The organism is bacterium, assembly GCA_030685015.1.
GTDB lineage: Bacteria > CAIWAD01 > CAIWAD01 > CAIWAD01 > CAIWAD01 > CAIWAD01.
This window is the reverse complement of sequence record JAUXWS010000059.1, coordinates 115344-173014: the sequence shown is the minus strand read 5'-3', so window position 1 is coordinate 173014 and position 57671 is coordinate 115344. Positions and strand designations below refer to the sequence as shown.

The window sequence follows — 57671 nt, the reverse complement described above, 5'->3', positions numbered from 1 at the left end:
CGCCAGTACGAGCAGCATGGGCAAAAGCCGGCAGCCCGGACGGACCCGCGGTCGACTACAAGTCATGACAGGCATAACAGATCCGTTCCTTGGCTGCCCGCAGCAGCTTCGAGGCCGGCGGTGCGCCCCGCGAGCAGGCGGGATTGGGGCTGTGGCAGGTGGCGCAGGCCACCCGGCCCTCGGGATCCAGGGGCAGCACGACGCCACTCCCGGCCTGGAAGCTCGCCAGCGCGGCGGCCGTGTCCATCTTCAGCCGGTTGTGCAGCACCGAGCGGCCCATGTGCTCCCGCTCGTGCTTGACGTCCTTGTGGCACTTCAGGCACAGCTCGCCCTGCAGCAACTGCAGGTCGGTGCCCGGGACGGGGCCCGTCCCTCCGCTGCCAACATGGCAGTACCAGCAGACCCGGCCCTCCGCTCCGGCAAGATGGGGATTGACCGGTTGGTAGAGGCCGCGGTCGTGGCACTGGTAGCAGAAATCCGTCTCCCGGGGCCAGGGGCCGCCGCGCAGCATGCTGCGGTTCTCCCGCGAGACGCGGTGCCTGGTCTCCGGGGCGCAGTGGACGGCATGGCAGGTCAGGCAGGTGGAGCGGCCATCCTGCAGGGGCGCCCCGGCGAAGGCAGGCGCTTTCGGGCTGTCCCCCGCGAAGTCCGTGGGATGGATCGCCCGCAGGTGGGCCTGGGCGTCATGGCATTCCAGGCAGGCGCCGGGACGCCAGCTCTCGGCCGCCGGTTCGCGGCCGGGCAGGTGGCAGGAGGCGCAGCGGCCGCTCCGCCCGTGCGGGTTGACCTTGCCGGGGATGCTCACATGATGGTGGACCGGCGGCGGCGGCGCCTCGGCGCGAGCGGTCGAAAGGGGCAGGCACAGCCCGCAGGAGGACTTGCCGGGATCGGCGGCGGGAGCGATCCCTGTCGTCGCATACATGAGGCCGACAAGCAGCGCTGCCACCAGCGCCGCCCGCTTCGTCCAAGAAAGATCGGAGAAGGTCAAGGTCTCCCCGCGTCATCTATTGGCGACGTCACGCCACGGCCCCGGCCTGGTCAGTTGGTGACCGTCGGGAAGTTGTGCCCTTGATGCACCCACCGCTCCCGGGGCAGGTCGTCATGCATGAGGGCGTTGGCCCCGAACCGCATGCTCAGAAGGTCGTACCCCAAGACATTGAGGTAGAAGCCGACGAATGCGCTGGTATGGCCTGTCCAGCAGTACAAGACGTTGATTTGAGTGGGGTGCAGGGCGGACAGGGCGGTGGCCGTGGTGACGGCGCCCGGTGTCAACTGGTAGCTGCCGGCGATGTGTCCGACATCCTCGTAGTCCTGGGTCACCCAGTAGTTGTGGATGTGATAGGTGCCAGGGCTGTCCATCACTTCATAGGCGTTGATCACGTTGTTCCCGAACCCCTCGGCGAAGATGGCCGCCACGCGCGCCTGCAGGATGGCTTGTCCGCTGGACAACCCGGTGGCCAGGGTCGGCCAGTTGTTGACGGGCAGGTTCGGGCTGGCGCTGTTGGACATGATGTTCGCGTATTGATTGCTGATGCCGGAATCCCACGGCCCTGCCAGCAGATCGTTCCACCCGGCCATGCCCCATTTCATGCAGAAGGCGTCGTGCCCCAGCATGCGCAAGCCCATGGCGGCGAAGGCGGCGATCTGGCCTGTGTCGCAGACCAGGGCGATCTCATCTCCCCCCGAGTTGTTGGCGGCGACATAGGCGGCCAGGTTGGCCACGCTGGTGTTGCGGGCGCCCGTGATGTGGCCGTTGGCGTAGGCGAGCGAGCTGCGCAGATCAACGATGAAGAGCTGCGCCTGATGGTTGTAGACGTAGGTCGGCTCCTTGAGCCAATCGACGTTCCAGGCCGGAAAGGAGGGATCGGTCACGCCCGTGAGCAGGGCGAACTCGTTCTGCCCGACCTGGATCGGAAGTGAGCGACTGGCCGTGTCGATGCCGTCCGACACCGTGACCGACACTGTGACCAGGCCGCTGGACGCCGGCGCTTGCCACTGGACCTGGGCGGCATCGGCCCCGAAAGGGAGTCCGTTGGCCCGCCAGGCGTAGGACAACTCGTCGCCGTCGGCATCCGTCGCCTCACAGGTCAAGGTGATCGTCTCCGCCGGGGCCGGATTCAAGTTGCTGGCCGTCAGGGATTGGATTTGAGGCCTGGCGTTGGCGTCTTCGTCATCTGAGCAGCCAAGGCCTAGCAGCAGCCCGCTGGCGAAAACCATCGCACACAGGTGAATGTGTCGTCCCACATGCGCTCCTTCAATCAATTTCACTCAACCAGCGGCATGCCCAAGCCCGGCAGACCCTTAGTGGCGGTTCCAATAACGGCTGATGCTGTCATCCACCGCCACCCGCCGGTTGGCCCGCACGTATTCGTCCGCGTCCTCCAGGCCGGTCACGTGGTGCTTCAGGCTGTCCAAATGGCTCAACCACAGGAAGCGACCGGCGTTCACCGTCTCGTGCGGACCCTGCACATGGCAGTTCATCCAGCAGTCGGCCATGGAATAGGCGGGATTGACCAGCGCGATCTCCGTCTGCGGCGTGTAGCGCTGGATGTTGTGCGGGCTGGCGTACTCCCAGGTCTCGAAGGCGACCCAGTTGTCCAGGACGGGCCAGCCCCACTCCCGGAATCCGTCCTTGATGACCGGGATGTGACGCACCGTCACCCACTCCTCCTTGGAGACGGGATGGTTGGGCCACTGCCCCGTGTTGCGCCCGATGCGGAAGTCGCCGTACTCGGCGTAGCCCTCGGGATTGCCGCTGCTCCACACCCCGCCCGCATGGCAGTTGAGACAATTGGTGTAGGGCTGGCTGTGGCAGACGTGGCAGGAAAGGCCCTCTTCGATGGAATTGCCGCTGGGCCAATGGTATTCGTGGAAGAGGTTGTCGTCGGACGCCAGCTGGTGGCAATTGACACACTGCGGCAGGCCTGCCACTTCATAGCGGGTGGTGTAGTCCATCCGCCCATCCCCATGCAGGTTCTCCCGGTGACAGAAGAAGCAGTCATAGCCCAGGTCGTAATGGACGTCGGGCTGGTTGCCCTCCAGGTGGCCGGTGAAGTCGTTGCCCACGCGGCTGCCGTGGCAGGCCGTGCAGTTGTTCTCGATCTCCGGCGTGCGCTTGAAACGGTGACTCTCCAGGAGGCCGCCGTGCACGGAGTTGGGCCGCGAGACATGGCACTGGCCGCACGTGGTGTGGCAGCTGGTGCACTCGCCGTTGTAGCCGTCCTTGAGCAGCTGCGGGCAGTCCTCGAAGCGCTCGTAGCCGGCGCGCAGGGCCACCTTGTGTTTCTCTCCCCAGAGCTGCGTGTGCATGGAGGTGGCGTTCAGCTCCACGATGGTGGAGTGGCATCCCGCTCCATTGCAGTTCAGCTCGGCCTGGGCGGAGGGATCGCGCACCACGCCCTTGACCGCCGGCTTGCGCCGGATGACGGTGCCGTTGCCCGTGTATTCCACCGTGAACTCGTGGGCGGACGCCATGGCCACCCAAAGGTCGTCCCGCGCCTCGCTGGCGGCCACCACCGGCTCCGTGCCGCCGTGGCAGGTGACGCAGCCGATGGCCGCGTGGCGGGGATCCACCTCGGCGTAGCTGGCGGCGTTGATGAACACCTTCTCGAATGGCTCCAACGGAGCCACCGAGCCGCCTCAGCCACCGCCCCCACCGCCGCCGCTCTCCTCTTCCAGGGCCAGCCGGCGCAGGTAGGAGCGGGTGGTATGACAGCTCTCGCAGGTGAGGACAACGGCATCAGCGCCCAGGGCGGGATCCCGCCCCACTGGACTGATGCGCTCGCAGCCTTGCAGCATCACCATGGCCAGCACGGCAACAAGGATGCGCCAAGAACCGCCTGCTGTGGAGTGCATTGCCATGACACCTTCCTGGTGTTACTTGGCTAACAGAATGTAGCGAGACAAGGTGGTTCCTGTTGGCGCGTGAGGCGTCCAGCGCCCCTGCGATCCTGTCACGCCGACCCTTCCATCGACAGATTGGGCTATAGTATTGAACTGTTCTGCCACAATCTCGGGGCGGTTCAGATTCAAAACTGTTAGCACTTTGACAATATAACTCGAATCCGCAGAGAGTCAAGTGACAATCGCCGATCAGTTGCGCCTTGCCAGGATCAGGGCTTGGCGATCCGGATGGTGGACGACAGGATGGTCTCGTTGCCGGAGCGATCCCGCACGCGCAGCTCCACTTCATGCTCGCCCGGATCCCAGGGCCGATCCGGCCTGAACTCCACCCGCCGCGTATCCGGTTCATAATGCGGATAGTGGCGCCGTCCGCCCTCGCGCAGCTCCACGTTGGCAATGCCGGACGGGTCGTCCCCGATGGTCCAGACGAGGGTGGGCCGGGTCGGATGGCGGCCGGACTTCGTACCCGGCTTGTGCAGCGTGACGGCAGGGCCGCTCCGGTCCGCGTGGAGGACATAGTCGCCCGTGCGCCCCACCGTCGTCCTGAACAGGTTGCGTTCGCGCCCGCCCCCTCCCGCGACGAGGGAGGCCGGCTGTCCCTTCGCTCCCGCCTGGAAAAGAGCCAGCTCCGCCCAGTCGTCAGCCGGCCAGGCTTCCAACTCCAGCTCCAGCGTCAGGGGCCGCTCCAGTTGCAGGTGGGGGGGATCCAGGGTGAAGGGTCGCCGGGCGTCACGCCAACCGTTGACGAGGAGCAGGGTGGATTGCTCCACTGTTGCGCTGTCGGCCACGATGCCCAGGCCGCCATCCGGGTGTCGCCAGCGGACCGCCCGATCAGGTTCCAGGCGCAATCCCCGCAGCGCCAGCGTCGGCAGATCCCGCCGGTCCCCCACTTCCAATTGGCCGTGGGCCAGGGCGCGGGCTTCCTCCCCTTTGTCCAGCGCCCATTCCCAGCCGCGAGCGCGCCACTGGCCCCATGCGCGCAGCGTGTCCGCTCCGGCCACCAGCACGGGGCATCGCGCGGCGGCCGAGGCCGGCAGCGGCGCCAGGCGCAGATGCAGGCCATCCGGCAAGGGGAACAGGGACCAGGCCGCCTTCTCCTTCTCTCCAGCCTGGCCGCCGGCCCGTCCGGCCGAGAAGACGGGATCCAGCGGGCGGCCGGGTCGCTGCCGGAGCAGCAGGTTGAGCCGGGCCGGGTTCTCCGCGGCGTCCCAGACCAGGATCTCCAGGTGACGCAGGGGGCGGGTCGGATCGGGGCGCAGGACGCCGTCGCCCGCCGCCTGGTCCCACAAGCCCAGTCCACCGCCATCTCCCCAGAGCCGCATGTGGTGCTGCCCGCTCTCCCACTTCAACCATCGGTGGAAGAGGCGTCCGCTCTGCGGGTTGTGGTCCAGGGGAAAGGAATCCAGGCGGATGTTGAAGAGGGTGTCGCCCTCCTCCACCAGCGCCACCCTCCAGACGGGCAGGCGGCCTCCCGTGCCGGGCAGGCGGTCGATGACCTGGAGGGCAAGCCCCACCGCTCCCTGGCAGTCCAACGTGTCGGGCGCCTGGTAGCGCCCGGAGCCTGACTGGAGCGGCGCCAGGCGGTGCGGGAAGAGTCCTCCCTCCACGCGGGAGCCGACCATCAGCGGGACCAGGGCCAGCCCCTCGATGGCGGGGGGCAGGTTGTCGGGCAGAGCCATCCCGTGGCGGAGGGGATTCCAGCAGCGGTCCTCGTCGGTGGAGCGCAGCTCATAATGCAGATGGGCGGAGCCGATGCCCGTGTCGCCGCTCCAGGCGATCACCTCGCCGCCACGTACCGGGAAGGCGCCGGGGTGGGGATGCAGGAGCTGCGGGTAGAGGCCGCTTTCCTGGCGCAGGCGCTCCAGCTCCGCCTCCACGTCCGCGCGAAAGGCCTTCAAATGGGCGAAGAGGTGGCGGCGGCCCAGGGAGTCGGTCAGCATGAGCTGCAGGCCATAACCCGTGTAGTCGGCGGCGATGCGCGAGAGCCAGCCCCCGGCCGGCGCCAGCACGGGCATGCCCGTGCGCTGGTTGGTGGAGAAGTCCACGCCGGCATGCAGGCGCAGGCTGCGCGGCTCGCCGAATCCGGCGGTGAAGCGGGTGCGCTCCGCCAGCAAAGGCCCGATGGGCGCGATGACGATGGCAGGACGGGGTGGTTCCGGCGAACCCGCCGCCTCGCCGCTGTCGCCCTGGTGCAGCAAAGGGCCGGCCAGCAGCAGCAGGCCCAGGAGAGCGGCCGACAACACGAGCAGGGGGCGGGCGGGATTGCCGCCGAGGGCAGGGCGGCATCCAGGGACGCGCGGGGGCGGAGCCTGCTCAATCACTGCGCGGGCAACGCTCCAGCAGGCGACGGGCGCGGGGCGCCGCCTCGCAATCCGGGAAGCGCTCCACCAGGGCGCGGGCCTCCCGGCAGGCGCGACCCGTGTCTCCCAGGTTGAGCCAGCAGAGGGCGATCTTCAGGCGGGCATCCTCCTCCTTGTTGGATTGGACGTGCTCCAACACCTTCTGGAAGCAGGCGAGGGCGTCCAGCCACTGTCGACGCGCGTAGTGGGACTCCCCCAGCCAGTACATGCAGTTGTCGCGCAGGTCGTCGGGCAGGGCCGGGTCGCGCAGCAGGGCCTCGAAATCCCGCCCCGCGGCCTGGTGGCGTCCCGCGTTGAAGGAGGCCACCGCCGCATCATAGCGGAAGGTTGGCGAAGCGCCCTCCGGCGAGGGCGTGCTTTGACCCTCGTCCCCGGACACGAGGGGGGCAAGCAACAGGACGAAGAGGAGGATGAACCGATGGATCAGCATGGGATCAACCAAAGGAAGAGCGGCCTCATCCGCAAGCTGTGGCCCGCCATCTGGCTGCTGACGCTTCTGTTGGGAGGGTGCATCTACTCCATCCAGCCCTGGTATGAGGCGGGCGCCGGCGGGGCCGACCCCGCCCTGCTGGGTGTCTGGCAGGATGCGGAGGATGAGGAGAGCTGGGTTTTCATGGCCACGGGCGACACCCTGCGCCTGCTCTACCGGGAGAAGGGCCGCACCAGCGAGTTCGCCGCCGCCAGCTTCCACGTGGGCGGCCAGGGATTCCTGGACCTGTCGCCCGCGCCCGGCGCCTGGGACGAGGGTCCGGCCGGCTGGTACCTGCTGCCCATGCATGGCCTGCATCTTTGGAGTGTGGACGGGGACACCCTGCGCCTTAGTTCGCTGCGGCCCGAGTCCCTGGAAAACGTGCTGGCCCTGGGTGGACATCCGCCGCTGGACCGGCGGGAGGACCGCTGGATTTTCACGGGCAGCCGCGCCGAAATGGCGGCCTTCCTCGCCGGGCGCCTGCTGGATCCGGGGCTGTTCGGCGATCCGACGGTGATGGTGCGCAAGTAGACGCCCCGCGTGTCGGCAGGCGTCTCACCAGAGGATCGAGCGCGGTCCTTGCGCCGGATCAAGCTGCTGCACACGGTGGTGTGGGCTTTCTTCGCCACCTGCGTTGCGGCCATTCCACTGGCCGCGGCCACCGGGCGGCTGGGCTTGGCCCTGCTCTGCATCGGATGCGTGCTGGGTGAGACCCTGGTGCTGCTGCTCAACCGCTGGCGTTGTCCGCTCACCGACGTGGCGGCCCGACACACACAGGACCGCCGGGACAACTTCGACATCCATCTGCCCGAGTGGCTGGCCCGCCACAACAAGCTCATCTTCGGCAGCCTTTTCGTGGCCGGCTCGGTCTACACCGTCCTGCGCTGGCTGGCCCTTTCGTCCCGGCCGGCCGGCTGACCCGCCGGAGCGGAGAGTCCGGCTCCTGGCCCCTCCAGCTCCAGCAGGCGCTGCTTGCGCCAGAGGCCACCACCGTAGCCGGTGAGGCGGCCGTCGGCACCGATGACGCGGTGGCAGGGAACAAGGATGGCCACCCGGTTGTCGCCGTTGGCCCGGGCCACCGCCCGCGAGGCGGAGGGCCGGCCGATTCGTGCCGCCAGTTCGCCGTAACTGATGGTCGTGCCGGGCTCGATGCGGCGCAGCTTGTCCCACACCAGGCGCTGGAAAGCGGTTCCCGGCAGGAGCAGGGGCGTGGCGAAGCCCGCGCCGCCACCGGCGAAGTAGGCCGCCAGCTCCCCCTCGACCTGGTCGAGCAGGGGGTGGGGTCCAGGCAGGAAGATGGCCTGCAAGTGCCGGGCGAGGGTGGCCAGCTGACCTTCCAGCATGCGGCGCCCGGCGAACTCCAGCAAGCAGAGTCCCTCATCCACGGCGCCGGCCAGGAGCGGCCCCAGCGGACTGTCCAAGCGTCGCAGGTGGATGATCCGCCTCCCTGCCGCCGCCGTCGGACCCGTCCCGGCCACTTTGCGCAGGGCTTCGCTGAAGCCGCTGAGCGATTCGTAGCCGGCGTCGAATGCGCTGCGTGTCACGGTCCCCCCCTCCCGGATGGCCGCCAGCGCGCCGCCGAGCCGGCGGGCACGGGCGTAGGCGTGGAAACTCATGCCGTGATGCTGCTGGAACCAGCGCCGCACACGGTCGGGATGCAGGCCCAGGTCGCGCAGATCCGACGCCCGCCAGCGTCGACCGGGGTCCGCCTCCACATGCTGGAGAAGGGCGCCAATGTCCGCCGGCGGCGCGCCCGCGGCCTCCAGCGGTCGGCAGCGCAGGCAGGGCCGGTAACCGGAGAAGAGCGCGTCCCGGGCATGGGCGAAGAACTCCACGTGCTCGCGCCGGGGTGTCCGGGCTGGGCAACCCGGCCGGCAGAAGATCCCGGTGGTGCGCACGGCGGCCAGGAAGATGCCGTCGTAGCTGCTGTCGCGGCCAGCGAAGGCCCGCCACATCTCATCAAGGGGAGGAAGGGTGACTGCTTGCATGGCGCCAAGGTGGCGAGGAAGGAGTGACGGCGCCACCGGAAAAACGGCGCCAATGTCGGAAGGGGGACGCTACATGTTGCGCCGGTACTGGCCCCCCACCTCGAAGAGGGCGCGCGTGATCTGCCCCAGGCTGGCCACGCGGACCGTCTCCATCAGCTCGTCGAAGATGTTGCCGCCCGCCGCCGCCACCGCCTTGAGCCGCGCCAGGGCCGGGCCGGCTTCCGCGGCGTGGGCGGCCTGGAAGTCCCGCAGGCGTGTCACCTGGCCCGCCTTCTCCTCGTCGCTGGCCCGGGCCAGCTCCATGTGCGCCGGCACCTCGTCGCCGCCGGGCCGCAGGAAGGTGTTCACGCCCATGATGGGCAGCTCGCCGGACTGCTTCTTCAACTCATAGAGCATGGACTCTTCCTGGATGCGGCTCCGCTGGTACTGGGTCTCCATCGCGCCCAGCACGCCACCGCGCTCGCTCAGCCGGACGAACTCGGCAAGAACGGCTTCCTCCACCAGCTCCGTCAGATCCTCCATGAGGAAGGAGCCCTGGAGCGGATTCTCGTTCTTCGTCACACCGAACTCGTGGTTGACAATGAGCTGGATGGCCAGGGCGCGACGCACGCTCTCCTCGGTGGGGGTGGTCACCGCCTCGTCGTAGGCGTTGGTGTGCAGGCTGTTGCAGTTGTCGTAAACGGCCAGCAGCGCCTGCAGCGTGGTGCGGATGTCGTTGAAATCCATCTCCTGGGCGTGCAGGCTGCGGCCGCTGGTCTGGATGTGGTACTTGAGCTTCTGGCTGCGCTCATTGCCGCGGTAGACCTCGCGCATGGCCACGGCCCAGATGCGGCGCGCCACGCGGCCGATCACGCTGTACTCCGGGTCCAGTCCATTGCTGAAGAAAAAGGAGAGGTTGGGCGCGAAATCGTCCACCGCCATCCCGCGGCTCAGGTAGTACTCCACGTAGGTGAAGCCGTTGGCCAGGGTGAAGGCCAGCTGGGAGATGGGGTTGGCCCCCGCCTCGGCGATGTGGTAGCCGCTGATGGACACGCTGTAGTAGTTGCGCACCTGCTGGGCGATGAACCACTCCTGGATGTCGCCCATCAGTTTGAGGGCGAACTCGGTGGAGAAGATGCAGGTGTTCTGGGCCTGGTCCTCCTTGAGGATGTCCGCCTGCACCGTGCCGCGCACGCTGGAGAGCGTGAGGCGGCGCAGCTCGGCGCGCTCCACGGCGTTGGGGGCGCGACCCTGTTCCGCCTGGAACCTGTCCACGGCGAAGTCGATGGCCGTGTTGAGATACATGGCCAGGATCATGGGGGCCGGCCCGTTGATCGTCATGGAGACGCTGGTGTTGGGCGCGGAGAGGTCGAAGCCGGCGTAGAGGCGCTTCATGTCATCCAGCGTGCAGATGGAGACGCCGCTCTCGCCCACCTTGCCGAAGATGTCGGGACGTTCGTCGGGGTCCTCGCCATAGAGCGTGACGCTGTCGAAGGCGGTGGACAGACGCTTGGCCCCGCTGTCCCTGGACAAGTAATGGAAGCGGCGGTTGGTGCGCTCGGGCGGACCCTCGCCGGCGAACTGGCGGGTGGGATCCTCGCCCTGGCGCTTGAAGGGGAAGACGCCCGCCGTGTAGGGGAAGAAGCCGGGCAGGTTCTCCAGGGCCACGAAGCGGTAAAGATCGCCCTCGTCGCTGAGGCGGGGCAGGGCCACGCGCGGGACGCGGGTGCCGGACAGGCTCCCGCGGGTCAGGTCCTGCCGGTGGACCTGGCCACGCACGGTGTACTCGTAGACATCGCCCGTGTAGCAGGCGGCGGTGGCGCGGTACTCCTCCAGGGCGGGCAGGGTGGCGGGGTGGAGTTGGCGCTCGAGGTCGGCCCGACGGGCCGAAAGCTCCAGGGCGGCGTGTCCGCCGTCCAGCTCCTCGATGGCGGAGGCCAGGTGGGCGCGACGGCGCAGCAGCTCGGCGTCCCGCGCCACGCGGGACTTGTAGTCACGGACGCTGCGGGCGATCTCGGCCAGGTAGGTGGTGCGCTCCTCGGGGATGAGCTGGCGACGCAGCACATGGGCGTCCCGCGCCAAGGGCGCATGGGCAAAGCCGCCGCCGAAGCGCGATTCCAGGGCCTCCATCAAGCGGTCGAAGAACCAGTTGGTGCCGTTGCAGTCAAAGCGGCTGGCCACCGTGCCGAACACCGGCAGATCCTCGTCCGGCACCTCCCAGGAAATGGAGTGGGCGCGGCGGTACTGGCGGCGCACGTCGCGCAGGGCGTCCTCGCTGCCCCGCTTCTCGTACTTGTTGAGCACGACCATGTCGGCAAAGTCGATCATGTCGATCTTCTCGAGTTGGCTGGCCGCGCCATACTCGGCGGTCATGGCGTAGATCGAGAAGTCGGCCAGGTCCACCACCGCGGAGCTGCCCTGGCCGATGCCGCTGGTCTCGAGCAGCACCAGATCGTAGCCGGCCGCCTTGAGCAGGGCGACGGCGTCGCCGGTGGCGGCCGACAACTCGCTGCCGCTGCCGCGCGTGGCCAGGCTCCGCAGGAGAACCCTCTCCCCTGTCAGGCTGTTGACGCGGATGCGGTCCCCCAGCAGGGCCCCGCCGCTCTTGCGCTTGGTGGGGTCCACGCTCACCACGGCCGCGCTCTTGTCCGGGAAAGCGGCCTGAAAGTGCCGGAGGATCTCATCGGTGAGGCTGCTCTTGCCGGAGCCGCCCGTTCCCGTGATGCCGACAACCGGTGTGCACGAGGCTCGGCCCGCCGCGAGAAGCTGGACAAGTTCAGGTCGGGGCGTGGCCCCGGCCGCGCCTCTTTCGCAGAGGGTGAGGGCCCGGCCCAGGGCCGCCTCGTCGCGGGCCAGGACGCGGGCCTCCAGGTCCGCCATCGGCAAGGAGGCGGGATCGTAATCGCTCAGGGCGAGGGCGAGGTCGATCATGCCCTCCAGACCCAGTTCGGTGCCATCCTGGGGGCTGAAGATGCGATCAATGCCGGCGGCGTGCAGCTCTTCGATCTCCGCCCGGACGATGACACCGCCGCCCCCGCCGAAGATCTTCACATGGCCGGCGCCCCGCTGCGCCAGCAACTCCTTCATGTATTTGAAGAAGAGGACGTGGCCGCCCTGGTAGCTGGAGACGGCCACGGCCTGGGCATCCTCCTGCACGGCGGCCCGCACAATCTCCAGCACGCTGCGATTGTGTCCCAGGTGGATGACCTCGGCGCCGGCGGCCTGGAACACCCGCCGCATGATGTTGATGGCGGCGTCATGGCCGTCGTAGAGGCTGGCGGCGGTGACCACACGGACGGGATGCTGAAGCGTGTGTCGCTTGGACATGGTGTGAACTCGCGGATTGGACCCTTTGGCCAGAATCTACCACAGCGCGGCTTTCACCCTCCGGAGGCCAGGTTCGCACCAGCGGGAAGGGAGCATGCTGCCCGGCCTCAGGTGTCGCAGGGCCGCTCCGCGTCGGCGGAGTCAGGCAGGAGGTCGAGGAGATCTGCAAGGATCTCCAGGACGCGCCACGCTCCGTGGAAGGCGCAGCCGCGTGCGAGTTCCGTGGGCACCACCACGCAGCGCAGGCCGGCGGCCGTGGCAGCGGCGAGGCCGCGCTCCGTGTCCTCGATGACCAGGCACTCGTCCTGGCGGAAGCCGCTGCGTTCCAGCGCCCGCAGGTACGGCTCGGGGTGGGGCTTGCTATGGGTGAAGTCGCCATGGGCCAGGACGAACTGGAAGAAGGGTAGCAGCCCCGCCCGGCGGTGGATGATCTCAAAGGGCTCCCTCTCGGAGCTGGTGACGATCCCCATGGTGAACCTGCCGAACAACGTTTCCAGCACCTCCCGCACGCCGGGGATGACCAGGTCCTCCCGGCGCAGCAGCTCGTGGTAGCGCTCGTTGCGCTCCCGGCGCAAGGCCTCGACGGCCTCGGGCGCGAGACCCCGTTCCTCCGCAAGGTGCCAGGCGCCGCAGCCCTGGACCATGAACCACTCCAGGTACTGCGCCGGGCTGAGGTCGATGCCCACCGAACCCAGCGACTCCCGGGTGGCCTGGAAGTAGAGGCGCTCCGTGTCCACCAGGATGCCGTCGTTGTCCCAGAACAGTGCCTTGATCATCCTCACTCTCCCTGGATCGTTTCGGCAGTCTGACGGGCGTTTTCCCGACGCGTCCAGGCACCGGCCCGGCTTCCGCCTGGAAGATCAAGAATTTATCCTTGCAAATCATGCATCGTGATGTCAGATTTGCACACATGAAGATACGAACGCTGCTAGCCATCCTGCGTGAACGCCTGAACGAGGCGCCGGCCGTGGCCTTGCTGGGCCCCCGCCAAGTGGGCAAGACCACCCTGGCCCTGGAACTGGCCCGGGAACGTGACGCCCTGTACCTGGATCTGGAATCGGAGGCCGACCGCGGCCGGCTGGCCCAGCCTGAACTGTATTTGGCCGGCCACCTTTCCCGTCTGGTGATCCTGGACGAGGTGCATCGGACGCCCGACCTTTTTCCCGTGCTGCGCGGGCTCATCGACCGGGCGCGGCGGGAAGGCCACGGCGCGGGCCGTTACCTGCTGTTGGGGTCGGCCTCCCTGGACCTGCTCAGCCGCGCCGGGGAGTCCCTGGCCGGCCGGATTTCCTACATGGAGCTGGGTCCCTTCACCGCCCTGGAGACCCAGGCGGATCCGGACGAGCCGCTGTGGATCCGCGGCGGTTACCCGTCAAGCTTCCTGGCCGCCAGTGACGCCGCCAGCCTGCGTTGGCGGCAGAGTTTCCTGCGCAGCTACCTGGAACACGAGATCCCGCGCTTCGGCAGCCGCCTGCCCGCCGAGACGCTGCGTCGCCTTTGGACCATGCTCGCCCACCAGCAAGGCGGGCTGCACAACGCGGCCACCCTGGCCCGCAGTCTGGGCATGGATGTGCGGACGATCAACTCGTGCCTGGACCTGATGGTGGACCTGCTCCTGCTGCGCCGTCTGCCGGCCTGGCATGCCAACACCGGCAAGCGGCTGGTCAAATCGCCCAGGCTCTACTGGCGGGACAGCGGCTGGGTCCACGCCCTGCTGGGGCTGGGGGATCGCGACGCCGTGCTGGGACACCCCGTGGCCGGGGCGTCCTGGGAAGGCCACGTGGTGGAAAATCTGCTGTCGGCGGTTCCGGAGGGCGTGCAGGCCTACCACTTCAGGACCGGCGGTGGCGCGGAGCTGGACCTCCTGCTGGTTTGGCCCAGCGGCCGCAAGTGGGCGGTGGAGATCAAACGCAGCTTGGCGCCTCGGCCCACCCGGGGTTTCCATTCCAGTTGTGCGGACCTTCAGCCGGAGGGCCGCTTCATCGTTTACCCGGGCAGCGAGGCCTATCCGCTGGGCGAAGGTGTGGAGGTCGTCTCATTGGTGGACCTCATGCGACGACTGACCCGTGGTGGATGTGGAACAGAACCAGGGGCTGAAATCCAAACATGACGTGTCGAGTTTTCAACCTCAACTGTGCGATTGCCAGCTCGACTTGTTGCCGCACGGGTGGCGAGCAGCGGCTGCCGATGACAAGGCTGAATCCGCTACAAGCGTTGCAGTTCCATCTCCAAGCGGTGAAAGGCCAGGGCCTGCAAACCTTCCGCCAGGGGGAAGCTGTGCTCGCCGACGTGGACCAGGAAGGCCCGGTCCAGGTGCAGCGTCTCCCGTGCCGAAGCCAGGGAGCGCGTCAGGCGGGGGGAACTGGTGCGCTTGATTTCGAAACCCCACCGGGCTTGGCCGCGCACCACCAGCAGGTCCAGTTTGGCGCCGGAGTGGGTGGCCCAGAACCGGCACTCATCCCGCCGCGACAATGTCCGCCACCTGTGGACCTGGCGCTTTCGCCCTGTTGGGGCGAAAGCCCCCCTAAGGCAGCGTCCGGCAGACCCGGAAGCCCAGCCCGTGGTAATAGTTCAGCGGTTCGTTGTGGTAACGCTGGGAGAGCCGCAGCTGGTTGGACAAGCTGGTCCACCCGCCGCCGCGCACGATGCGCTGGACCCCCGAGAGCGCGCCCACCGGATTGGTCACAGTCTCCTCCGCGTAGTCGCCGGACCAATCGTTGCACCACTCGTAGACGTTGCCCGCCATGTCGAGCAGGCCCAGGGCGCTGACACCCGTGGGCTTGCTGCCCACCGGCATCGTCCAGGTCAGGCAGCTTGAGTAGATGGTCCGCGTGCAATTGGGGTTCTGGTTGCCCCAGGGGTAGATGCGGTCGTTGTCGTGCTGCCCCGCGTATTCCCACTCCGCCTCGGTGGGCAGCCGATAACCTGTCGCGGCGTAAGGATCGCGCCCGTCCGGCAGGGTGTCGAAGTCGTCCTGGTAATAGGGATCGAGGCCGCTCATGAGGGAGAGCCAGTCACAATAGGAGGCGGTGCCGCGCCAGGTGACCATCTTGACCGGGTGATGGGTCGGGTCGTAGCCATTGGGATAGGCCTGGGTGGCGAGGGTGCTGGAGCGGAAGGCCAGGCCATCCTCCCCGTGCGTGATCTCGCAGGCCGGGTCCGACGTCATGAGCAGGGCCTTGCCGTTGGACATCAGGTCGCCGTCCACGAGCGTGGCCCGGCCCTGGTCAAGGGCCCACTGCGCGGCCAGCAGGTACTCCCCGTTCGTCACCTCGCGCCGTCCGAGGGCGAAGGCGTTCGTCAGAAGCGTGACATGGACCGGCATGGCCATCTGGTCCTCGCCCTGGAGGTAGCTGCCGGCCGGCACCGTCACCAGGTCGGGCTGGGGAATGGGATAACCTCGCACCACCACGCGGTAGAAGGCCTCGCTGGCCGCCTCCACGTCCTGGAAGAAGGTGTTCGGCGTGTTGCCCAGGTGCGTGTTCGCATTGGGCAGGAAATAGGGACCGCTGTGGCGATGAACATCATAGGACACGCCGATGATGGGCTGACCCTGGACATCCAGGTTGACAGGCGACCAGACCAGGATGGTCCCCGCCCAGCTGGGCGTGATGGTGAGATCCTGGACCTGTTGGGGAGAAGCAAAGGCAAGGGCACAGACGACGAAGAGGCCTACGGCCTGAAACGAGTTGCGCATGGATCCTCCGGGGGGGTTGGTGTGAATCGACATAAACGTGACGAATGGCTCCCGGAAGTCAAGCACATGCAGGTAAGTATTTGCATTCCAACAAGTTGGGCGTTCAGCAGGCTGGGCTGGGCGGGTAAAATCTTGCTGACTGGAAAGAATGGACCAATTTCGTCTCGAATACCTCACTCGAAGCGAAGGGCCTGGATGGGGTCAAGACCGGCCGCCTTGCGGGCCGGATAAAAGCCGAAAAAGATGCCCACCGCCGCCGAGAAGCCCAGCGAGAGGGTCACCAGCTGGGGCGTGATCACCGTCTCCCAGCCCGACAGCCTCTCGAGCAGGGCCGCCCCGCCGAAGCCGGCGGCCACTCCCAGCAGACCACCGATCAGGCTCATGACCACACTCTCGATGAGGAACTGGGTCATCACGTCGCTGCCCCGGGCCCCGATCGCCATGCGGATGCCGATCTCCCGCGTCCGCTCCGTCACGCTGACCAGCATGATGTTCATGATGCCGATGCCGCCCACCACCAGCGAGATGCTGGCGATGGCGGCCAGCAGCAGGGTCATCACGTCGGTGGCGCCTTGCGCGGCCTCCGCCAGTTCGCCCTGGTTCTTGATGGTGAAATCATCCTCGTCGTAGGAGGCCAGGCCATGGGACTCGCGCAGGATGGCGCGGGCCTCCACCTGGGCCGCCGGTACATCCGACTTGTTGTCCGTGGAGCCAAGGATCTGGGGGATGAACATGCGCCCGGAGAGCCGCGTGCGCACCGTGGTGTAGGGCGCCAGGATGACGTCGTCCATGTCGCGCCCCTCGGCGGTCTGGCCCTTCCGCTCCAGCACGCCGATGACTTCGAAGGGGACGTCCCGCAGCCGGACCAGTTGGCCCACCGGATCCGCGTCGGGGAAGATGGCGTCGGCCACGGTGCGCCCCAGCACCGCCACCTTGCGCATGGCGCGCAGCTCCGCCTCCTCGAAGACCCGGCCGCCGGCCACACTCCAATTGCGGATCTGCATGTAATCGGTGGAGACGCCCATCACGGCCGTGCGCCAGTTTCCGCTGCCGCCCACCACATGGGCCGGCGCCACGATCATGGGCGAGACGGCCGTCAGCCAGATGCTCTCGCGCTTGAGGGCCTCGTAATCGTCCAGGGTCAGCCGGTTGGAGCTGCCCGCCCCCATGCTCACCCCGCTGGCGCGGGCCGCCCCCGGCGTGATCACCACCAGGTTGGAGCCCAGGTTGTCGATGCGCTGCTGGATCTGCTGCCGCGCCCCCTGCCCCACCGCCACCATGACGATCACCGCCGCCACGCCGATGATGATGCCCAGCATGGTGAGCAGGGTGCGCATCTTGTTCTTGAGAATGGAGCGCACGGCGATGCGGATGAGAATCAAGGTCTTCATGCCACGATTTCTCCCACCGCGCGCAACTCCGCCTCGGCGTCGCGCCGATCCGTCACCGGCAGGTCGCGCAGGATGAGGCCATCACGCAGTTCGACCAGGCGGGTGGCGCATTGGGCGATGTCATGCTCATGGGTGACGAGCAGGATGGTCACGCCCTCCCGGTTGAGCTGCTGGAAGAGGGCCATCACCTCCAGCGAGGTGCGGCTGTCCAGGTTGCCCGTGGGCTCGTCGGCAAGCAGGATGGCGGGTTTCATGACGAGGGCGCGCGCGATGGCCACGCGCTGCTGCTGACCGCCCGACAACTCGCTCGGCTCGTGGTGGATGCGGTCGGCCAGGCCCACGCTCGCCAGCGCCTCCATGGCCACGCGTTTGCGGTTCATGCGCCGCCCGTGATGGTTGTAAAGAAGGGGAAGCTCCACGTTGTCCAGGGCGCTGGTGCGGGCCAGCAGGTTGAAGCCCTGGAAAACGAAGCCGATGCGCGTGTTGCGGATGTCGGCCAGCTCGTTGCGCCCCAGCACGTCCACCCGCACGCCGTCCAGCCAATAACGGCCGGCGCTGGGCGAGTCAAGACATCCCAGCAGGTTCATCAGGGTGGACTTGCCGCTGCCCGAGGCGCCCATGATCGCCAGCATCTCGCCTGGCCGCACCTCCAGATCCACGCCGCGCAAGGCCTGCACGGCCGTGCTGCCCGTGGTATAGGTGCGGGCCAGGGCCTCCACCTGGATCACCGGCCGGGGGGCGCCGTCCATCTTCAGAAGCCTCCCCGCGGCGGTCCCGGCTGGGCGGCCTGCTGCGTCTGGAAGGGACTGGCCGTTCCCGTCGCGGCGCCGCTGCTCAACTGGCCGGCGATCACCTGAAGGCCCACCGCCAGGCCTTCGCCGCTCACCTCCGTCCGGCTGCCGTCGGTCAGGCCCGTCTTGATGCGGAGCGGCCGGGGACGTCCCTCGACAAGCACCCACAACACACTGCCATCGGTCACGCCGCCGCGGGCCATGCCCGGCTGACGCTGTCCGCCACCCGCGCTGTCCCGCCGCGCATCTCCCGGGACCGCGCTGCTGTCCCGGCGGGCCTGGCGCTCCTGCCGCAGCTGGGCCAGCAGCTCCTCGGAGGGGCGGAAGCGCAGGGCGGCGTTGGGCACGAGCAAGACCTCCGCGGCCCGGTCCACGATGAAATCAAGGGTGGCGGTCATGCCCGGCATGAGCACGCCGCCGGGGTTGTCCACCTCCACCACCGCCGTGTAATTGACCACGTTCTCGCTCGTGGCGGGCTGCATGCGGATCTGGCGCACCTTCCCGCCGAAGCGGCGCTCCGGCCAGGCCTGGACGGTGAACTCCACCAGCTGACCTTCCCGCACCCGCCCGATGTCGCTCTCGTCCACCGAGGCCAGGATCTGCATGCGCTCCAGGCTTTCCGCGATGAGAAAAAGCTGCGGCGCCTGCAAACTGGCCGCCACAGTCTGTCCCAGTTCCACGTTGCGGTTGATGACGATGCCGCTGATGGGCGCCACGATCTCGGCATAGGACAGGTTGCGGCGGGCGCGGTCCAGTCCGGCATCGGCCGAAATGCGCGTGGCCTCGGCCTGGGCGACGGCCAGGGCGGCCGCCCGCAAATCGCTCTCGGCCAGGCTGGCGGCGGCGCGCAGGGTCTCCGCCTGCTCCAGCAGATAGCGCTTGTAGACCAAGTCCGCCTCGGCCCGCACCAGGTCCGCCTCGGCCTGGCGCACGGCCTGCTCGAGCAGGGTGTCGTCCAGGCGGGCGATGAGCTGGCCCTGGCGCACGCGGTCGTTGAAGTCGGCCTTCAGCTCGACGATCTGGCCCGAGACCTGGGTGCCCACCTCCACCGTGCGGATGGCGCCCAGGGTGCCGGTGGCCCCCACCGTGGCCGTGACGTCCCCGCGGCTCACCTCCACCAGGCGCCACTGGGGGGCCTCGCCCGCCGTCCACCCCTGCCAGTACCACCACCCCGCCGCCAGCGCCAGGACCGGCAGCATCCACCAGAGGACTCGTTTGACCATGCGCACCACGGAAAACTCCTTGCTCCTGACCGCGAAAGTAGGACACGCGTCTGACGCGGCGGGAGCGGCCCTCATTCCCCCCGCCCCGGCCCTCCCCCTGGCCCAGGCCATGGAGTGTACCATCCACCCGCGACGGACCCTGGACGCGGCGACCCTGCGGCAGGCGGGTGTCCAGGCGCCTCGACCCCGGCCGAGGAGTGACGGCGGTTGCGGGCTGTGAGAGGGATGATCTGTGCGCCCGGATGGGCAGGGGACAGTCTGCGGACAGTCCACAGACTGTCCCGGGAGGAGACTGTCCCGGGAGGAAACTGTCCCGGGAGGACTGTCCGCCCCGCCTTACCGCAGCAGCGTCACCGTCCTCGTCTGCGCCCGCCCCGCCGCTTCCAGCGTGACCAGGTAGACCCCGCTGGCCAGGTGGCCGGCGTGGAAGGGCAGGTGGTGCGTGCCCGCCGGCAGGATGCCATCCACCAGCACGGCCACCTGCTGCCCCAGCAGGTTGTGCACAACGAGGCGGACGGGCATGGGACGCAGAAGCGTGACGGGGATGCGTGTCACCGGGTTGAATGGGTTGGGCCAGGGCGCGCCCAGGGTGAAGGCCTGGGGCTCGGTGCGCGGCTCCCAGCGGGGCAGGGCCACCCAGGCCGTGTCAAGAACCGCTGCGCCGGGACCGCCCGTGAAGCCCATGTCATTGCGCCGGGTGCCCTGGCTGGGCCACAAGGCGAAACCGGGGTTGTCCGGGTCCTGACGGTCTCGGAGGGCCGAGGCGGGATGGCCGGCGTCGATGCAGGGCGAGTCGGCGGCCAGCCAGGGCGCACCCAGCAGATTGTCGAAGTGCGGATCGCTGCCCGTCAGATTGCCGGTGCCGGGCAAGGTCTGGTCCGCGAACGAGTAGGCAAAGCTCGGGTTGCCGTAGATGGCGCCGGAGGGATTGTTGAAGTAGGTGTAGGTGTTGTTCGCCGTCAGGATGCCCGTCGAAGGGCCATATGTGCATAGGAGGTTCGTCAGGTTGCTGTTCACCACGGTGATGTTTGATGTGACAAAGGCGTCCGTGATCAACAGAGCCGATTGCATACTCCAGGCATAGGGATAGGACAGATACATGTCCTGCTCCACCACCCCGTCAACAAAGATGTTGCGAATCTGATGATCTTGGGCCTGTGTCTGGCCGGCGAAGATGCCCATGCGCTTCACATCGCGCAAAGTCACACGCTCCACCACGTTCGTCGTGGCGCCAAGACCCAGATACATGCCACCGTCGTCGATGCCGTCCATCACGATGTCGTGGATGTGGATCATCTCCACCAAGCTGCTCGGCGCGTCGACCTCAAAGGCCGAGCCCACACTCATGGTCATGATTGCGCTCACCTCCGGCACATGATTAGGCTGGCGCTCATTGCGGAAGAGCAGGTGGTCGATCTCCAGGCGTCGCACATGCATCTGGGCGTTGCCACTGACGGTGACTCCCAGCGAGCGGCCGTCGTTGTTGGGTTGTGAATCAGTCGGGTTCAGACTATAGACATCGTGGTCCAGCACCAGGTTGTTCTCGAAGACGCAGCGTGTCACCCGCGCCGAATCAAGGTCACTTGTGTACTGCAGCCACATAAGTGGATAGTTTGCAGCTGCCATGCTTGTTGGGGTTGCGGCCCACAGGTGCATCACATTGCCGGCGACGAGACCATCTTCTACCCGTGCATTGATAATCGTGAACAAGCCAGTGATCATGTTGTGCCCGGGAATGGCCAGGGTGTCGCCCCCCAGGTTGTCGACGAACTGGAAGTGGGAGAGCCGCGAATGATGGGTGCTGGTGGCATTGATGCAGCCCAATACCAGCAAGTTGAACACACTGAGACTTGTTGAGTGCGGCACATGAGTCCAGCAGCCCCGCACGGCCAGGGAGTCGACCGTGATGGAGCTGTCGCCCCACAATCTGATGCCTGTTTGACCCCACATCTCCAGCCCCAGGAAGTGCAAGCGCTTGGCCTGCACCTGCGCGGCGCGCAGATAGGTGGTTCCAACCCGCATGTCGCGCATGATCAGGGAGTCGATGAGCAGCACGTTGCCATTGCTCACCCCAATGCGAAAGCCATGAGCGCCTGAAACGCGCACCCGCTTCAGGGTCAAGGTATCGGCCCTGTTGACAAGTATCCCAGCATTGAAGCCGCTGTCGATGGCCAAGACGCTCAGGTCCGAGATCCACACCGGTTCAACCGTCTTGATGTATATGCCGAAATTTATGGGGTCCAGCTGCTCTGAGCGGGCATTGTCGTGCAAGGTCACGTGGTCCAGGCGGACCCGCGTGTTTGGCAGCACGCCTTCTGTCCATAGGACGGCGCCATGGTGATCGCCCTGGTTGTCCTCAAAGTGGCAGTGGGACACATGGAGGGCGACATCCGGTTCCAGCTGCAGGGCCCCGCCCGTGTAGCCCACGCCGAAGCCATGGGCCAGCGTGAATCCGCACAGCACGAGGGAATCCGGCAGGATGCCGCGCACGCGCAGGATGGTTCCGCTCCCCTGGCCATCCAGCACCGTCTCTTGCACATCCAGCGTATCTCCCGTGAAGGGGTAGTGGGAAAGCAAGCTGACACTGTGGGTGGGTCCCACGAGATGCTCGGCCCAGATGCCCCGCGCCACGCGCACTGTGTCGCCGCCCGCCGAGGAATCCAGGGCCGCCTGAATGGTGGCATGCCCGGCAGGAACCTCCAGGATGGCGGCAGCGGCAGGGCCTGTGAAGCACAGGATGAACAGCAGCACGGGCAGGATGAAGGTTCGTGGTGTCATACGGACGACAAGAAGGGAAAGGCGGCGGGGCGGAGCAAGGGAAATGATGGGGTGGCGGCTGGACAACGGTGGACAGGTCGGGAGGAGGACCGCTCCTGTGTAATGATGGCGGAACAGGTGTCCGACCATGGGTCGGACACCCTGGCAGTTGTTGCCGCCCGCATGTACGGCCCTTCGCTGAGACAGCTGTCGGCGGGTGCGTCTCGCCAGGGCCGGAGAACTTGCCGGCGGGCGGGTGTCGCGCCGGGCGGGCGAGCTGTTGCCCCATTTTGGTGAGGCGGCCGGATGGTGTCTGAGCCTACGAACAGGTGTCCGACCCATGGTCGGACACCTCGGCAAGGCTTGCCGCCCCCTGTGGACAAGCCCTGCGCCCATGTCCAGCCAGGCGCCCGGTCCGGCTTTGTGCTCCGCGCCCCAGGCCCTACCTTCTTGCCCGACAATGAGGATGGCGGGACGCGGGAAGGCCGATCAGGAGACATGATGACGCGCACGGAGCTGTCGCGGACCTGGGAACCCCAGGAGCTGGAACCCCTTCTGTACCGCATGTGGGAGGAGCACGGCTGCTTCCACACGGATCCCGCCGGCGGCCGGCCCGCCTTCGTCATCAACATGCCGCCCCCCAACGTGACCGGGCAGCTCCACATGGGCCACGGCCTGCAGGACGCCGTGCAGGACGCCTTCATCCGCTACAAGCGCATGAAGGGCTTCGACGCCCTGTGGCAGCCGGGCAAGGACCACGCCGGCATCGCCACCCAGAACGTGGTGGAGAAGCTGCTGGCCCAGGAAGGCAGCAGCCGCCACGCCCTGGGCCGCGAGGCCTTCCTGGAGCGCGCCTGGGCATGGCGCCGCACCTACGGCGACATCATCATGGAGCAGAAGCGCAAGCTGGGGGACAGCGCGGACTGGCGCCACGAGGTCTTCACGATGGACCCCGGGCCCTCCCGCGCCGTGCGCGAGGTCTTCGTCCGCCTCCATGAGAAGGACCTCATCTACCAGGGCGACTACATCGTCAACTGGTGCCCGCGCTGCCACACGGCCATCTCCGACGAGGAGGTGGACCACGAGGAGAAAGCCAGCCACTTGTGGCACATGGCTTATCCCGTGCTGGACGACCAGGGCCGGCCCACGGGCGAGGAGCTGGTGGTGGCCACCACGCGCCCGGAGACCATGCTGGGCGACGTGGCCGTGGCCGTCCACCCGGAGGACGCCCGCTACCGGCATCTGCCGGGACGCCGGCTGCGCCTGCCGCTGCTGGGCCGCGAGCTGGTGGTGATCGCCGACGACTTTGTGGATCCGGCCTTCGGCACCGGCTGCGTCAAGGTGACGCCCGCCCACGACCCCAACGATTTCGAGATGGGACGCCGCCACGGTCTGACACCGGTCAAAGTGCTGGACGTGGACGGCCGCATCAACGACCAGGGTGGCCCCTACGCCGGGCTGGACCGCTACGAGGCCCGCCAGAAGGTGCTGGAGGATCTGGAGGCCCAGGGCCTGCTGCGCAAGACTGAGGACCACAGCAACGCGGTGGGCCAGTGCCAGCGCTGCCACACGGTGGTGGAGCCCTACCTCTCGCGGCAGTGGTTCGTGCGGATGAAACCCCTGGCCGAGGCCGCCATGGACTCGGTGCGGCGGGGCGAGGTGCAGTTCCACCCGAAGCGCTGGGAGAACGTCTTCTTCCACTGGCTGGAAGGCATCCGTGACTGGTGCATCAGCCGCCAGCTGTGGTGGGGGCACCGCATCCCCGTTTTCACCTGCGGCGAGTGCGGCCACGTGATGGTGACACGGGAGGATCCGACGGCCTGTGCGGCCTGCGGCTCGGCGCACCTGGCCCAGGACGAGGACGTGCTGGACACCTGGTTCTCCAGCTGGCTGTGGCCCTTCACCACGCTGGGCTGGCCCGACACGGACGACCCGCGCTTCCGCAAGTACTACCCCACGGACCTGATGGTGACGGGCTACGACATCATTTTTTTCTGGGTAAGCCGCATGATCATGGCCGGCGTGGAGTTCACCGGCCGCCCGCCTTTCCGCGACGTCTACTTCACCGGCATCGTCAAGGACGCCCAGGGCCGCAAGATGTCCAAGAGCCTGGGCAACGGGATCGATCCGCTGGCGATGGTGGAGCGCTACGGGGCGGACGCCGTGCGCTACTGCATGATCGCGCTCAACACGGAAGGCCAGGACATCAAGCTCTCCGAGCAGAAGTTCGAGATGGGGCGCAACTTCGCCAACAAGATCTGGCAGGCTTTCCGCTTCCTGCACATGCAGGACTGGGATCTGCTCGACGCGGCGACCGACCTGGCCGCCCCCTGCCCGCGGGAGCTGGCCGACGAGTGGATCCTCAGCCGCCTGCACAGCACCATTGCCAAGGTGGATGAGGGCTTCGCCCGCTTCCGGCCCAACGAGGCACAGGCGGCGCTCTACGATTTCATCTGGGGCGAGTTCTGCGACTGGTACGTGGAGCTGGTGAAGCCGCGCCTTTACAAGGAAGGCGAACCCGCGGCGCGCAAGGCCGCCCTCGAGCACGCCCTCCACGTCTTCCTGCGGGCCATGCAACTGCTCTCGCCCTTCATGCCCTTCATCGCCGAGGAGGTCTGGCGTGTCACGCGGGAGGAGTTGGCCGGGCGCGGCCTGCCCCTGCCCTGGGGCGCGCATCTCATGTGTCACGACTTCCCCATCGTCGACCCGGGCCTGGTCCTGCCCGCCGTCGAGGAGGAGTTCGCCCTGGTCCAGGGCGTCACCACGGCGCTGCGCAACATCCGTGCCGAGCAGAACCTCAAGCCGCGGCAGCCCATCTCGGTCGTGCTGCACGGCGACCGGGAACGCCTGGCCCTGCTCGAGCCGGCCCTGCCCTACATCCGCGACCTGGCCCAGGCCGCGGAGATCCGCCTCAACGCGGAGCGGCCCACGCCCGTTGCCGCCAACGTGGTGGAGGGGATCGACGTGTGGGTGCCGCTCGCCGGTCTCATCGATCTCGACGTGGAGCGTTTCCGCCTGAAAAAGGAAATCCTGCGTGTGGCAGGTCTATTGAAAGGTCAGGACGCCAAGCTGGGAAATCAGGACTTCCTGGCCCGGGCGCCTGCCGAGGTGGTCGAAAAGGAGCAGGCCAAGCGGGAGGCCGTGCGGCTGGATCTGGAGAAGCTCCAGCACAATCTGGCGGAGCTGGGCTAAGCCCTTGACCGCTTGGCGTGTCCCGTTCCTCCAAGTGCCCGATCCAAGACAAGCCAGTCACAGCCTTGTCCGCTCCGTCAGCTTAAGCTATTGACAGACATTGACTTAGAGCGTTCTTTGATCGTGCAGTCCCAGTTACCCGGACACCTGCAGAGCCGTGTTGACCAGGAACTGGTCCCCGGCGCCTCGACAGTAGCCGGTTCGACAACTGGCAGTGTGTGATGCAAAGCGCGACTGTCGTGAACGGGCCCTGGAGCGAATCTCCCATTCCGGTTCTTTAAGGATCCAGCACGGCTGTCTACATGGAGCCGCTGACACTGGGGATGGATCAGCGCATGTTTCGGGCCATCTCGCGTAAGCCTTGGGTCACGGGTCAGAACTCCGTTCTGGGAGCGCTGATCCGGCCCGTCTCCACGTCCGTGGCGAACTTGATCAGCAGGGTCATGACCAGCAAGCCCACCGCCCAGACTCCCAGGCAGATCAACGTCTCCGTCGCGGATGGCATGTACTCGAAGATCTCCCCAAGGGGAGTCGGGATGAAACCGGGGATGATCAAGCCCATGCCCTTCTCAATCCAGATGGCCACAATCAGCAGTACCAAGGGCAGGGCTTTCAGTGCCGTGGTGCTGAACTCGAAGCGTCGCGACAGCAGCATCAGGATGGCCAGCACGTTCATGCCGACGGAAGCCCAGATCCAGGGAACAAGGGCCGTGTGTCCATGCAGGCCAAAGTAGAGGTAGCGGGCGCTTGCCACATGTGTGGAGTCTGTGTAGAACTCGGTGAACACCTCGCTGCCCAGGAGGAACAGGTTGATCAGGCCGCAGATCAACACCACCATGCGCAGGAAGCGGAAGAGCCGGCCATCCACATGAAAGTCCGTGTACCGCCTTACCAGATAAAGCACGAGGATGATGAAGGCCGGGCCAGCCGTGAAGGCACTGGCGATGAAGCGAGGGGCAAGGATGGCCGTGTTCCAGAAAGGTCGCCCACCCAATCCATTGTACAGGAACGCCGTGACGGTGTGGATGCTGACTGCCCAGACCACGCTCATGTAAACGAAGGGCATGTAGTATCCCCTTCTCGGCTCCTTTCCCAACCACCTTTGATAGAGGATGTATCCAGGGATGTGCAGATTCAACAACAGGTAACCGTTCAGGACTACCACATCCCAGCTTAGCAGTGACATGGGGAAATTGAAGCGGCCGATTCCGGGAATCATGTGCCAGATCCGGTCCGGGCGGCCGAGGTCAACCACCACGAAGAGCAGGCACATGATGATGGCGCCAATGGCAACCATTTCACCGATCAGGACGCCGTCCTTGACTTCCTTGATGTGATACAGGTAGCCCGGGATCACCATCATGACGGCCGCCGCGGCGACGCCCACGAGAAAGGTGAAATTGGCGATGTAGACGCCCCAGGAAACTTGATCGCTCATCCCCGTCACGGCCAGACCGGATTCGAGCTGCTGGGCGTAGGCCCATCCTCCTGCTCCAATCAGGCACGACAAGGAAACCAACCAAAGTCGGTAAAGCCCCGAATCCCCCATCATCGAACGCATGGCATCAATGACGAAGCGAGGGTAAAGACTGATATGGACCACCACGCCCTCTTCAATCGAAGTAATAGTAGAAGCTGGACATCGTGCCCAGTTCTTCCTTGAGGATGAACACCCGCTTGTTATTGATGATGTAGCGGATTTCGCTATCTGGGTCGAGCAGGTTGCCGAACTTCCGGCTGCCTGTGGGGCAGACGTCCAGGCAGGCGGGATTCAATCCCCTGCGTGTGCGCTGGATGCAAAAGGTGCATTTTTCCATGACCCCCTTGCTCCGCGGGCGATTGCCCAGGTAATGGGTCACGGGATTGACTTCCGCCTCCGGAAGCCTGGGCTCGCTGAAGTTGAAGCGCCGGGCGAAGTAGGGGCAGGCCGCCTGGCAGTAACGGCATCCGATGCACCATTCGTAGTCGACGACAACGATGCCGTCCACTTCCTGCCAAGTGGCTTCCACGGGACAGACTTTCGTGCAGGGCGCGTTGTTGCAGTGATGGCACTGCACGGGCATGTAGTACTTGCCTTCCGCGGGAACCGGGTGGCTGTAGTCGTGGACGGCTTTCTCCAGGTCCAGCGAACCTTTCTCCATTTCCAGAACGCGGATGTACTCCACCACGTCCCGGCGCGATTCGCTACCCCGGTGCTGATTGTTCTCCGCCACGCAGGCGTGTACGCACTTCCTGCAACCGATGCACTTGGACAGGCTTAGCGCGTAGGCAAAGCGCACATCCTTGAGCGGGCCATCGGTGCTCACGCTGAAGTCCGTCCTGTGGAACTTCTCGTTGTATTCCTTTTCGAGGCGCTTGATCCGCTTTTCCAGTTCTTCCCGACTTAGCTCATAGAAATGCTTCTGGAAAAACTCATCCCAGGAGAAGGCCCCGGCGTCCTTGCTCAACACGGGCAGGCTCAGGGCGGCGACCGTGGATGCCATGGCCTTGAGGAATCCGCGCCGGTCCACGGAGTCCGCGCGGCCCCGCATCATGTTCTTTTTGCTGGGCTTCACGGGTTGCCCTCCCTGGAGCGATCGCTCGTCCCGTTTCGCGGCGAAGTCTGCCATGGCTGCGGCCCCATATCATCCCGCGTCCCTTTGATGGTTTCTTTTCTGTGCGTGCCAGGGGCGGGTTGAGAAATGTTGTCAAGTCGGTTGACGGGTCCGGCAAGAGGCATCATGCCGCGGAAGGCTGGCGCGTGAGGGTTGTGGCACTCCACGCACAACAAGCGCCTGCTGATGCCCGTGGAGTCCAACTCCAGATTCCAGTAGCCATTGGTGCGGCCGTGGGCTCCCGCATCCCAGTCAATCAGTGTGGGCCCGTGACATTGCCCGCACAGCCTCTGGCTTTCATTGAAACTCAACAGGCTGCCATCATGCAGCACCAGCATGTCCCGTTCGCTGGCTGAGTGGCAATCCAGGCACCACACATTGCCACCACCATGCGTCAGCACCCAGATCGAGTCCGTTACGCCAAGGCCTTGGGCGGACATGTGGTCGCGCAGATTCATGCGCCGTCCGATGCGCTCCAGTGTCTCCCGGCGCAGGCCACGAGCCTGCCCCTTCCCAAGAAGTTCCGCCAAAGGCAGGCGCTCGCCGAATTCCACGCGGTGAATCACGCCGTCGTCGTCCATCCAATCCAGAGGCTTCTCGTGCTCCATTTCAAGCACCCGGGGCCTCCGGTTGGTCTCCTGGTTGAAATGGCAGTCCATGCAGGGATAGTAGCCATGGAACTCCCAGAGCAACTTGACCCTGTCATTGTGGGCGGGAGTCTCGACACCATGTCCGACCCTGCCATGCAGACAGGCCGCCAACATGACCAGCAATGAAATCCGGATCATATCCGCGCCCGATTCAGGCCATGATTGCAGCGCGAACGGAAGGCCGGCCACCGCCCTTGTGGCGCACCCTTGGAGGATGTTTCAACCATGGGCACTTCCCCTATTCGTTGGCCCTGGCACGACCGGCGGCAAGGCTTTCAAGCAGCTCCCCCATCTGCGCGGGAAACAAAATGACCGTGTTGGACTGGCTGGCACCCAGGCCGTCGATCATCTGCAGGGTCCGAAGTTGCAGGGTGATGGGGCTGGCCGACATGATCCTGGCTGCCTCCGCCAGATTCGTCGCCGCCAGCATGTCGCCCTCGGCCTTGGTGATGGTGGCGCGCTTCTCCCTTTCAGCGGACGCCTGCCTGGACATCATTCGCTTCAGATCCTCCGGCAGCTCGATGTCCTGGAGCTGGATGGAATCCACGCTCAGTCCCCAATCCTTGACCCGCTGCTCCACATGCTCCTTGATGTGGGCCTGGATTTGCTCCCGTTCCGAGAGCAGTTCGTCCAAGGTCAATCCGCCGACGATGTCCCTAAGTGCAGCCTGGGCATACTGCGCTACGGCAAAACGGAAGTCCTGGATTGTGATCACCGCCTTCTGGCTGTCCGAAACCATGAAGAAGAGCGCGCCATCGATCTCCGCCGGCACATTGTCCTTGGTGATGACCTTCTGCCGAGGAATGTTCAAGACCAGCAGGCGGGTATCGATGAAGCGGACACTCTCGAAGATTGGAACAATGTAGAGTGGTCCGGGGCCCTTGACCGAGCGGAAATTGCCTAGGCGCAGGACGACTCCGCGCTCCCATTGGGCTGCAACGCGGATGCCCGATACAACGATGCCAAGGATTATCATCAGGATTGCCAACACCATGATCGCCGAGGTCAGCGTCATGGCCCCGCGGGATGACATGGACAACAGGATCAGGGCAAGCACCGCCACGGGCAGGATGAAGACAACGGCGCGCAGGGTTCCGCCCAACGACACATGTTCCCCCTGGGTCCTGCTGCCATGTCGAGGGTCATGCCTGTCATGAACACGTTCTTCCTTCTCCACGGTTGTCTCCTTTCTTCATCGGATTGCTTAGAAATTGCATAAGGACTCGTAGGCTACCTTCAGCCAACACATGTTTGAGTACCGGTTTATATCTATGATCTCGATCTGATGCTGTTATCTGTAGTAGCCTTAAGGCGACAATTAACTTCGTTTATCAACTTCTCTCCACATCGCAAACGCCGTCTACTGCTTAACCGCTTCCCGTTCTATTCCTTCTGCCCCAGTTTTCGCTTTTCACGTCGAAGCTGGCCTTCCTTGACCCGAACATCATTCACTCGGGCTTTCAATTCCTCCAGTTGTTTTGCGCTTTGCATTTCAAGGGCGGCCAGTTCGAATCTATGCCAATGAGCGATCTGCTTGCTTCGCTCGTTCACCTCCAGTTCGGGGTCCTGGGTATGAAGTCCCAGCCATGCGCTGAACTGCCGCACGCCCAATAGAACCTCAAGAACGGATCGCGCTCGTGCGGGAATTCCATCGTCGGACGCACGAACACCGTCATGACAGGTGGCGCACAAAGCCTCCACTTGGGCGGTTTCCACTCGAGATGCTCCCATGGAGCCGTGACAGGTCACGCAATTGGGCCCTTCCTTCCCCGCTTCAGCCTCCTGAAGCTGGGTGAAGTGCACGCTCTCGCGAAAGGTCATCAGAAGAACCTGATGGCACTGGCCGCAGGTCTCGGGTATCCGGCGGAAGTCGTTGACATTCCGTTCCGACGTGGAAGGGCACTGGTCCCGGGTGGCCGCATCGCCGCCGCCGTGGCAGTCCGCGCACCCTACGCCGGCCTTGGCATGAGGAGAATTGCGCCAGGCTTGGTAGCAGGCTTGCAGACCGGGGGCGCGCACCTTCAAATCTGGAGACGCGTGGCAATCCAGGCAGGTGTCGGTTGCGGATATGGCGGGCATGGCCACCACAAACACAAGCAGCGCCAATGGGGCAGCAAGGACGCAACGTCTGGTGCAGGACTTCATGCGCGGGCTCCTGGGGCTTCGGGCGCAAGCAGCCATGGCCGGCCGCCCTGGAAGTTCGATCGATCAGGAATGCGCAACGTTCGGCTGGAACACGGAACGGAGCGTGGAATGACCCGCATCGCCAGCCCGTCAAGAACCTAACATTTGGTTTGAAAAAATGACCGGTTTTGTTTTACGCCTAATGTATATCTGAGGCGCTACCTGTGCCGCCCAACTGGACTGTGAATGCGCCCGATTCGATCGACCCGGCCCGCGGCGATGCATCGGGGTTCCAAGGTGACCTTCACCGACGCTCAATCCCCGGATTCGCGGCCCGCCGCCTTGTTGAACCAGTCCGGTGGTGACTGATTCGGGCGGGCGCCCTTTTCCACTGCATCCCGTGTGTATTCCCAGAATTCCGTCCGCAGGAATCGCTGCATCTCCTGTGTTTCCCGCGGCGCGTACTCGTCCGGCCGGAACAGATAGAGATAAGGCTCCGGCTCGTCGTTGGAGAGGATCGAATGACAGAGCACGCAGTCGTCCGGGATGCCGGCTCCCGAATCATCCACCATGTCTTGATTGTGACACCGAAAACAGCCCCCTGAGGTGCTGCCGTGACCCAGGTGGTTGGGGTAGCTCCCCCAGACCACCTTCATGTCCGGATGAATGTTGCGCCGGTGGATGGCCTGCACCGTCGTGACCGCGGAGTCCAGGGCGGTGGCGCGGGCCATGGCAAGTTCGGGGTATTCCTGATGATAGAATCCGCGAATGCTTGCGTCAATCCCCGTCATCGCGGCGTCGCGATCAGGGTACGCCTGCACAAGAGCGGCCAGCGCCTGACGCTTGATGTAGGGCAGATCCCGGCTGATGAGTCCCAGGCGAATCCGCTGATCCACGGCAACCGCAGGCAGCTCGAAGACATGCGTGGCCCGGTTGTGGCAATCCACGCAGTCCATCGTGTGTGTTAGTCCAGCACGCTCGGCGTCCGCCTTCGACAAGGACTTGTTGTGGTAGCGACGCACCCCTCCGTCGGGCAACCGCATGTCAACCCAGACCATGGTTTCGCCCTTGTCATCCAGGGACGCGTAATGCACTTGATTGCTGGGGGACACGTGCCAATGACTGCCGTGCTCATGCCCCGGCTCGCCCGACCCGGTCTTCATCATCAGGGTCGTGTGGCGCGGCGTGGAGCTTTCGTCCTCTTCGTAGTGAACGATGTTCTTGAATTGGTTGCCGTGGAAAAGCGCGGGCCAATGACACTTCTCGCAGGTGAAGCGGGCCGGGCGCAAGTTGTGGACCGGAGTGGGAATCGGCCGTTCATAGATGCCCAGGGACAGGGCGATCATCTGCCACGCGCCGTTGAGCTTGGCGTCCACCAGGGCACCCACGCCTTCGCCGATGTGACAATGCACGCATTGCACACGGGCGTGCGGAGACCCCTGATACACGGCCCATTCCGGACCCATCACCGTGTGGCACGTGGTGCCGCAGAATTCAGATTCGTCCATGTGCTTGGCCGCCTGGAATCCCACCACGCTGATGAAGCCCACATTGACGAAGCTCATGATGACCAGCACACGCAAGGCCAATGCGCCGCGCGCACGACGCTCCAGCATGCGTCGATCGAACCTCTCCCACAACAGGGCCTTGATGCTGCATTTCCGGCGTCGTGCCTCCCACACCCAGCTGATCGGGATCAACATCAGGCCCAGGATGAACAGCATGGGAATGCCCAGGTAGGTGATCATGCCCACGTAGGGGTTGTGAAGGACCCCGGTCAGCATGCTGATCTCAAAGAAGAAGAAGGAGACGAATGCCGAGGTCGTGATGGCCACGCCGGCGCGACTGATGTTGTTGATGGCCAGACTGCGCAACACCGCCAGCCAGATGTTTCTGAAGTACGCCAGGTTCATGTCGGCTCCGAGACTACTGGAATGGGCTGAGGCACTCTAACTGGACGTGCGGAAGCACAGCGGTCACTGTCCCTTGCGCTGGATGAGATGCGACACTGGCCGCCCCCGCCCCACGGACATGTGGCAACTGGCGCACGCCACTTGACTGTCCAGGGGGGGCACGCCCGCGCGCCGTCCGCCGGCGGCAAGAATGGCGCCTTCATGCCGGGGACGGTGTTCCTCCCCGTGGCAGGCCGTGCAAGTTGAGTCTTTGCGCGCCACGTCCCTGGCAAAGCGGTGTTCGGCATGACAAGGCGTGCAGGCCCCCAGCGATCCGTCCTGGTTCAGGCGACCCACGCCGTGTTCCGGACGGGGCACCACGGGCTGGCCGATGGGCCGGTCGGGATCGCGACGGGCGTGACCACCATGGCACTTGCTGCAGGACCCGGGCTCGCCGTAATTGGCGCGCAGCCCGGGGTCGATGCTCTCCAGATCCACAGCGGCGCCGGCGTGTCCGGAGCGCGCGTACTGGCTTGTCTCCACCTCATGGCATCCGGCGCAATCCTTCGGGGTCACGAAAAGTGAAATGGTGGCTCCACCATGGGCATAGGAATCCGGTTCGCTGGCCCGCGCCTCATGGCAGTCCAGGCAGGTCACTCCGTTCTTGGCATGGGCGGAGGAGTGCCAGTCCGCGTACAAATTTGGCGTCTTCAACTTGTGACAGACCAGGCATGCGCCCTTGGGAGAGGGCCGCCCGGCACCGGCGGCGCCCGCGGCAACCGCCGCCGTCAACAAAAACAGGAACAGGATCCGGATCTTCATACACATCCCAAGGCCAGCATGAACTCAACTTGCCAACGGCTTTCGTCGATTCAAGGTCTGTGACGAAAGCTGCCATGTCAAGTTGGAAACCCGCTGGCTTGCACTTGAATTGCCCACGACGGGGATTAACTTGGCAACAGTTTCACAATTGAGGCTATCGCCCCCTGCGGCCGTTGGCCACCGACTCCTGTTCTGACGGAAGCACATTCTCTTCATCCCCGCGGAGGCCTCCATGGCCAAGATCCGGCCCCTTGTGATCCCAAGCCAGAACCTGACCTTTCGCGTCCTCCTGCTGGCATTGCTGTGTGCTTCATCCAACAGCCTTGCCGTGGTATCGCGCGCCGAGCACCTCCGTCAGTGCATCATCTGCCATATCAACTGGGGCGACGATTTTGACCGCCTGGAGCCCTTCCTGCCTCCCCTGAAGAACCCGGTGATCCTGGACGGCGAGCCGGCGCGCAACAGCTCGGAAGAAATGTGCTGGTCCTGCCACGATGGCTACGTGAAGGACAGCCGCACTGCGTTTCGCCCCGGCGACATCCATTTGCGGAAACTCCCCAAGGGTTTTTCCACGGGCAGTCTTCCGCTCGACCTGAATGGCGACGTCTATTGCGGCACCTGCCACACGCCGCACACGCACAAAATGGGGCGCAAGTACGAGCTGTCGCCCTTCATCCGAGACGGCATTCTCGCCTCGGAGCTTTGCCTCAACTGTCATGCGGACCACGCGGGCAATGCCGGGAATCACCCGATCCACGCACAGCTCAAGGATGGTCGAGGCGCTTCGCTGACCAATTCCTTCACCCCGCGGGACCGGGTGGAATGCCTCAGTTGCCACAAGATGCACAGCGCGCATCCCACGCGGAACACGGAGGGCAAGGATCGTGGCAGGCTGTGTGCCGCATGCCATGAGCCGCAACAGGAGGTCCTGTCCACCCGTCACAGCCTGTCCAGTGGGAAGCCCGGGGAGCACGACGCCTGCTCGACCTGTCATGCGCCCCACGCCAACGCCTCGCCCGACTCTCGCGGCAACGCCCTTTGCCAACGCTGTCACGCGGCGCCGCAATCCCACAGCGAGGACGCCGCGCATGCCTGGGGCCATCCCTTGGGCGCGGTGCCGGAGGGAAGTGGCGACTTGCCCCTGCGACAAGGCCACGTGGCTTGCATCACCTGCCACGATCCGCATCGGTGGTCCGTCGGAGGCGAGACCGACGCAGGCCAGCCCGGCACGCCGGGAACCAGTTTCCTGCGGCGCATGGACCAGGCTGAAGATGGCCTTTGCCTGAGTTGCCACCCAGGCCAAGCTTCCATTCTGGCCTCCGACCATGGCGCCGACGAACCGCTTTTCATCTCCCTCTCGGGTCAGTCGGTGTGGCGCTGCAGCAGTTGTCACGATGCCCACGGCCGCGACGTGCTGGCCACCAGTCCCGATGGTCCCGCCGAGGCCGGCCTGCTAAGCCCGGCCACGCGCCTGTGCCTTCGCTGTCACGAGGATGCCGCAGCCAACACTCCGGGGCTCAGCTCCGTGGGTGAATTCAGCCATCCGGTGGGAAGGGGAATCGGAGCCCTCCGGCCTTCCTGGCTGCCACGCCTTGCGGATGAGCGCATCGGCTGCGAAACCTGCCACGACCCACACCAGTGGAGTCCCGTCGGGGCTGCATGGGCACGGGGCATGAACGGCGACGATGCCTCCAGTTTCCTTCGCGCGGGCAATCATGACGGCGCCTTGTGCATGGACTGCCATACCAACCAGGGCTCCATCCTGGGCAGCATGCACGACCGGCGCGGAATGCCCGGCGAATCGCCCAATCCCTGCGCAGCCTGCCACAGTCCGCACCAGGCGGCCACGCCGGCCCTGCTCAGCTCCGCCGTGGCCGGATCGAACCTGGGTCATCTCATGCCCGAATCGGACTGGGCCGAAGGAAGCCGGGAACGGCAGCCCGACAATTGGACAACCGGCGCCATCGGCTGCTTGGCCTGCCACCACGACTCCGGAGTCGGACAGCGCGTGCCCAAGGCCTGGTTCCACCCCGCCTGGGAAAAGGGGCCGCTGCCCTCCATCGTTCCGGAAGAGCGACGCTACCTGCATGTGGATTGCCGCACCTGTCACAATCCACATCAGCCCTGGCGCGAAGGTCGTGAGCATGGACGAGTGCAATTCCTCACGGCCGAGAGCAGCGAGACCCTGTGCGCCACTTGCCATGGCGACGAGGCGCTCTGGCGCTTCAACTACTTCCACAACCCGGACCGTCGGCGCCCATGACCAGTCAGCAGGATGCCGTGGCGGGCATCTTCCTGAATCGGTTTTCCCCTTGACATCGCCTCTTCCCCGCATGGCGGTGATATGCTGGCCACCACACGGCACATCCAATACACATCTGAAACGGGGAAACCCCATGCGGCGGCTGGTTATCTGCTGCGACGGCACCTGGAGCACACCCGACCAGGACGAGAGCGGCACTCCTGTCCCCGCCAACGTGGTGCGTCTCCACAACGCGCTGGCCGAGACAGACGCCCAGGGCAGGCACCAGTTGGCCTAACACCATCCCGGCGCGGGCACCGAAGACAGATGGTGGGAGAAGGCCAAGGGCGGCAGCGTGGGCGAAGGGCTGAGCAAGAACATCCTCAGCGCCTGGCACTGGCTCTGCCGCAACGTGCAGGACGGCGGCCGCCTCTTCCTTATCGGCTTCAGCCGCGGCGCCTGCACGGTGCGCAGTCTGGCCGGACTGATGTCGGCCTGCGGCCTGCCCGATCTGACCGGCTTGTCCGACGTCGACCGCTGGAAGCGCGGCGTGCACTGCGACGTGGGGGGCGGCTACGCCGAGACCGGCCTCTCCAACGGCGCTCTGCAGTGGATGATCGAGGAGGCCCAGGCCCAGGGTTAGGCCTTCAAGCCGGGCATGCTGCGCCAGGTCCGCCCCAACCACCAGGACGTCCTGCACGACTCTTGCTCCGGCGTCTTCAAGCTGCTGCGCACCCAGCCCCGCCACACGCCAAAACTGACGAGCGGCGACGATCACATCCATTCCACCGCCCTCAAGCGCCTGGAGGATCCGCCCATCCTCCAAGCGCCCTGCCGGCGGACGCAACAGCTCGCCGTGGGTGAATCCTGCCAGCTGGCCATTTACGCCCGCCGACCGTTGGAACATCACTGGCCTCTGGCTGTAGGCGGGCGCCACTTGCGAGTCCAGTGCCGAGGGCCAGTGGATGGACCGCGACCTGGTCTGCGGCCCCAGGGGGCACCAAGGATGGCCGCTTCGACAAGGGTGAATTGATTCACGTCGCCGCGGGGGTCTGGGGTCGCTTCGAACAACTGGTGAAGAAGGTGACCGGCAACGAGGAGGCGGATTTCTGGGGCACGCGGCGGGCCGAGCAGGAGCCCTGGATGGCCCTCATGGGCGCCATCGCCAACGGCGGCGATCCGGGGCCGGACGGCACGCCTGCTCCCCTGGAGACCTTCCGCATCGGCACGGCCCACAGCCGCACGCCGTCCCGCGCCGGCTACCTTTGCTGCCACGCCAACGAGGCCTGGAACTTCTACAAGAACAACCACGGCCAGGTGCGGCTGACCGTGACGCGCACGGCCTGACCTTCGACAAGAGCTCCGCCGGGCGGATGATTTCCTACCTTGCGCCGCGCCCTGCAGAGGCCGGGAGTCCGGCCGTCCGGCAGCCGCGCGGAGGTCCCATGCGACATCCATTGATCTGTTCCGTCCTGGCCTTGCTGCTGTTGGCGGCCTGCCACCACGAGTCGGGACGAAGCCCCAGCGCGGAGGGACATGCGATGAGCGAGGCAAGTCGACCCGATTCCGCCGACCTCAAGGCCCGCCTCAGCCCCGAGCAGTTCCGCGTGACCCAGGAGCGCGGCACCGAGGCGCCCTACACCGGCCAGTACTGGAACCACCACGAGGACGGCCGCTACAGCTGCGTGGTCTGCGGCGTCACCCTCTTCCAGTCGGAGACCAAGTACGACAGCGGCTGCGGCTGGCCCAGTTTCTTCACCGCCGAGAACGACCGCGTCGCCACCCGGCCGGACAGCAGCCACGGCATGCAGCGCACGGAGATCGTCTGCGCCAATTGCGGCGCCCACCTGGGCCACGTTTTCGAGGACGGCCCCCAGCCCACCGGCCTGCGCTACTGCGTCAACTCAGCATCCCTGGATTTCGAGAAGAAATGACCCGCCACGGGCCGGCCGCCGCCGGCAAGGAGATCGTCATGACCCGCACCCTGACCGCCGCCCTGCTGGCCACGCTGATGGCGCCCGTGGCCTGGTGCGCCGGCTCCATCACCATTTACAGCGACGGCTTCGGCCTGATCAGCGAGGAGCGCGAGTTGCCGCTCAAGAAAGGCCGCCAGGAGTGGCTCTTCGACGGCGTCAGCCAGCAGATCGAGCCGGCCACCGTCCTCTTCTCCTGCGAGGGGGTCCGCCTCCTGGAGCAGAACTACGAGTACGACCTGGTGGACGAGGGCACCCTCTTGCGCCGCTACCTGGGCCAGGAGATCGAGGCCCAGTTGGAGGGCGGCGAGTGGCTGCGCGGCACCCTGCTCGCCGGCGGGATGGGCCTCATCCTGCAGACGGCCCAGGGAGTGACCAGCCTGCGGCCGGAGGCCCTGGTCGCCGTGCGCTATCCCAGCCTGCCGGAGGGTCTGCGCCTGCGGCCCGCCCTGCGCTGGGAGCTGGAGGCGCAGAACGCCGGCAACCGCAAGGCGACGATCAGCTACCTGAGTGGCGGGCTGGGCTGGAAGGCGGAGTACGTCTGCCTGCTGGCCGAGGACGACAACAGCATGGAGATGGCCTCCTGGGTCAACCTCGGCAACCAGACCGGCCTCACCTGGGAGGACGCCACCCTGCAGCTGGTGGCGGGCAAGGTCAACCGGGTGCGGCCCGCCATGGAGAACTGGGCCAAGGCGCCGCGCATGGCCATGGCCGAGATGGCCGACGCCGCCGGCGGCTTCGCCGAGGAGGCCTTCTTCGAGTACCACCTCTACACCCTGGAACGCCCGGTGACCATCCGCGACCGCCAGGACAAGCAGGTTTCCCTCTTCGACCCCAAGCGCGTCACGCTGGCCAAGCGCTACATCACGGACAGCAACCGCGGCAACGAGGTGCAGGTGGAGCTGGAGTTCGTCAACAGCAAGGACAAGGGCCCCGGCCTGCCGCTGCCCGAGGGCACGGTGCGCCTCTACAAGCTGGACAACCGCGGCCGCCGGCAGATGGTGGGCGAGGATGCCGTCAAGCACACGCCGGTGGATGAGAGAGTGAAGCTCAGCGCCGGCAAGGCCTTCGACCTGGTGGCCGAGCGCAAGGTCCTGGACGAGAAGCGCAGCGGACGCAGCGTTGACCGCGAGATCGAGGTCGTCCTGCGCAACCGCAAGGCGAAAGAGTCCGCCACCATCATCGTGCGGGAGCGGATGTGGGGCGACTGGAGCGTCCTCTCATCCGACGTGGCGTGGGAGAAGAAGGACGCCGGCACCCTGGAGATGCAGGTGCCCGTCAAGGCCGGGGAGACGCGCACGGTGCGCTTCCGGGTGAGGCATAACGCGTAGCTGGGCTCACGTATTCGGATTGCATCTAAGATTCCCACGACAACCGCCTTGTATTACATGGTTGCCAGATGTTTGAAGGTGATCATGAGTGTTACAACCGTGAGGTTGGGTCAGGATATCGAGGAGACCTCGATGCCTTGGCCGGCAAGCTGCAGCCGAGCACGAACTCTTGCAGGTCGTCGAGCACACGGGCGTCAGCAAACATTGATTTCGACCATCCCCGTGGCAAGGGTTGACCGAGCAAAGGGGTTGTCGCGTGGTGATCGAGATGTCCCAAGCCGGCGCGACATCTTGCGCCGCACAACGCGTCGCTCATGGCCAAGCCCGACAAGCTGCTTGGGCACCGGGTTGCCAGGAAGGAGCGGACTCGCCGCGTACAGCGGCGGAAACAGAGGTGGAAGCAGACAAGAGGAGCACCATGCGCACGGCCCTGGTCACCGGCGGCAACCGCGGCATCGGCCTTGCCCTCTGCGGGCAACTGGCCCAAGCCGGCGTACACGTGCTGATGGGATGCCGCGACGAGGAGGCCGGCGCGGAGGCCCTGCGCGCCGTGGCCGGCGCCGGCTCCATCACACCCGTGGAGCTGGACGTGGCCGACCCCGCCTCCATCGCCACCTGTGCCCGCCTGCTCGACATGCAGGGCCAGGCCGTGGACATCCTGGTCAACAATGCCGCCGTCCTGGTGCGGGGCGACGCGCTGACGGTGGACGAGACCGACATCCTGGAATCCCTCCAGGTGAACCTGCTGGGCGCCTGGCGCTGCTGTCGGACCTTCATGCCGCCCATGATCGCACGGGGCTGGGGTCGCGTGGTCAACGTCTCCTCGGGCTGGGGCTCCTTCACCCAGGGCATGGCTGGACCCGCCTCCTACAGCGTCAGCAAGGCCGCCCTCAACGCTCTCACAGTGTCTTTGTCACACGGGCTGCCGCCGGGAGTGCTGGTCAACGCCGTCAGTCCCGGCTGGGTGCGGACCCGCATGGGTGGGCCGGAGGCCGACCGCAGCCCCGACGAGGGCGCCCGCGGCCTCTTGCGGCTCGCCCTGCTGCCTGAGGGCGGACCCAGCGGCCGCTTCATCCGCGATGAAGAGGAGGTCGGCTGGTAGGGCATGCCAGCGCATCCGCCCCGTCCATTCATGCCGCCCGTGCGGACCCGGCGGCGGACAGGCCCTGGGTGGACAGGCGGGTCAGGCGGACGCCCTGCCGCGCCGCCCAAGTTTCCAGACGGCCGGCCAGTTCGCTTGGATCGCCCAGGAAGACGCTGAGATCCAAATCCACCAGCACCAGCTGGCGGGATCCCGCCTGCGCCACGGCCTCCAGCATCGTCTCCATCCACATGCGGGGCGCCCCCAGGCGCAGCGCCACGTCCCGGCCGCGCAGCCCGGCCAGATCCAGGCACAGCCCGCCCCAGGCCACCAGCCCCAGCAGGCGAAGCTCGCCCACGCTCCGGCGGAAGCTGACCATCACCGGCTTGTTGGTTTTCTGCTTGATCATGGGACACCTCCTTTGTGATTCGCCGGCAAGGTGTCGGGGGGGTGGGACATCAAGCTGCCTGGGTGTCATCAGGCCTATCCCCGCCCGCTGAATAATTGACGTGATGGCTCTTTTCTCTTGGAGCGAGCCACCTCAGCCCTTACGTTTGTTCCGCTTGTGAACCAGGGGGATTAATGAAGCACCGCGCCCGTTTGTTGACCGGGCTGTTTCTGTCGATGGTCCTTTGCGCGCCCGCGGCCGCCGTCTGGACCATCGGCAGCACGCCCACCGATTTCACCTGCACGGATTGGAACGGCCAAAGCTGGAATCTCTACAGCCAGCGCGGCAAGGTGGTCCTCCTCAACTTCGGCGCCACGTGGTGACCGTCTTGTAACACCGAGTTTCCGGTGTTGCAATCCAACTTCGAGGCCTCCTACGATCCCGCCGCCTTCGAAGTCGTCCACATCGACACGGACAACGCCAGCGCCGCCGCCCTGCACGCCCACTGGAACCAATACAACCCCACCTTTCCCGTCCTCGTGGGCTGCGCCAGCATCTACAATCAATACGGCAACAACTACATCCCCTACAACGTGGTGCTGGACACGGAGGGCATCGTCCGCTACACCGCCTCGGGCTTCAACGAGTCGGCCATCCACGCCGTCATCCAGCAGTATCTCAGCCTGCCCAACCCCTTCTTCAACCTGCTGTCGGTGGACATCCTGTCCGACGACAACGGCGACGGCCGGCCAGATCCCGGCGAGCAGGTGAGCTTCGCCCTCACCTTGCGCAACAGTCCCAACGGCATGGCCGCCCAGTCCATCAACATCAGTTGGTCGACCACCTCCAGCGCCCTGTCACCGCAGGTGGCGCAAGCCACGGTGGCGGCCATGGCACCGGGCCAGGTCGTGCAGACGCCGGCCTTCAGTTTCATCGTGTCGTCCGAAGCGGAGCCGCACTGGGCGGATTTCCAGATCCACGTGTCGGCCAACTTCGAGGGCGGCACCTGGGAGCAGAACCTGTTGGTCCAGCAGCGCATCGCCCGTCCCGACCTGCTGCTGGTGGATGCCGACGGCGAGATGGACGACAACGAGAGCTACGCCCTGAACGCGCTCTCGGCCCTGGGCGTGGCCGCCGACCTGTGGGCCCTGGACCAGCAGGGCGCCCTGAGCGAGGTGGAGGCGCTGAGATACCAGCGCATCATCTGGCTGGGCGGCATCCGCAACCCGGACATCACCGCGGCGGAGCGGGCCGTGCTGGAGGCCTTCCTGGACCGTGGCGGCCTGCTGGTGCTTTCCAGCCAGTACGCCTCCAGCAACGCGCAGAACGCCCCCTTCCTCGCCCAGCGCTTCGGCGTGCAAACGACGGCGCTCACCGGCGGCAACATCTTCTGGGCCACCACCACGGCCGACGACCCCTGGTTCGGCGGCATGGACCTCATCCTGTCGGGGGCGGCGGCGGCCAACAACAACGTGCATCCCGATGTCATCGCGGTGACGCCGCCGGCGGTGCAGATGGCCGCTTGGCGCCAGGGGACGTTGGGTCCCGCCGCGGCCTACCTGGCGGGCGGCGGATTCAACAGCATTTTCTGCGGATTCCCCCTCGAGGCCTTGCGTCTCTATGGACCGCTGCCGGCCTCCGTGACCATGGCCGGCTTCCTGCAGCGCGCCTTCGCCTGGCACGCGGCCCATCCCGCCACGCCCCCGGACCCGGTGACGGACCTGTCGCTGGGCATGACCGCCGGCGCGGCCACGCTGCATTGGACGCCCGTGCCCGGCGCCACCGGATATCGCGTGTACCAATCGGCCCAGCCCTGGACTTTTCCAGGACAGCCGGTGATGGAGACGGAGCAGCCCCCCGCGGTTCTGTTCCTGCCCGGCGTGGAACAGCTCTACTTCCAGGTGCGGGCCGTGCGCTGATCTTCTGGCGCGGGAGTTGCTGAATTTGCTTCGGAATTGCCAAATCTCCCGGGAGCATGGTGCGATCATGCTCCCGGCGGTTGACAAAGCATTCAATCGGAACAACACAGGTCCATGGTTCAATACATGGACCCATCAGGGAGGCGGAATGATGAAGAACGCGATCGCGCTGGGCGTGGTCACCCTGGGCATGGCCCTGTCGGCTGAGGCCGCCTGGATGGTGGGCCAAACGCCGACGGACTTCACCTGCAACGACTGGAACGGTGGCAGCTGGAACCTCTACGCCCAGCGGGGCAAGGTGGTGGTGATAAACTTCGGTGCCACGTGGTGACCCTCCTGCAACACCGAGTTTCCGGTGCTTCAAACCAACTTTGAGCAAGTCTACGATCCCGCCGCCTTCGAACTGGTCCACATCGACACGGACAACGCCTCAGCGGCCGCCCTGCATGCCCATTGGGACCAGTACAACCCCACCTTCCTGGTGTTGACGGGCTGCGCCAGCATCTACAGCCAATACGGCAACAACTACATACCATACAACGTCATTCTGGACACAGACGGTATCGTCCGCTACACGGCTAGCGGGTTCAGTGAAGGCGCGATGCACAACATCATCAACCAGTACATGTCGGTTGCTTATCCTGTGTTCACCGTGCAATCGCTGGCCATCGTCTCCGACGACAACGGGGACGGCCGGCCCGACGGCGGCGAGACCATCCACTACGACCTGAGCTTGCGCAACAGCCCCATCGCCGTCCCCGCCAACGGCTGCACGGTGGTCATGACCTGCAGCGACCCGGCCGTGACCATCACCCAGAACACCGTCACCTTCCCAGCCGCCCAACCGGGCGAGACCGTGGAAGGGAGCGGCCCCTTCGTCTACACCGTCGCCGCCGGCATCGAGCCGCACTGGGCCACCTTTAGCTTCGCGTACTCGGCCCCCTACAACGGCGGCACGGCCACGGGCACGCTGACCCACACCCAGCGCATTGGCCGCCCGGCCACCTTGCTGGTGGATAGCGACGGCGGCATGGACGACAACGAGAGCTTCGTCACCTCCGCCCTGGATCTGGCCGGGATCGGCCACGACGTCTGGTCCGGCTTGAACAATCCCCTGGCCGCCGACGAAATGGGCCGCTATGAGCGCATCCTGTGGCTGGGCGGCATCAAGCAGAACGACGTCACCGACGCCGAGGAGGCTGGTCTGCGCACCTTCCTGGACGGCGGAGGACGGCTGCTCTTGTCGAGCCAGTTCATGTCCACCAATCCCGCCCGGGCCGACTTCCTGGCCGACTACTTCGGCGTGACCGTGACCGACACCGATGCCGGCTCCGTCTTCGTGATCGATGGCGTGGCGGGCGACACCTGGTTCGACGGCACCGCCTTCGTCATCACCGGCGTGCAGGGCGCCAACAACAGCCAGGATCCCGACGTGCTGGACGTGACGGCACCCGGCGTGGTCTTCGGCACCTGGCGGCAGGTGGCCAACGCCCCGGCGGCGGTTTACACCACCGGCACGCCCTACGCCGCCATATTCTGCGGTTTCCCCGTTGAGGCCACGCGCATCCATTCCTCGGTCACCGGTTCCATGAACATGCCCATGTTCCTCGAGCACGTCATGGACTACTTCATGGGGACCGGCGTGACGCCGGCGCCGGCGGCCGGCCCGCAGGACTTCCGCCTGGTGCAGGCCACGCCCAACCCCTTCAATCCGACCACCACGGTGGAATATCGCCTGGAGCGGGAAGGCGCGGTGGCGCTGGCCGTCTTCAACACCCTGGGGCAGGAGCTGCGGCGTCTTGAGGCGGGCCGCCAGGCGGCGGGCACCCACGCCCGCACCCTGGACGGCGCCGAGCTGGCCAGCGGCCTCTACCTCGTGCGGCTGGTGGTGGACGGCCTGCCCCGCGACGCGATGAAGGTCATGCTGGTCAAGTGAGGCCGACGACATCCTGACGCCGAAGAGGGTGCCCGCGGGCACCCTCTTTCATTTACCGCGATCGCGCCGACCAGCCATGCTCCGGACTGTGAAGGGAGATCCCGGCCTGGCCTGGATCGGCGATTGTCCATGCGAAATTGTGAGTGGACTTCCCCCCCGCTAACACTACATTCCCGCGCCGCTTGTCGCGTATGTCCTTGCTGGAAGGAGCATTCGGGCGGGAATCCGGGTCCGCTCCGCTGGGCCGGACGGCCGGGGCGACGTGACAGGGGCGTGGTTCGAAACGAGGCAGCTCCGGGCTGACACGTTCAAGGCACGGCGTGGATCCTCACAGTTCTTCCAACAGGAGTCTTTTCGATGAGCAAGAAGTTGTACGTCGGCAACTTGAACTTCACCATGGGCAGCCAGGACCTCGAGGAGCTGTTCGGAGCCTACGGCCAGGTCACGTCGGCCACGGTCATCATGGATCGCGACACGAATCGCTCCAAAGGCTTCGGCTTCGTGGAGATGGCCAATGACGGCGAGGCGGCCACGGCCATCGCCGAATTGAACGGCAAGGAGATCAACGGTCGCGCCCTCACCGTCAACGAGGCCCGTCCGCGCGAGGAGGGCAGCCGGCCCCGCGGCGGCGGCGGTTTCGGCGGGGGCGGGGGCGGTCGCGGCGGCTTCGGCGGCGGCGGCGGCAATCGCAGCGGCGGCGGTGGTGGCGGCTACGGAGGCGGCGGCAACCGTCGTTTCTAGCCCTTCGAACCAGCCCACGTGGACAATCCACCAGCCCCCGTCCGGATCGGGGGCTGGTCTTTTTGGGGGAGCCATGGACATGCAACGGCCCCTGCGCCGGCGGGACAAGGCCATGGACTCGCGGGCCGGCCTGGATGAGGTGCTCCACGGCGCGGAGCTGCTGCACCTGGCCATGGCGGTGGATCAGGAGCCTTACCTGGTGCCGCTTTCCTTCGGTTATGACGGCCGCCGCCTCTTCTTCCACACGGCGCGGGAGGGCCGCAAACTGGAGATGCTGGCCAGGAACCCCCGCGTCTGTTTCGCGGCCCACTGCGACCTGCGCCTGCTGACGCATCCGGACAGGGCCTGCTCCTGGAGCTTCGCCTACCGCTCGGTGATCGGCACCGGCCTCGTGCGGGAGTTGCGCAGCCACGACGAGCGGCGCGCCGCCCTGGACGAAATCATGCGCCACTATGGCGGCCAGGGCGCCTGGGACTACCAGCCGGCCAGCCTGGAGCGGACGCGGGTGTGGGCCATCGAGATCGAGTCCCTGAGCGGCAAGCAGTCGGACGACAAGGATGCGGCCTGAGCCCTGCTTGCGGCCAGTTCCTTAGCTTGCGGCCCATCGGATTCGACCGGCGAGGACCACAGACCCGTCCCGACCTGAAGGCGCCCGCATGCTCCGCCTCTCCGCCTGGCGCGATTTCGCGCCCATCCCCCGTCTGGCCATCGTGGGGCGCGCCCTGCGTCACCGCAACTACCGGCTCTTCTTCCTGGGACAAGGCGTGTCGCTGGTGGGGACCTGGATGCAGCGGGTGGCGCTGGCCTGGCTGGTCTACCGCCTGACCGACTCGGCCTTCCTGCTGGGCCTGCTGAGTTTCGCCGGCAACCTGCCCACCTTCCTCATCGCGCCGCTGGCCGGCGCCATCGCCGACCGGGTGGACAAGCACCGTCTGCTCTTCGCCACCCAAGTGATGTCCATGCTGCAGGCCCTGCTGCTGGCGGCGCTGGTGCTGGGCGGCTGGATCCAGCTCTGGCACGTCGTCGCCTTGAGCGTGCTGATGGCCGCCATCAACGGATTCGACATGCCCGTGCGCCATGCCCTCCTGGTGGAGCTGGTGGACGACCGCCGGGATCTGGGAAATGCCATCGCCCTCAACTCCTCCATGTTCAACGGCGCCCGCCTGCTGGGACCCTCCCTGGCCGGCCTGCTCATCGCGCTGGCCGGTGAGGGGGTCTGTTTCCTGGCCAACGGCCTGAGCTATGTGGCCGTGCTGGCCTGCCTGCTGATGATGCGACTCCCCGCCCGGGACGAGGCCCGTGCCCGGGAGCGGCGGCGCGGCTTGCGGGAGGGCCTGGGCGAGAGCTGGCGCTATGTCATGGGTAATCCCCCGCTCTGGGCCATCCTGCTCCTGCTGATGGTCTTCAACTTCGTCGGCATGACCTACACCGTGCTGCTCCCCGTCTTCGCCCGCGACATCCTGGGCGGCGGCCCGGACACGCTGGGCTTCCTCATGGGCGGCGTGGGCGTGGGCGCCCTCGGCGGAGCTTTTCATCTGGCCTCGCGCCGCAGCGTCCTGGGTCTCGGCCGACTCATCGTCATCTCGGCGGGCATCTTCTGCCTGGCCCTGGTCGCCTTCGCCCTCTCCACCTCGGTCTGGCTCTCCCTGCTGCTCATGCTGCCCATCGGATTCGGGCAGATGATCCAGATGGCCGGCAGCAACACACTGTTGCAGACCCTGGTGGAGGACGAGCAGCGCGGCCGCGTGATGAGCTTCTACACCATGTCCTTCATGGGCAGCTTCCCCGTGGGGGCCTTGTTGTTGGGCTGGCTGGCGGATGTCTGGAGCGCCCCCTGGGCCCTGGCCTGCGGCGCCCTGGTCTACGCCGCCTGTGCCGCGTTGGCGCTGCCGCGCATGCCGCGACTGCGGCAGATGGCCCACGCCGTCTACGTCCGCCGCGGCCTGTTGCCAGGCCAGGAGTGCGCCTGACCTTCCCCGGCGACTAACAGCCTGTCGGGCTTGGGCCTTGGATGGGATTCGCGCCCAAATCGAGGCCGGTTTTTCGGAAGTTTCGCAGGGCATACTGGTGGTCTGTTCAAGAAACTTGCGGAAAATCCGGACCGAATGGGGCGATGAAGACCGCCAAGTGGCCAAGTCCGACAGGCTGCTGGGCCATGCCGCTTCCACTTGCGTCCTGATTTCGCCGTATTGGGGCGTCCCCCCGACGCGGGCGGTCCGCGCCCGCCAATCAAGGAGATGATCATGCTGGGAATCGTCATTGTGCTGGCGCTGCTGGGTGTCCTCTTCCTCTACGTGATCGGCATCTACAACCGCCTGGTGCTCCTGCGCAACCGCTACCAGAACGCCTTCGCCCAGATCGAGGTGCAGCTCAAGCGCCGCTACGACCTCATCCCCAACCTGGTGGAGACGGCCAAGGGCTACATCTCGCATGAACGGGAGACCCTGGAGGCGGTGATCGCCGCGCGCAACACGGCGCTGGCCATGCTTGAGGCGGCCAAGGCCCAACCAGGCGCCGGGGCGGCCATGGCCGGGCTCGGCCGCGCGGAGGGCGGGCTCTCCGATGCCCTGGGCCGCTTGAGCGTCGTGATGGAGGCCTACCCGGACCTCAAGGCCAACACCACCATGATGCAGCTCAGCGAGGAGCTGACCAGCACGGAAAACAGGGTCGCCTTCGCCCGCCAGGCCTACAACGACCAGGTGACGGACTACAACAGCACGCGCCAATCCTTTCCGACCACCCTGTTCGCGCCGGTCTTCGGCCACCCCGTCGACGCCTCCCTGCTGGAGTTCGCCGACAGCGCGCAGTTCCAGGCGGCGCCCAAGGTGAGTTTCTGAGGAGAACCGGGGGCGCGCCATGAACTTCCACCACGCCCAGGATCTCGCCCGGCGCAACACGGGCTGGCTGGTGCTGCTCTTCGGGCTGGCCGTGGCGGGCATCATGGCGGCGGCCGTCGCCGCGGTCCTGCTCGCCCTCAAGGGGACCCGCACTTGGTCGGGGCAAATCCTCAGCGGCCAGGAGCCGGGCCTCGCCCTGGCCGTGGCCTTGGCCGTGCTGACCGTGATCGTGTTGGGCAGCCTGCTCAAGCTGAGGCAGCTGGCCGGCGGCGGCCGAACCGTGGCGGAAGGGCTGGGCGGCCGGCGCGTGCACCCCTCCAGCCAGGACCCACAGCTGCGGAAGCTGCTCAACGTGGTCGAGGAGATGGCCCTGGCCGCCGGCATCCCCGTGCCCGCCGTCTTTCTGCTTGACGAGCCGGCGATCAACGCCTTCGCCGCCGGCTGGACTCCCGCCGATGCCGTCATCGGGGTGACGCGCGGTGCCGTGGAATCCTTGTCCCGCGATGAGCTGCAGGGCGTCGTCGCCCACGAGATCAGCCACATCACGGGGGGCGACATGGCGAGGAACCTGCATTTGGCGGGTACCCTGCACGGCATCCTGCTGCTGGGCCTGACCGGCGAGTTCGTCCTGCGCCACCTGCGGGGAGTGCGCCTGGGCGGGACGCGGGGCCGTGGCGGCGTGGGAAGCGTCGGCGCGGCGCTGGGCCTGGCCGCGCTGGCCTTGTTGGCCGTGGGCTACATCGGCTCCTTCTTCGGCAACCTGATCAAGGCGCTCATCAGCCGCCAGCGCGAGTTCCACGCGGACGCTGCCGCCGTGCAATACACGCGCCACCCCGCCGGCCTGGCCGGGGCTCTGAAAAGGATCGGCGGCGCCCCGCAAGGATCCCTCCTGCGAACGCCGAACGCCTCGGAGTTCAGCCACGCCTACTTCAGCCTGGGGGTGAAGGCCTCCCTCCGCAATCCGCTGGCCACGCATCCCCCGCTGGCGGAGCGGGTGCGGCGCCTGGACCCGGACTGGGACGGCCGCTGGCAGGAGCCGCTGCCGCGGGCGCGGAATCCGGCCCCCTTGCCCGCCGCGGCGGGCCGCCCGGCTGCGGCCGCTCCGGTCCGCCGCCTCTTGAGTGTCTCAGCGGCTTTGGAGGCGCTGGATCAGGCCGGCCAGGCGGACACGCGCAGCCTGGGCTATGCCCGTGGCCTGCTGGGCAGACTGCCGCCCGATCTGGCGGGCGAAAGCCAGGACCCCCTGGGCGCCCAGGCACTTCTGCTCGCCCTGGCGGCGGATGCCACGCCGGAGGCCCGCCAACGCCAGCTGGTGCTGGTGCGCGCCCTGGGCGCGGGCGGCTTGGCGGACCTGGCGGACAAGCTGGTCCCGCCCATGCAGGCCCTTGCCCCCGAGCTTAGGTTGCCGCTCGTGGACCTGGCCCTGGCCACACTGCACGGCCTGTCGCGCCCGCAGGCCCTGCTCTTCCGCCAGGCCCTGCTGGAATTGATCGAGGCCGACCAGGCAATCAGTCTGCGGGAGTGGCTTCTGCAGCGGCTCGTGCTCCACCACCTGGACGGCGCCCATGGCTTGGGGCGACGCCCGCCGGCGCACCGGGGGAACCTGGTCCAGGCTGCGCCTTCCGCCCGTCTGCTCTTGACCGCCCTGGCCCGCCTGGAGCATGAGGATGAGGAGGGAGCGGCCCGCGCCTTCGCCGCCGGCTGCCGCGAGGCCGCCTTGCCTGAAGAGGGCGCCCTGCCCCCGCCCCCGGGGGATGGTCGCGAACTGGAGGCGGCCATGGAGGAACTGGGCGCCCTGCCCCGGCCCGACCGCATCCGGTTGATGCGCGGGGCCATGGCCTGCGGCGCGCTGGACAACCAGCTGACCCCGGACGGCCTCTTCCTGATCCGGATCCTGGCCCGTGGACTGGACCTGCCCATGCCCTTGCTCGTCCCCCGGAAGGAACGGGAGGCGGGAGCATGAGCCTGCGCTTCGCCGAGATCCAGAGCTTCGTCTCCGACCTGGCCCGGGCCCGCGCCTTCTACGAGGGCGTGCTGGGCCTGCCGGTGAGGCAGGGCGGCGAGGGCTGGCTGGCCCTGGACTGCGGCGTGGAGCTGATCCTGATGGCCGGGGCGTCCCCCGCCCCGCACCAGGCGAATTACGGCCGCGAACGCGCCACGGTTCTCTGCCTGGCCTGCGGCGACATCGAGGCGGAGACGGCGCGGCTGAGGGTGGCCGGCGTGCGCTTCCTGACGGAGATCCTCACGGTGCCCCAGGGACGCTACGCCGCGCTCGAGGATCCGGACGGCAACCTGCTTGAGCTGGTCCAGCCGCGGGAGAAAGCATGAGGTCCTGGCCCATCGTTTGGCTGCCCGCCTGCCTCCTGGTTCCCGCCCAGGCCCTCTAGCAGCCTGTCGGGAAGGCGCCGCTGATTGGACGGATCAGGCTCCCATTGTTCCCGTTCCAACTAGCTGCGAGTGCGATATTGGAGCCAAAGAAATCAGGAGTCTTCCATGTACAACCGCACCTTCCCCGCTGCGTTGGCGATCCTGCTGCTGATCGCCGCCTGCAGCACGGTCCCGCTGACGGGCCGCCGTCAATTGGCCCTGGTGCCGGCATCCCAGATGCAGGCCGTGAGCTACCAGCAGTACGACGAGTTCATCAAAACGAATCCGCGCATCGCCAACACGACCCAGAGTGCCATGGTGGCGCGGGTGGGGGGTCGCATCCAGGCCGCCGTGGAAGAGTACATGACCCGCAAAGGCCTGACCGACCAGCTGGCCGGTTATGACTGGGAGTTCAACCTGGTGGAAGGCGACGAGGTGAACGCCTGGTGCATGCCGGGGGGCAAGGTGGTCGTCTACTCGGGTCTGCTGCCGGTGGCGCAGGACGAGGCGGGCCTGGCCGTGGTGATGGGGCACGAGATCGCCCACGCCATCGCCCGCCACGGCGACGAGCGGATGAGCCAGGGCATGCTGCAGCAGTTCGGCGGCTTGGCGCTCTCCACCTACCTGGAGCAGAAGCCGGCGGAGACCCAGCAATTGTGGATGACGGCCTACGGCCTGGGTTCCACCCTGGGAGTGATGCTGCCTTACAGCCGCACCCACGAGAGCGAGGCCGACCGCATGGGCCTCATCTTCATGGCGATGGCCGGCTACAACCCGGAGGCGGCGGTGGGCTTCTGGCAGCGCATGTCGGCGGGCAAGGGGGGGGAGCCGCCGGAATTCCTCAGCACCCATCCCTCGGATGCCGCGCGCATCGCCAAGCTAAGGAAGCTGATGCCCGAGGCGAGGAGGAATTACCGGCCGCGGCCGTAGGGACGCGACGCGTCGCGTCCCGACCTCCTATCTCAAGAACAGAGGTGGACCCGGATGGATCCCATGGCCAAGGCGTTCTGGTTGGGCCTGGAGCGTAGCGACATGTTCATCGATACCTTCACCAGCCGCCTTTCCGGCGACGACTGGACGGCCCTGCCGCCGGACCTGCCCAATTGCGCCCTGTGGACCCTGGGCCATCTGGCCTACCATCGCGGCCTTTTTCTCTATCTGCTCAACGGGCAGCGGACCTGGGACGAGCGCTGGCCCGCCCTCTTCGGTCTGGGCTGCCCTCCCGCGGAATGCGATCAGCTGCCCGGCGCGGATGAATGCCGCGCCGTCCTGGCGGAGCGCCGCCAGGATCTGACCGCCTGGCTGGAAAAGGCGACGACGGCCATGCTGAAGTCCCCCCCGGTGGAGTCCAGCCGCTTCTTCGCCACCAAGGCGGAAGTGTTGGTGCACCTGTCCCACCACGAGGCGCACCATACTGGATGCCTGTCAATGGCCAGCCGTCTCCTGGGCCGGGACAGGGTGATCTGAGGCATCGGTCAGGGCTCAAGCAGGGCCTTCAGCTTGAACCCAAGCCGTTGTTTTCCTTCCTTCACAGGGGAGAAATTGTGTGGATTCAACAGGGGAGCCGGGCGTGACGCCGCATATCCTGCTCGTCGAGGACGAGGAAGCTGTCCGCGACATCAGCACGCAAATGCTGACCCTGTTGGGTTACCAGGTCACGGCCGTGGTCGATGGTCCCGCGGCGCTGGCCGTCTTCAAGCAGGATCCCGCCCGCTTCGACCTGCTGATGCTGGACCTCAACCTGCCCGGCATGACGGGACGCCAACTGCTGTTGGAGCTGCGGCGCATCCGGCCCGACGCCCCGGCCATCTTCTGCAGCGGGGACCCCGATCCGGATCCCCCCGCCGGGGATCCACCACACCTGTTCAAACCCTATCGAATGGTGGATTTGAAGTCCTGCATCGACTCCCAGCTGTCGCCGTCCAGCTAGGCCCGGAGGGCCCCGCACCCGTGCTGTCGCTCGCCAGCCAGACTCCGCCCCCCCCTGTCCAAGCCCGCCCCAGCCTGGCCGGCGACAGCCTGGAAAGCCTGCGGGAGCGCCTTGCGGCGGAGGGACTGGCGCCCTGGCGCGCCGACCAGATTTTCAACTGGATCCATGCCCGCCGCACCTTCGACTTCCAGGACATGACCAACCTGGCCCGCGACCTGCGCCGCGACCTGGCGGAGCGCTACGCCGTCCTCGAGATCGAGCCGGCGCGGCGCGTGCGAAGCGCCGTGTCCAACTGCGAGAAGTTCCTCTTCCGCCTGGCCGACGGCGCCCGCATCGAGGCCGTCTGGATGGGCTTTGAGCGCCGCAGCACGCTCTGCGTCTCCACCCAGGTGGGTTGCGCCCTGGATTGCGCCTTCTGCGCCACGGCGACCATGGGCTTCCGCCGCCATCTGAGCGCGGCCGAGATCGTCCAGCAGGTCCTCTGGGTGAATGCCCAGGAAGGCCTCCAGCTGAGCAACGTCGTGTTCATGGGCATGGGCGAGCCCCTGCACAACTACGACAACGTGGCCCGGGCCCTCCGCCTGCTGCACGACAACCGCGGGCTGGGGCTCAGCCGTCGCCGCATGACGGTCTCCACCGCCGGGCTTGTGCCGCAGATCCGGCGGATGGCCGAAGAAGACCTGCCCTGCAAGCTGGCTGTCTCCCTCAACGCCGTCACCGACGAGAAGCGTTCGCGCCTGATGCCCATCAACCGCAAGTATCCCCTGGACGATCTTTTCGCCGCCTGCAAGGACTGGACCGAGCGGACCGGCCAGCGCGTCACATTCGAGTACATCCTGATGGAGGGCGTCAACGATACCCGGGAGGACGTCCGCGGCCTGCGCGCCCGCCTCTCCCGCCTCCCCTGCAAACTCAACCTGATCTATTACAACCCGACGGAGCGCGGCTTCCAATCCAGCGGGGCGGAGATCTACCAGCGCTTCTTCGCCGACCTGCAGACCGCGCCCTTCGCTGTCACCCTGCGGCAGAACATGGGCACCGACATCGACGCCGCCTGCGGCCAGTTGCTCGTCAAGGAAGAGCGCCGCGAGGCCGCCCCGTGAGCGCGCGCCTGGTGGAGAACCGCCCCGCCCTGCCGGCTGTCGCGACGCCCGATCTTTCGATCATCGTCGTCCACTTCAACACGGAGGCGCTCACCCGGGCCTGCCTGGAGTCCATCCTGCGCGAGCGGAATGGCCTTGCGGTGGAGGTGTTCCTGGTGGACAACGGCTCCAGCGACGGCTCCGGAGGGCGGCTGGCCGCGGCTTGCCCCTGGCTCCATTTCCTGCGGCTGGATCGCGGCATCGGCTTCGGCGAGGCCAACAACATCGCTGCCCGCCAGGCCAGAGGACGCCTCCTCCTCTTCCTCAACTCGGACACGGAAGTGCAGAACGACGCCCTGCGCCAGGTGGCGGCCTTCCTGGACGCGGAGCCGCAGGCCGCCCTGGCCGGCTGCCGCCTGCTCAAGAGCGACGGCAGCTTGGACAGCGCTTGCCGCCGATCCTTCCCCACGCCCTCCGTGTCGCTGTGGAAACTGCTGGGCTTCAACCGCCTCTTCCCGCGCAGTCGGCGCTTCGCCGCCTACGACCTGCGCTACATGCCGGAGGAGGAACGCTACCAGGTGGACAGTCTGGTGGGCGCCTTCCTCATGGCGAGGCGCGAGGCGCTGCCCCCCGGTCCCTTCGACGAGGACTTCTTCTTCTACGGGGAGGACATCGACCTCTGTTACCGCGTCAAGCAGCGGGGCGGCGAGGTCTGGTACCTGGGCGACGTGGCCATGCTGCACCGCAAGGGCGGCACCACCAACAAGCGCGCCCCCTGGGTCATCTTCCACTTCCACGACTCCATGCGCATCTTCTACAACAAGCACTACCGCCGCCACTACTCCTGGGCCACCACCGCCCTCGTCCACCTCGGCATCTACCTGCGCATGGCCGTCCTGCTTGTCTTCAACCTCTTCAAGCGCACGCGCCCCGCCTGATGACCCGCTACCTGCTGCGCGCCGGGCTTGTCCTGGTGGACCTTGCCTGCCTGCTGCTGGCCTTCTGGCTGGGCTGGTGGACCCGCTTCATGCTGCTGCCGCCGCTGCTGCCCGGGCTGGTCAGCGTCCAGCAGCCCTGGAGCCTCTACTTGGACGTGCTGGCGCCGGCCTCCATCCTGCTGGTGATCTTCGCCGCCCGGGCCCGCCTCTACCGCTTCGGCGACCTGGGGTTGCGCCGCCAGGTCTACGGCTCCCTGCAGGTCGTGGCCTGGCTTTTCCCCGTCGTCCTCGCCTATCTCGTCATCTTCCGCCTGGATTTCGAGTTCAGTCGCCTGGGAACCCTATTCGCCATGGGCTGGCTCCTCCTCCTTCTGCCTGTGGCTCGTGTGGCGGCCTGGCAGCTCATCCAGCGCGGCGGACTGCTGCGGGCGCCCATGCTTTTCATCGGCAGCCCGACCCGCGTGGAGGCCTTTCTGGACGCCGTGGGCCGCGACCGCTTCCGTCGCGGCAACGATGAACTGGCCCGCCTGGCGCCGGGTGAGCTGTTTGATGAGCAGGGCGAGGACTTCCGGCCGGAATGCAATGAGCAGGTCGACCACCTGGTGTCGGACAAGGGCCTGCAGAAGGTGGTCGTCTTCATGGAGGGCATGCCGCGACGCCGCCTTACCACCGTGCTGCGCAAGTTCGAGATCCGGGTGCGCACGATCGAGCTGGTGCCCGACGCCGCCACCATGGCCCTGATGGGGGCCCGCATCGTGCGCCTCGACGACCAGCCGCTGTTGTCCCTGGAGCAAAGCCTGTGGCGACCCGCCAAGCGCTTGCTCAAGCGCCTGGTCGACCTGACAGCCGGCCTCCTCGGATTGCCGCTCGTGCTGTTGACCGTGGTGGCGGCCACGCCCTTCCTGCGGGGCCGACCCCTCATGCGCATCCGTCGCTACGACCTCACGCGGCGCCCTCTCACCCTGCTCCAGCTGCGTGTGGACTACGAGCGGGGCGGCTGGCTCTTCCAGTCCGGACTCTACAAAGTGCCGGAGCTGCTGGGCGTGCTGGTCGGATCGCAAAGCCTGGTGGGTCCCGCGCCGCTCATCGAGCGCGAGTTCGAGACCTATCCCGGGGATCTGGCGGCCTTCGCCCGCATCCGCCCCGGCCTCACCGGCCTCTGGCAAGTGAGCGACTATGGCTACTTCGAGCCGGGCCAACGCCTGGCCATGGACATGTATTACGCCATGAACTGGTCGCCGCAAATGGATCTGCGCATCATGCTGGAGTCCGTGCTCAAGGGTCTGCGCAGTCTGCGACAGCCCCGGGTGGGAAAGCTGCGCACATGACACGACGCGAAGCATCGCTGGGATGGCTCTGCGCCCTCCCGGGTGTCCGGCGCCTCCAACTGGAGGCGGGGGGACCCTGGGGCCTTGAGGAGCTGGGTGGCGACGGTCCCCTCCTGCGCACGGACTCGCGCCGCTGCCGCCCGGGGGACCTCTTCGTGGCGCTGCGCGGATACTCCCACGACGGACACGGCCATGCGCCCGCCCTGCTGGCCAACGGCTTCCCCTGCGTGGTGGAGGCCGGCTGGCACCTCGCCCAGGAGGAACCCCTGCGCCGGACGCCGGGCCAACTGGTGGTCGAGGACACGCAGGATTGGCTGCCCCGCGCCGTGGCCCGCATCGCCGGCCTGGAACAAGCGGACCTCGTCGTGCATGGCGTCACCGGGACCAACGGGAAGACCAGCACCACCTGGATCCTGCAGCAGCTCCTGCGACCGCTGGATCCCCGGGCCGGCCTCGTGGGCACCATCTGCAGCCGCCTGGGCGGCGGCGAAGCCGCCCCCGCCACGCTCACCACGCCGGACTCCCCCTGGCTGGCCGCCTTCGCCAGCAGGCTGCTGGAGGCGGGCGGACGGCATCTGGTGATGGAGGTCTCCAGCCACGCCATCCATCAGCGCCGGGAAGCGGTCTTCGGCTTCCGCAGCGCCGTCTTCCTCAACCTCAGCCCGGAGCATCTCGACTATCATCAGGGCATGGAGGACTACTTCCGGGTGAAGGCATCCTTCCTGCGCCGCCCCGAGGCGGAACTGCGCCTGGTGAACACGGACTGTACCTGGGGCCGGCGGCTGGCACAGGAGCTGGACCCCCTCCCCGTCGTCACCTTCGGCCGAGAGGCGGGGGTCGACTGGCGCCTCGCCGATGAACGCGGCGAGGGCGAGGGACAGGCCTTTCGCCTGCTGGGACCCGGCGCCGATGAAGAGTTGTGGATTCCCCTGCCCGGCTCCCACAACGCCTCCAACGCCGCGGCGGCCTGGATCGTGGCCGACTCCCTGGGCATTCCCCGCCCCCGCCTGCGAGAGCTGATGGCCGACCTGGATCCGGTGCCCGGCCGCATGGAGCCCCTCCGCCTGGCGGGCGGCCCGCGCGTCCTCATCGACTACGCCCACTCCCCGGACGGCTACGAGAAGGCCTTCGCCGCAGTGGCCGCCCTGCCCCGGCGTCGCCTGCACGTGCTTTTCGGATGCGGCGGCGAGCGGGACCGTGGCAAGCGCCCGGTCATGCTGCGGATCGCGCTGGTCCACGCGGACCGTGTCTGGCTGACCCTGGACAATCCCCGGGGCGAGGATCCGGCGCAGATCTTCGGCGACATCCTGGCGGAGCAGGGCGGGGACGCCCGCATCACGCGCCTGGACGATCGCGCCGCCGCCATCGCCGCCATGCTGGCGGAGGCGGGGCCGGAGGATCTGCTTCTGCTGCTGGGCAAGGGGCACGAGCGCTATCAACTGATCGGGACCGAGAAGCGGCCCTTCGACGAGCGCGAGGTGCTGCGGCAATGCTGGGAGCGCCCGGCATGACAGGCCGCCTGCTGATCATCGGCGTGGCGCGCAGCGGTCTGGCGGCGGCCCGGCTGGGTCTGGCCCGCGGCCATGAGGTCCTGCTCCACGACGACCTGCTGAGTCTGGAGCAGATGGGCGGGAAGCTGGCCGGCCTGCCGGTGGCCGTCCATCTGGGGAATGATCTGCCCTCCGACCTGACGCTGGTTGTGCCCAGCCCGGTGATCCCCCCGTCCCATCCGTTGGTGGCGGAGGCTCTGCGGCGCGGCCTGCCCGTGCAGAGCGAGCCGGATTTCGCACGGACCTGGTTCGCCGGCGAGGTGCTGGCCGTCACCGGATCCAACGGCAAGACGACGACGACTCTGCTGGCGGCGGCCGTGCTCCAGGCCTGCGGCTGCCGGGCCGAGGCCTGCGGCAACGTGGGCCACCCGCTCAGCCTGGTCGCGCTGGAGGAGCCGCCGCCGGACTGGGCCGTGCTGGAGGCGAGCAGCTACCAGCTTGAGTTGAGCCGCGACCTGCGGGTGCGCGCCGCCCTGCTGCTCAACCTGAGCGAGGACCACCTTGCCCGCCACGGCAGCATGGAAGGCTACCTGGCGGCCAAGTGGCGCTTGGCCGAGCAGGTGGCGGAGGACGGCTGCGTGGTGGTCAACGCCGACGATCCGCTGCTGGCCCCTCGGGCCGACTCCCTCTCCTGCCGCGTCCACCGCTTCTCCGCCGGCGGCCGGACCGCCGCCGCGCGCGTGGACGAGCGCGGCCTCTGGCTGGAGGAGTGGCCGGGCGGCCTCTTCATCGAGGCGGGCGCGCCGCGCCTCATCGGCGCCCACAACCTGGAGAACATGGCCGCCGTGCTGCTGGCCGCCCGCGACCTCGGCCTCGACCTGGCCACTGTGCGGCAGGCGATGCTGGACTTCTCGCCCGTCGAGCACCGC

General features: G+C 66.8%; 52 protein-coding genes and 1 pseudogene (2 of these 53 cut by a window edge). 29 read left to right on the top strand and 24 right to left on the bottom strand.

Going from position 1 to position 57671, the window contains the following annotated elements; all coding sequences use genetic code 11:
- The 7 genes from Q8O14_08590 to Q8O14_08560 form a co-directional block, all read right to left on the bottom strand.
- Positions 1 to 18: the 5' end (the start) of a hypothetical protein gene (locus Q8O14_08590; protein MDP2360796.1), read on the bottom strand. 966 nt of this gene lie to the left of the window's left edge; 18 of the gene's 984 nt are visible here — the first part of the coding sequence; the start codon lies at positions 16 to 18; its stop codon lies beyond the left edge, outside the window.
- Between the two features lie 37 nt (positions 19 to 55).
- The gene (locus Q8O14_08585; protein MDP2360795.1) at positions 56 to 946 is read right to left on the bottom strand and encodes a cytochrome c3 family protein; all 891 of its coding nucleotides are present in this window, start codon (positions 944 to 946) and stop codon (positions 56 to 58) included.
- Positions 947 to 1038: 92 nt separating this feature from the next.
- Entirely contained in the window at positions 1039 to 2121 is a 1083-nt protein-coding gene (locus Q8O14_08580; protein ID MDP2360794.1) for a rhodanese-like domain-containing protein, read from the bottom strand.
- Positions 2122 to 2301: 180 nt separating this feature from the next.
- A complete protein-coding gene (locus tag Q8O14_08575) occupies positions 2302 to 3630 on the bottom strand; it encodes a hypothetical protein (GenBank protein ID MDP2360793.1) in 1329 nt (442 codons plus the stop codon).
- 9 nt (positions 3631 to 3639) lie between these two features.
- Entirely contained in the window at positions 3640 to 3861 is a 222-nt protein-coding gene (locus Q8O14_08570) for a hypothetical protein (GenBank protein MDP2360792.1), read from the bottom strand.
- Between the two features lie 251 nt (positions 3862 to 4112).
- Positions 4113 to 6224: a M23 family metallopeptidase gene (locus Q8O14_08565; protein ID MDP2360791.1), complete on the bottom strand. Its 2112-nt coding sequence runs from the start codon at positions 6222 to 6224 to the stop codon at positions 4113 to 4115.
- The gene (locus tag Q8O14_08560; protein ID MDP2360790.1) at positions 6217 to 6693 is read right to left on the bottom strand and encodes a tetratricopeptide repeat protein; all 477 of its coding nucleotides are present in this window, start codon (positions 6691 to 6693) and stop codon (positions 6217 to 6219) included. Before Q8O14_08560 ends, Q8O14_08565 begins: the two co-directional genes overlap by 8 nt.
- Between Q8O14_08560 and Q8O14_08555 the strand changes: the two genes are divergently transcribed.
- Positions 6682 to 7263, top strand: coding sequence for a hypothetical protein (locus Q8O14_08555; protein MDP2360789.1), 582 nt, complete (start codon positions 6682 to 6684; stop codon positions 7261 to 7263). The two genes, Q8O14_08560 and Q8O14_08555, sit on opposite strands and share 12 nt — an antisense overlap.
- 48 nt (positions 7264 to 7311) lie before the next feature.
- On the top strand, positions 7312 to 7650 hold the full coding sequence (locus tag Q8O14_08550; GenBank protein MDP2360788.1) for a hypothetical protein: 339 nt from the start codon (positions 7312 to 7314) through the stop codon (positions 7648 to 7650).
- Here Q8O14_08550 and Q8O14_08545 read toward each other — a convergent pair.
- From Q8O14_08545 to Q8O14_08535, 3 genes are all read right to left on the bottom strand, one after another.
- Positions 7602 to 8720, bottom strand: coding sequence for a methylated-DNA--[protein]-cysteine S-methyltransferase (locus Q8O14_08545; protein MDP2360787.1), 1119 nt, complete (start codon positions 8718 to 8720; stop codon positions 7602 to 7604). The two genes, Q8O14_08550 and Q8O14_08545, sit on opposite strands and share 49 nt — an antisense overlap.
- Positions 8721 to 8789: 69 nt before the next feature.
- Positions 8790 to 12026, bottom strand: coding sequence for a methylmalonyl-CoA mutase family protein (locus tag Q8O14_08540; protein ID MDP2360786.1), 3237 nt, complete (start codon positions 12024 to 12026; stop codon positions 8790 to 8792).
- Between the two features lie 107 nt (positions 12027 to 12133).
- Complete coding sequence (locus Q8O14_08535; protein MDP2360785.1) at positions 12134 to 12802, bottom strand: HAD family phosphatase; 669 nt, start codon at positions 12800 to 12802, stop codon at positions 12134 to 12136.
- Positions 12803 to 12936: 134 nt separating this feature from the next.
- Here Q8O14_08535 and Q8O14_08530 point away from each other — a divergent pair, with 134 nt between their 5' ends.
- Complete coding sequence (locus tag Q8O14_08530; protein MDP2360784.1) at positions 12937 to 14136, top strand: ATP-binding protein; 1200 nt, start codon at positions 12937 to 12939, stop codon at positions 14134 to 14136.
- A 95-nt stretch (positions 14137 to 14231) separates the two neighbouring features.
- Here Q8O14_08530 and Q8O14_08525 read toward each other — a convergent pair whose 3' ends face one another.
- The 6 genes from Q8O14_08525 to Q8O14_08500 all read right to left on the bottom strand — a co-directional run bounded on the left by Q8O14_08525 (position 14232) and on the right by Q8O14_08500 (position 21906).
- A complete protein-coding gene (locus Q8O14_08525) occupies positions 14232 to 14498 on the bottom strand; it encodes a hypothetical protein (GenBank protein MDP2360783.1) in 267 nt (88 codons plus the stop codon).
- 52 nt (positions 14499 to 14550) lie between these two features.
- Positions 14551 to 15723: an SUMF1/EgtB/PvdO family nonheme iron enzyme gene (locus Q8O14_08520; GenBank protein MDP2360782.1), complete on the bottom strand. Its 1173-nt coding sequence runs from the start codon at positions 15721 to 15723 to the stop codon at positions 14551 to 14553.
- A 173-nt stretch (positions 15724 to 15896) separates the two neighbouring features.
- Positions 15897 to 17114, bottom strand: a complete 1218-nt coding sequence (locus tag Q8O14_08515; GenBank protein MDP2360781.1) for an ABC transporter permease — start codon at positions 17112 to 17114, stop codon at positions 15897 to 15899.
- Positions 17111 to 17863, bottom strand: a complete 753-nt coding sequence (locus Q8O14_08510) for an ABC transporter ATP-binding protein (GenBank protein MDP2360780.1) — start codon at positions 17861 to 17863, stop codon at positions 17111 to 17113. The genes Q8O14_08515 and Q8O14_08510 overlap by 4 nt, the downstream gene beginning before the upstream one ends.
- Before the next feature lie 2 nt (positions 17864 to 17865).
- Positions 17866 to 19128, bottom strand: coding sequence for an efflux RND transporter periplasmic adaptor subunit (locus Q8O14_08505; protein ID MDP2360779.1), 1263 nt, complete (start codon positions 19126 to 19128; stop codon positions 17866 to 17868).
- A gap of 336 nt (positions 19129 to 19464) precedes the next feature.
- The gene (locus Q8O14_08500; GenBank protein MDP2360778.1) at positions 19465 to 21906 is read right to left on the bottom strand and encodes a hypothetical protein; all 2442 of its coding nucleotides are present in this window, start codon (positions 21904 to 21906) and stop codon (positions 19465 to 19467) included.
- Positions 21907 to 22383: 477 nt separating this feature from the next.
- On the opposite strand from Q8O14_08500, the gene Q8O14_08495 reads away from it, so the two are divergent.
- On the top strand, positions 22384 to 25077 hold the full coding sequence (locus tag Q8O14_08495) for a valine--tRNA ligase (GenBank protein ID MDP2360777.1): 2694 nt from the start codon (positions 22384 to 22386) through the stop codon (positions 25075 to 25077).
- Positions 25078 to 25450: 373 nt separating this feature from the next.
- Here the strand turns inward: Q8O14_08495 and nrfD are convergent, their stop codons facing one another.
- The 7 genes from nrfD to Q8O14_08460 all read right to left on the bottom strand — a co-directional run bounded on the left by nrfD (position 25451) and on the right by Q8O14_08460 (position 33159).
- A complete protein-coding gene (nrfD, locus tag Q8O14_08490; protein MDP2360776.1) occupies positions 25451 to 26683 on the bottom strand; it encodes an NrfD/PsrC family molybdoenzyme membrane anchor subunit in 1233 nt (410 codons plus the stop codon).
- Positions 26684 to 26690: 7 nt separating this feature from the next.
- Positions 26691 to 27686 carry a 4Fe-4S dicluster domain-containing protein gene (locus Q8O14_08485; GenBank protein MDP2360775.1) on the bottom strand — a complete coding sequence of 332 codons (996 nt, stop codon included), beginning with the start codon at positions 27684 to 27686 and terminating at the stop codon, positions 26691 to 26693.
- Complete coding sequence (locus Q8O14_08480; GenBank protein MDP2360774.1) at positions 27629 to 28510, bottom strand: hypothetical protein; 882 nt, start codon at positions 28508 to 28510, stop codon at positions 27629 to 27631. Before Q8O14_08480 ends, Q8O14_08485 begins: the two co-directional genes overlap by 58 nt.
- A gap of 49 nt (positions 28511 to 28559) precedes the next feature.
- The gene (locus Q8O14_08475; protein ID MDP2360773.1) at positions 28560 to 29498 is read right to left on the bottom strand and encodes an SPFH domain-containing protein; all 939 of its coding nucleotides are present in this window, start codon (positions 29496 to 29498) and stop codon (positions 28560 to 28562) included.
- A 206-nt stretch (positions 29499 to 29704) separates the two neighbouring features.
- Positions 29705 to 30466 (bottom strand): ammonia-forming cytochrome c nitrite reductase subunit c552, encoded by a 762-nt coding sequence (locus Q8O14_08470; protein ID MDP2360772.1) that lies wholly within the window; start codon positions 30464 to 30466, stop codon positions 29705 to 29707.
- A gap of 293 nt (positions 30467 to 30759) precedes the next feature.
- Complete coding sequence (locus tag Q8O14_08465) at positions 30760 to 32358, bottom strand: NapC/NirT family cytochrome c (GenBank protein ID MDP2360771.1); 1599 nt, start codon at positions 32356 to 32358, stop codon at positions 30760 to 30762.
- 63 nt (positions 32359 to 32421) lie between these two features.
- A complete protein-coding gene (locus tag Q8O14_08460) occupies positions 32422 to 33159 on the bottom strand; it encodes a cytochrome c3 family protein (protein ID MDP2360770.1) in 738 nt (245 codons plus the stop codon).
- Between the two features lie 232 nt (positions 33160 to 33391).
- Here Q8O14_08460 and Q8O14_08455 point away from each other — a divergent pair, with 232 nt between their 5' ends.
- The 7 genes and pseudogenes from Q8O14_08455 to Q8O14_08425 all read left to right on the top strand — a co-directional run bounded on the left by Q8O14_08455 (position 33392) and on the right by Q8O14_08425 (position 39807).
- Positions 33392 to 35422, top strand: coding sequence for a cytochrome c3 family protein (locus Q8O14_08455; GenBank protein ID MDP2360769.1), 2031 nt, complete (start codon positions 33392 to 33394; stop codon positions 35420 to 35422).
- 133 nt (positions 35423 to 35555) lie between these two features.
- Positions 35556 to 35846 (top strand): annotated as a pseudogene (locus tag Q8O14_08450) (DUF2235 domain-containing protein).
- A 42-nt stretch (positions 35847 to 35888) separates the two neighbouring features.
- Complete coding sequence (locus Q8O14_08445) at positions 35889 to 36044, top strand: DUF2235 domain-containing protein (GenBank protein MDP2360768.1); 156 nt, start codon at positions 35889 to 35891, stop codon at positions 36042 to 36044.
- Between the two features lie 386 nt (positions 36045 to 36430).
- The gene (locus Q8O14_08440) at positions 36431 to 36748 is read left to right on the top strand and encodes a hypothetical protein (GenBank protein ID MDP2360767.1); all 318 of its coding nucleotides are present in this window, start codon (positions 36431 to 36433) and stop codon (positions 36746 to 36748) included.
- Positions 36749 to 36942: 194 nt separating this feature from the next.
- Entirely contained in the window at positions 36943 to 37335 is a 393-nt protein-coding gene (gene msrB, locus Q8O14_08435; protein MDP2360766.1) for a peptide-methionine (R)-S-oxide reductase MsrB, read from the top strand.
- Positions 37336 to 37373: 38 nt separating this feature from the next.
- A complete protein-coding gene (locus tag Q8O14_08430; GenBank protein ID MDP2360765.1) occupies positions 37374 to 38705 on the top strand; it encodes a DUF4139 domain-containing protein in 1332 nt (443 codons plus the stop codon).
- Positions 38706 to 39123: 418 nt separating this feature from the next.
- Positions 39124 to 39807, top strand: a complete 684-nt coding sequence (locus tag Q8O14_08425) for an SDR family NAD(P)-dependent oxidoreductase (GenBank protein ID MDP2360764.1) — start codon at positions 39124 to 39126, stop codon at positions 39805 to 39807.
- Between the two features lie 28 nt (positions 39808 to 39835).
- Here the strand turns inward: Q8O14_08425 and Q8O14_08420 are convergent, their stop codons facing one another.
- Complete coding sequence (locus tag Q8O14_08420; protein ID MDP2360763.1) at positions 39836 to 40195, bottom strand: hypothetical protein; 360 nt, start codon at positions 40193 to 40195, stop codon at positions 39836 to 39838.
- Positions 40196 to 40368: 173 nt separating this feature from the next.
- Here Q8O14_08420 and Q8O14_08415 point away from each other — a divergent pair, with 173 nt between their 5' ends.
- From Q8O14_08415 to murD, 18 genes are all read left to right on the top strand, one after another.
- Positions 40369 to 40557 (top strand): hypothetical protein, encoded by a 189-nt coding sequence (locus Q8O14_08415; GenBank protein ID MDP2360762.1) that lies wholly within the window; start codon positions 40369 to 40371, stop codon positions 40555 to 40557.
- 24 nt (positions 40558 to 40581) lie between these two features.
- Positions 40582 to 42093, top strand: coding sequence for a hypothetical protein (locus Q8O14_08410; GenBank protein MDP2360761.1), 1512 nt, complete (start codon positions 40582 to 40584; stop codon positions 42091 to 42093).
- Between the two features lie 148 nt (positions 42094 to 42241).
- Entirely contained in the window at positions 42242 to 42424 is a 183-nt protein-coding gene (locus Q8O14_08405; protein MDP2360760.1) for a hypothetical protein, read from the top strand.
- Positions 42425 to 42448: 24 nt separating this feature from the next.
- On the top strand, positions 42449 to 44029 hold the full coding sequence (locus Q8O14_08400) for a T9SS type A sorting domain-containing protein (GenBank protein ID MDP2360759.1): 1581 nt from the start codon (positions 42449 to 42451) through the stop codon (positions 44027 to 44029).
- A gap of 357 nt (positions 44030 to 44386) precedes the next feature.
- Positions 44387 to 44770: an RNA-binding protein gene (locus tag Q8O14_08395; protein MDP2360758.1), complete on the top strand. Its 384-nt coding sequence runs from the start codon at positions 44387 to 44389 to the stop codon at positions 44768 to 44770.
- A gap of 79 nt (positions 44771 to 44849) precedes the next feature.
- On the top strand, positions 44850 to 45338 hold the full coding sequence (locus tag Q8O14_08390) for a pyridoxamine 5'-phosphate oxidase family protein (protein MDP2360757.1): 489 nt from the start codon (positions 44850 to 44852) through the stop codon (positions 45336 to 45338).
- An 88-nt stretch (positions 45339 to 45426) separates the two neighbouring features.
- A complete protein-coding gene (locus Q8O14_08385) occupies positions 45427 to 46740 on the top strand; it encodes an MFS transporter (GenBank protein ID MDP2360756.1) in 1314 nt (437 codons plus the stop codon).
- Positions 46741 to 47013: 273 nt separating this feature from the next.
- Positions 47014 to 47607 carry a LemA family protein gene (locus tag Q8O14_08380; protein ID MDP2360755.1) on the top strand — a complete coding sequence of 198 codons (594 nt, stop codon included), beginning with the start codon at positions 47014 to 47016 and terminating at the stop codon, positions 47605 to 47607.
- A gap of 19 nt (positions 47608 to 47626) precedes the next feature.
- Entirely contained in the window at positions 47627 to 49570 is a 1944-nt protein-coding gene (locus Q8O14_08375; protein ID MDP2360754.1) for a M48 family metalloprotease, read from the top strand.
- Positions 49567 to 49935 carry a VOC family protein gene (locus Q8O14_08370; protein ID MDP2360753.1) on the top strand — a complete coding sequence of 123 codons (369 nt, stop codon included), beginning with the start codon at positions 49567 to 49569 and terminating at the stop codon, positions 49933 to 49935. The genes Q8O14_08375 and Q8O14_08370 overlap by 4 nt, the downstream gene beginning before the upstream one ends.
- 165 nt (positions 49936 to 50100) lie before the next feature.
- Positions 50101 to 50904, top strand: a complete 804-nt coding sequence (locus Q8O14_08365; protein MDP2360752.1) for a M48 family metallopeptidase — start codon at positions 50101 to 50103, stop codon at positions 50902 to 50904.
- A 63-nt stretch (positions 50905 to 50967) separates the two neighbouring features.
- Positions 50968 to 51441, top strand: coding sequence for a DinB family protein (locus Q8O14_08360; protein ID MDP2360751.1), 474 nt, complete (start codon positions 50968 to 50970; stop codon positions 51439 to 51441).
- A 103-nt stretch (positions 51442 to 51544) separates the two neighbouring features.
- Positions 51545 to 51904, top strand: a complete 360-nt coding sequence (locus Q8O14_08355; GenBank protein ID MDP2360750.1) for a response regulator — start codon at positions 51545 to 51547, stop codon at positions 51902 to 51904.
- A gap of 20 nt (positions 51905 to 51924) precedes the next feature.
- The gene (gene rlmN / locus Q8O14_08350; protein MDP2360749.1) at positions 51925 to 53007 is read left to right on the top strand and encodes a 23S rRNA (adenine(2503)-C(2))-methyltransferase RlmN; all 1083 of its coding nucleotides are present in this window, start codon (positions 51925 to 51927) and stop codon (positions 53005 to 53007) included.
- On the top strand, positions 53004 to 53924 hold the full coding sequence (locus tag Q8O14_08345; GenBank protein MDP2360748.1) for a glycosyltransferase family 2 protein: 921 nt from the start codon (positions 53004 to 53006) through the stop codon (positions 53922 to 53924). The genes rlmN and Q8O14_08345 overlap by 4 nt, the downstream gene beginning before the upstream one ends.
- Entirely contained in the window at positions 53924 to 55252 is a 1329-nt protein-coding gene (locus tag Q8O14_08340) for a sugar transferase (GenBank protein ID MDP2360747.1), read from the top strand. Before Q8O14_08345 ends, Q8O14_08340 begins: the two co-directional genes overlap by 1 nt.
- Positions 55249 to 56763, top strand: a complete 1515-nt coding sequence (locus Q8O14_08335; protein MDP2360746.1) for a UDP-N-acetylmuramoyl-L-alanyl-D-glutamate--2,6-diaminopimelate ligase — start codon at positions 55249 to 55251, stop codon at positions 56761 to 56763. The genes Q8O14_08340 and Q8O14_08335 overlap by 4 nt, the downstream gene beginning before the upstream one ends.
- On the top strand, positions 56760 to 57671 hold the 5' portion of the coding sequence (gene murD, locus Q8O14_08330; GenBank protein MDP2360745.1) for a UDP-N-acetylmuramoyl-L-alanine--D-glutamate ligase. It continues 423 nt past the right edge of the window; 912 of the gene's 1335 nt are visible here — the first part of the coding sequence; it begins with the start codon at positions 56760 to 56762; its stop codon lies beyond the right edge, outside the window. The genes Q8O14_08335 and murD overlap by 4 nt, the downstream gene beginning before the upstream one ends.

What these genes read in the sequence shown, in the direction of transcription:
- Q8O14_08520 (MDP2360782.1), bottom strand. Translation starts at nt 15,723, where the DNA reads ATGCGCAACTCGTTTCAGGCCGTAGGCCTCTTCGTCGTCTGTGCCCTT.
- Q8O14_08545 (MDP2360787.1), bottom strand. Translation starts at nt 8,720, where the DNA reads ATGCAAGCAGTCACCCTTCCTCCCCTTGATGAGATGTGGCGGGCCTTC.
- Q8O14_08375 (MDP2360754.1), top strand. Translation starts at nt 47,627, where the DNA reads ATGAACTTCCACCACGCCCAGGATCTCGCCCGGCGCAACACGGGCTGG.
- Q8O14_08370 (MDP2360753.1), top strand. Translation starts at nt 49,567, where the DNA reads ATGAGCCTGCGCTTCGCCGAGATCCAGAGCTTCGTCTCCGACCTGGCC.
- Q8O14_08495 (MDP2360777.1), top strand. Translation starts at nt 22,384, where the DNA reads ATGATGACGCGCACGGAGCTGTCGCGGACCTGGGAACCCCAGGAGCTG.
- Q8O14_08445 (MDP2360768.1), top strand. Translation starts at nt 35,889, where the DNA reads ATGTCGGCCTGCGGCCTGCCCGATCTGACCGGCTTGTCCGACGTCGAC.
- Q8O14_08455 (MDP2360769.1), top strand. Translation starts at nt 33,392, where the DNA reads ATGGCCAAGATCCGGCCCCTTGTGATCCCAAGCCAGAACCTGACCTTT.
- Q8O14_08555 (MDP2360789.1), top strand. Translation starts at nt 6,682, where the DNA reads ATGGATCAGCATGGGATCAACCAAAGGAAGAGCGGCCTCATCCGCAAG.
- Q8O14_08380 (MDP2360755.1), top strand. Translation starts at nt 47,014, where the DNA reads ATGCTGGGAATCGTCATTGTGCTGGCGCTGCTGGGTGTCCTCTTCCTC.
- Q8O14_08415 (MDP2360762.1), top strand. Translation starts at nt 40,369, where the DNA reads ATGAAGCACCGCGCCCGTTTGTTGACCGGGCTGTTTCTGTCGATGGTC.
- Q8O14_08420 (MDP2360763.1), bottom strand. Translation starts at nt 40,195, where the DNA reads ATGATCAAGCAGAAAACCAACAAGCCGGTGATGGTCAGCTTCCGCCGG.
- Q8O14_08570 (MDP2360792.1), bottom strand. Translation starts at nt 3,861, where the DNA reads ATGGCAATGCACTCCACAGCAGGCGGTTCTTGGCGCATCCTTGTTGCC.
- Q8O14_08560 (MDP2360790.1), bottom strand. Translation starts at nt 6,693, where the DNA reads ATGCTGATCCATCGGTTCATCCTCCTCTTCGTCCTGTTGCTTGCCCCC.
- Q8O14_08505 (MDP2360779.1), bottom strand. Translation starts at nt 19,128, where the DNA reads ATGGTCAAACGAGTCCTCTGGTGGATGCTGCCGGTCCTGGCGCTGGCG.
- Q8O14_08385 (MDP2360756.1), top strand. Translation starts at nt 45,427, where the DNA reads ATGCTCCGCCTCTCCGCCTGGCGCGATTTCGCGCCCATCCCCCGTCTG.
- Q8O14_08390 (MDP2360757.1), top strand. Translation starts at nt 44,850, where the DNA reads ATGCAACGGCCCCTGCGCCGGCGGGACAAGGCCATGGACTCGCGGGCC.
- Q8O14_08535 (MDP2360785.1), bottom strand. Translation starts at nt 12,802, where the DNA reads ATGATCAAGGCACTGTTCTGGGACAACGACGGCATCCTGGTGGACACG.
- Q8O14_08425 (MDP2360764.1), top strand. Translation starts at nt 39,124, where the DNA reads ATGCGCACGGCCCTGGTCACCGGCGGCAACCGCGGCATCGGCCTTGCC.
- msrB (MDP2360766.1), top strand. Translation starts at nt 36,943, where the DNA reads ATGAGCGAGGCAAGTCGACCCGATTCCGCCGACCTCAAGGCCCGCCTC.
- Q8O14_08430 (MDP2360765.1), top strand. Translation starts at nt 37,374, where the DNA reads ATGACCCGCACCCTGACCGCCGCCCTGCTGGCCACGCTGATGGCGCCC.
- Q8O14_08335 (MDP2360746.1), top strand. Translation starts at nt 55,249, where the DNA reads ATGACACGACGCGAAGCATCGCTGGGATGGCTCTGCGCCCTCCCGGGT.
- Q8O14_08460 (MDP2360770.1), bottom strand. Translation starts at nt 33,159, where the DNA reads ATGAAGATCCGGATCCTGTTCCTGTTTTTGTTGACGGCGGCGGTTGCC.
- Q8O14_08395 (MDP2360758.1), top strand. Translation starts at nt 44,387, where the DNA reads ATGAGCAAGAAGTTGTACGTCGGCAACTTGAACTTCACCATGGGCAGC.
- Q8O14_08405 (MDP2360760.1), top strand. Translation starts at nt 42,242, where the DNA reads ATGATGAAGAACGCGATCGCGCTGGGCGTGGTCACCCTGGGCATGGCC.
- Q8O14_08470 (MDP2360772.1), bottom strand. Translation starts at nt 30,466, where the DNA reads ATGAAGTCCTGCACCAGACGTTGCGTCCTTGCTGCCCCATTGGCGCTG.
- Q8O14_08365 (MDP2360752.1), top strand. Translation starts at nt 50,101, where the DNA reads ATGTACAACCGCACCTTCCCCGCTGCGTTGGCGATCCTGCTGCTGATC.
- Q8O14_08360 (MDP2360751.1), top strand. Translation starts at nt 50,968, where the DNA reads ATGGCCAAGGCGTTCTGGTTGGGCCTGGAGCGTAGCGACATGTTCATC.
- Q8O14_08510 (MDP2360780.1), bottom strand. Translation starts at nt 17,863, where the DNA reads ATGGACGGCGCCCCCCGGCCGGTGATCCAGGTGGAGGCCCTGGCCCGC.
- Q8O14_08530 (MDP2360784.1), top strand. Translation starts at nt 12,937, where the DNA reads ATGAAGATACGAACGCTGCTAGCCATCCTGCGTGAACGCCTGAACGAG.
- Q8O14_08540 (MDP2360786.1), bottom strand. Translation starts at nt 12,026, where the DNA reads ATGTCCAAGCGACACACGCTTCAGCATCCCGTCCGTGTGGTCACCGCC.
- Q8O14_08500 (MDP2360778.1), bottom strand. Translation starts at nt 21,906, where the DNA reads ATGACACCACGAACCTTCATCCTGCCCGTGCTGCTGTTCATCCTGTGC.
- Q8O14_08340 (MDP2360747.1), top strand. Translation starts at nt 53,924, where the DNA reads ATGACCCGCTACCTGCTGCGCGCCGGGCTTGTCCTGGTGGACCTTGCC.
- Q8O14_08515 (MDP2360781.1), bottom strand. Translation starts at nt 17,114, where the DNA reads ATGAAGACCTTGATTCTCATCCGCATCGCCGTGCGCTCCATTCTCAAG.
- Q8O14_08465 (MDP2360771.1), bottom strand. Translation starts at nt 32,358, where the DNA reads ATGAACCTGGCGTACTTCAGAAACATCTGGCTGGCGGTGTTGCGCAGT.
- Q8O14_08485 (MDP2360775.1), bottom strand. Translation starts at nt 27,686, where the DNA reads ATGGCAGACTTCGCCGCGAAACGGGACGAGCGATCGCTCCAGGGAGGG.